This window comes from Saccharothrix sp. NPDC042600, assembly GCF_040647305.1.
GTDB classification, from domain to species: domain Bacteria; phylum Actinomycetota; class Actinomycetes; order Mycobacteriales; family Pseudonocardiaceae; genus Actinosynnema; species Actinosynnema mutabilis.
This window is the reverse complement of sequence record NZ_JBEZBW010000048.1, coordinates 1-57,671: the sequence shown is the minus strand read 5'-3', so window position 1 is coordinate 57,671 and position 57,671 is coordinate 1. Positions and strand designations below refer to the sequence as shown.

Genomic DNA, 57,671 nt, shown 5'->3' with positions numbered 1-57,671 from the left:
CGGACACCGCGTGCCGGGTGCGCAGCAGGACCAGGGTCCCGTCCAGCCAGGTCGCGCCGTCCAGCACGGAGTCGGGCTGCTCGGGGACCAGTTCGGTCCACTCGGTCGGCCGGGCCGGGTCGGCCACGCACAGCCGGAACCGGGGCGCGTCGAGGCTGGTGCGCAGGTAGAGCCGGTCGCCCTCGACCCACGCCGAGCACTGCGCGCCGGCCTCGGCGGAGACGACCTCGCGCAGCTCGCCGTCGCCGTGCAGGTCCGCGATCCACACCGAGTCGCGCCGGACCGTGCCGGGCGCGCCGTTCACCACCAGCCACCGGCCGTCGTCGGTCAGCGACAGCCCGTAGTAGTAGGTGTGGTCGAGGCCGTCGCCGTGGACGTTCACGTCCCGGGCCGGGTCCGTGCCCACCCGGTGCCGCCAGACCCGCCGGTGGAACTGCCGCTCGTCCTCGGGCACCAGGTCGGGGTCCAGGCGGCGCACGTAGAAGAACTCCTCGCCGCCGGGCAGCCAGCCGACGGGGGAGTAGCGGCACCGGTCGATCGGCCCCTCGACCAGCTCGCCGGTCGCCACGTCCAGGACGTGCAGCAACGAGTGCTCGTCGCCGCCCACGGACACCTGGTAGGCCAGCCGCGTGCCCTCCAGGGACGGGGTCCAGCGGTCCAGCGTGGTCCGGCCGGACGGGTCGAGCGCGGTGACGTCGAGCAGCACCCGCTCCTCCCCGTCCTCCAGCACGTAGAGGACGGGGAAGTCCTGCTCCGGCCCGCGCCGGGTGTAGAACGCCCGTCCGGCCCGCCACACCGGCGTGCCCACCGAACCGGTGCGCATCAGCTCGGCCAGGCGTGCGCCGAGGGCCTCGCGGCCGGGCTGGGCGTCCAGCCACGCGCGGGCGAGCGCGTCCTGGGCCGTCGACCACTCGGCCGTGCGGGGGTCGGCGGGGTCCTCCAGCCAGCGGTAGGGGTCGGGCACCGGATGCCCGTGCAGCCGTTCGACCAGGTCGAGGCGCTCCGCGGTGGGGTAGGCGATCGTCGCGGGCTGCGCCGCGGGTGAAGGGTGCGTCACCCCGCCGAGGTTAGCGCGGGATGAAAACCATGTGCGATAGGAGGGTGTTCACCGAACTTTCGGCCCCGGCTCCGCGACGCGTCAGGTATCACACGTGATTTTTGGGGGTGAAGTGTGGTCTGCTATGGCTGAACCGGTGGAGGTGGTCGCGTGCCAGACCGACAACCCACCCCGATCGGCGCCCTGGTGAACGCCGGGATCGCGTCGTTGGCCCCGTCCGGCCAAAAACAGGTGGCGGTGCACGCCGTCGCGGACGGGGAAGGGGCCGGTCCGGCGCCCAAGACCTTCCCCTGGGGAAGACGGAAGGTCCTGCTGCTCAACGCCACCTTCGAGCCCCTGACCGCGCTGCCGCTGCGGCGCGCGGTGGTGCTGGTGGTGTGCGGCAAGGCGGAGGTGGTGCACGGCGACCCGGCGGGCGCCGTCGTCCATTCCTCCACTTCCGAGGTCGTCGTACCGTCAGTGATCAGGTTGAGCAACTACGTCCGCGTGCCGTACCGGGGGCGGGTGCCCCTGACGCGCGCCGGTCTGATGCACCGGGACCGGTACCGCTGCGCGTACTGCGGCGGACGCGCCGAGACGATCGACCACGTGGTGCCCCGGAGTCGGGGTGGGGCGCACTCGTGGACCAACTGCGTGGCCTGCTGCGCGAAGTGCAACCACCGCAAGGCCGACAAGCTGCTGTCCGAACTGGGCTGGCGGCTGCGGGTCGTGCCGGCCGCGCCGCGCGGGCCGCACTGGCGGCTGCTGGCGGGCGTGACCGAGGCCGATCCGCTGTGGCTGCCCTACCTGGGCGAGCCGGCCGCGTAGGTCGGCGGTCAGGCGGCGAGCGCGAGGTCGTCCCGGGTGGCGGTGATGCGGACGCTGTCCCGGGCGGTGATGCGCACGCTGTCGCGCGCCGTGATGCGAACGGAGTCCCGCGCCGTGATCCGCACGCTGTCCCGGGCCGTGATGCGCACCGAGTCCCGCGCCGTGATGCGGACGGAGTCGCGCGCCGTGATGCGGACCGAGTCCCGTGCGGTGATGCGCACGCTGTCGCGCGCCGTGATGCGGACCGAGTCGCGGGCCGTGATGCGCACGCTGTCCCGGGCCGTGATCCGGACCGACGCCGTGATCCGCACGCTGTCCCGGGCGGTGATGCGGACGCTGTCCCGCGAGGTGATCCGAACGGAGTCCCGTCCCGTGATGCGCACCGACTTGGCCGCCACGGCAGGCAGCTGAACAGGCGTAACCGACTCGTCCGTTCGGGCGTACGACGAAAGGGTGAAGGAGGCAACCCCGGCGCGGTTCATGGTGTACATGTCGTGTCCTCCGAGACTCATCGGGCGGGAATTAGTATCCGGAAACGGATGCGCAAGACCCGTACAGGTGAAAAGCTAGAAGCCGAGTGGGCGGAGGACAAGACGCCAAACCGGCCGCCATTCGCCTCCTTCCGGGGGAAGTCCGTCCGGGTGTACTCACTGCGACAGTAGAACCGTTCGGTTACTACGTTCCGCCACTCTGGACACCGTGCGTAACCTGACCTCTGCTTGAGAGTCGTCCAGATCACAGACGGGTCCCAGACGTGGAGCGGTCGATCGGTGCACAGGGCGTCCACACGCCGGCGTTCCGGCTGCTGACGGGCGCGTGGATCACGTCCCTGGTGGGTGACGGGGTCCGCACGGTCGCGCTCCCGCTCTACACCGCCGTGAGCACGCGCAGCCCCCTCGCGGCGTCCGCGGTGGCCGTCGCCGTGGTGCTCCCGTGGCTGCTCGTGGCGTTGCCGGCGGGCGTCCTGGTGGACCGGTGGCGGCCCCGGTTGGTCGTCGCCGTCGCGCACACGTTCCGGGCGCTGGTGACGGGGCTGCTGGCGTGGGCGGTGTTCACGGATAGCGCGGGCGTCGCGCTGCTGTGCGCGTTGGGGTTCCTGCTCACCAGTGCGGAGACGTTCGCGGACAGCGCGTCCCAGGTGCTGCTCGTGGAGCTGGCCGGGCCGGCCGACCTGGAGGCCGCCAACAGCCGGTTCGTGACCGCCGAGACGGTCGGGATGGACCTGGTCGGGCCGCTGGCGGCCAGCCTGCTGTTCTGGTGGCACCCGGCCGCGTGCTTCGCCCTGGACGCGCTGACGTTCGTGGTGGCGGCGGTGTTCGTGGCGCGGGTGCCCGAGGTGGCGCGGGCGCCCGAGGCGGCGCGGACCGGGACGCTGCGCGGGCAGTTCACCGAGGGGGTCGCGTACCTGTTCCGGCAACCGGGCCTGCGGGTGCTGGTGCTCGCGGTGGGCGTCTCCGCGGTGTGCGCGGCGGCGGTGAACGCGATGCTGTCGCTGTACTCGATCACCGTGCTGGGGCTGCCCGAGGAGTGGGTGCCGTGGCTGGTGGTCGTGATGTCGCTGGGCGCGCTGTCGGGGGCGCGGCTGAGCCCCGTGCTGGCGGCCCGGCTCGGCGGCGCGCCGGTGATGGTGGGGGCGCTGGCGTTGCTCGGGGTGGCGTTCGCGGTGTTCGGCGGGGTGCCGTGGGTGCCGGTGGCGGTCGTGGCGGCGTTCTGCTTCGGGTTGGCGTCGGCGGGGTGGAACGTGCTGTCGGCGACCCGGCGGCAGCGGTTGACGCCGGTGCCGATGATGGGTCGGGTGACCAGCGCCTACCGGGTGCTGGCGTGGGGGCTGTCGCCGATCGGGGCCGGTCTGGCCGGTCCGCTGGCCGCCGCGACGACGCTGGGGACGGTGTACCTGGTGGCGGGCGGGGTGGTCGTGCTGACGGCCGCGGTGCTCGCACGCCCCCTCGCCCGGACGTGAGCGGGTGGATCGGTTACCGTAACCGCCGTGACCATCGTGGAGACCGTGCTCGTCTTCGCGCTGATCCCGCTGGCCATCTACGGCGTGATCACGCTATTGACGCTGAGGCCGAAGGCCACCCGCATCACGCGGTACCGCCCGGGCCAGGAGTGGAACTACGCGCCCGTGTGGTGGAGCGCGAACCCCGGGGGGCTCAACGCAGACCACCACGTCGAGTCGGCCCCGGCGTCGGGCCCGACCGCCAGGGGAGGTGCTCGTGGCAACTGGTAGTCACGTGGCGAAGGTCGATCCCGCCGGCTTGCCGCTGGGCGCGGTCGTGACCAACAGCGGCCGGGTCTCGGCGGCGAAGATGTACGAGCCGCAGGCCCCGAGCCTGCCGTTCACGCCGGTGCAGCTCGCGAGCCTGGACGAGGCCCTGACCCTGGCCAGCCGGACCACCGGCCTGGACTTCAGCGTCTACCTGGGCGAACTGGGCTCCGACACCCGCGCCCGCGCGGAGGAGTTGCACGCCGCCACCCCGCGCCCGTCGCACGCGGTCCTGGTGGCCGTGTCCCCGGGCGAGCGGGCGGTCGAGGTCGTGACCGGCGAGGAGTCCCACCGCCGCCTGGCCGACCGCGGCGCGAAGCTCGCGGTGATGAGCATGGTGGCGTCCTTCAAGGAGGGCGACATCGCCGGCGGCCTGCTCAGCGGCCTCCGCATGCTCACCGACCAAGCCGGCAGCGCTCCGCGCTCCTGACCCCAGCTCACCACGAAGGCCGCGTCCCCGAGGGGCGCGGCCTTCGTCGCGTCCAGCGCGGTCAGCAGTCCCTGCGCGCAGGAGTGGTTCCAGCGCACAAAGCGACAGGCCGCGCTCCCGGTGGAAGCGCGGCCTGTCGACGAACCAGGGTCAGGACCGGTCGAACTCCTGGGCCGCCAGGGCGCGCACGATGCCCGCACGGCCCTCCGACACCAAGCGCCGCAACGCCGGGGGCCGTTCCTCGGCCAGCCACGCGTCCGCCGCCGCCACCGTCTCCTGCGCGATGGACCACGACGGGAACAGCCCGATCACCATCGACTGCGCCCGCTCGGACGACCGCCGCTCCCACACGTCGGCCACGTCGGCGAAGTAGCGCGCCACGAACGGCTGCAGCAGCTCCTTCTGGCCAGGGTGCTGGATGCCCGCCACGATCGCCTCGCTGACCGCGTTGGGCAGCTCGTCGTCGTTCACCGCCCGGTCCCAGGCCTCTTGTTTCGCCTCGACCGTCGGGCGCAGGGCGCGGGCCGACTCGGCGCGGCGGCGGCCGGTGGCGGTCGGGTCGCGTTCCTCCTCGGCGGCGATCTCCGGCAGGTCCGCGGCGCCGTGGGCCACCAGCGCCTGGAGCAGGCGCCAGCGCAGGTCGGTGTCCACGTCCAGGCCCGGCAGCACGTCCGTGCCGTCGTACCAGCCGCGCACGACCCGGAGGTCGGCGTCTTCCAGCACCGAACCCGCCAGCGCGTTGACGAACGCCAACTGGTGGTCCGACCCCGGCTCGGCCGCCCGCGCCAGCTCCAGCGTCTTCGCCGTGAACCGCCGCCAGCCCTCGCCCCGCCACGACACGTCCGCGTAGGACGACAGCGCGGTCTGCGCCTGGAGCAGCAGCCGCTGCACGACGCCGACCTCGGTCTCCGCGTGCAGGCCGCCCAGCACCAGGTTCACGAAGTCGCGCGCCTTGAGCTCGGCCTCGCGGGTCATCTCCCACGCCGCCGACCAGCACAGCGTCCGCGGCAGCGGCTCGGCGATGTCGGAGATGTGGTCGATCAGCGACGCCAGCGAGTCGCTGTCCAGCCGCATCGTGCAGTAGGTCAGGTCGTCGTCGTTGACCAGCACCAGCTTGCCGCGCGGCACGCCGACCAGCTCGGGCACCTCGGTGCGCTCGCCGTCCACGTCCAGCTCGACCCGGTGCGTGCGGACCAGCTTCCCGGACTCGTCCGAGTCGTAGACGCCGATCGCCAACCGGTGCGTGCGCAGCTCGCCCGCGCCCGGCCGGGCACCGCCCTGCAACACCGCGAACTCGGTGAACTTCCCGTCCGCGTCCACGGCGAACCTGGGGCGCAGCAGGTTCAGGCCGGTGGTCTCCAGCCACTGCGCGCTCCACCACGACAGGTCGCGCCCGGACGCCTCCTCCAGCGCGGACAGCAGGTCCGCCAGGGTCGCGTTGCCCCACGCGTGCTTGGCGAAGTACACCCGCAGGCCCGCGAGGAAGTTCTCCAGCCCCACGTACGCCACGAGCTGCTTGAGCACCGAAGCGCCCTTGGCGTAGGTGATGCCGTCGAAGTTGACCTCGACCGCCTGGAGGTCGGGGATGTCCGAGGCCACCGGGTGCGTCGAGGGCAGCTGGTCCTGCCGGTACGCCCAGGACTTCTCGATCTTGGCGAACGTCGTCCACGCCTGCCGGTACTCGGTCGCCTCCGCCTGCGCCAGCACCGACGCCCAGGTGGCGAACGACTCGTTCAGCCACAGGTCGTCCCACCAGCGCATGGTGACCAGGTCGCCGAACCACATGTGCGCCATCTCGTGCAGCACGGTCTCGGCGCGCCGCTCGTACAGGTAGCGCGTGACGCGGCTGCGGAAGACGTAGTCCTCCAGGAACGTGACGCAGCCCGCGTTCTCCATCGCGCCCGCGTTGAACTCCGGCACGAAGCACTGGTCGTACTTGCCGAACGGGTACTTGACCCCGAACGCCTGGTGGTAGAACCCGAAACCCTGCTTGGTCTCGGTGAACAGCCGCTCGGCGTCCATGTGCTCGGCCAGCGAGGCGCGGCAGTAGATGCCCAGCGGGATGGTGGTCTCGCCGTCGGTGTACTCGTCGCGCCACTCGGCGTACGGGCCCGCGACCAGCGCCACCAGGTAGGTGGACATCGGCTTGGTGGTCTCGAAGACGTGCCGGTCCGCGCCGCCCACGCCGTCCACAGTGGACTCGATCGGCGCGTTGGACATGACCTTCCAGTCCGCCGGCGCGGTCACGGTCATGGTGTAGACGCTCTTGAGGTCCGGCTGGTCGAAGCAGGCGAACATGCGCTTGGCGTCGGCCGTCTCGAACTGCGAGTACAGGTAGACGCCGCCGTCGACCGGGTCCACGAACCGGTGCAGGCCCTCGCCGGTGTTCATGTACCGGCAGTCGGCCTCGACGGTCAGCTCGTTGACGTCGCGCAGGTCGGTCAGCGCGATGCCGTCCTCCTCGCGGTAGTCCGACACGTCGAGCTCGACCCCGTTGAGGACGGCGCGGTGCACGGTGGCGGCCACGATGTCGACCCACGTCGACGCGCCCGGGGTGCGGCTGCGGAAGGCGATCGTCGTGGTGGAGCGGAACACCTCCGAGCCGGGCTTGCCGCCGCCGTCGGTCAGGTCCAGCTCGATCCGGTAGGAGTCGACTTCCAGCAGCGCAGCCCTCTGCTGCGCCTGGTCGCGGGTCAGGTTGGGTGCCGCCACAGGTCACCTCGTCTGCCGACGCCCTCGTTGGCCGGGCGCCGACGTCGTCGGAACGGGGAGAAGTGTCGTGTCGGTGAACACGACAGTCGCATCCAATCACGTGGGACCGGGAGAAGTGGACTGGCGTCCGAGGGAAGACTCCGCCGGGTCGGCGGGTTGGACCCTGAGGACGCCGCCGCGGCGGACCGCCGCACGAGCAACACAGAGGAGACACCCACCATGTCGGCACCCACCAAGGTCGACTTCTACTTCGACCCGGTCTGCCCGTTCGCGTGGATCACGTCCCGGTGGATCCTGGAGGTCGAGAAGCACCGTGACCTGGACCTGAACTTCCGGGTCATGAGCCTTTCGGTGCTCAACTCCGGCCGCGACGTGGACGCCCGCTACCGCGAGATGCTGGACAAGGCGTGGGGCCCGGTGCGGGTGGCCATCGCCGCCGCCAAGCACCACGGTGACGACGTCCTGCGCGACCTCTACACCGCCCTCGGCACCCGCATCCACAACGAGGGCAACAAGGACTACGACGTGGTCATCAAGCAGGCGCTGGCCGAGGTGGGCCTGCCCGCCGAGCTGGCCGAGGCCGCCCACTCGACCGACTACGACGAGGAGCTCAAGGCCAGCCACCACCGCGGCATGGACCCGGTGGGCGAGGACGTCGGCACGCCGACGATCCACATCGACGGCGTGGCGTTCTTCGGCCCGGTGCTGACCGCCATCCCGCGCGGCGAGGACGCGCTGAAGGTGTTCGACGGCGCGGTGGCGCTGGCGAGCTTCCCGAAGTTCTTCGAGCTGAAGCGCACCCGGACCGGGGACCTGGACTTCTCCTGACCCGGCCGATGTGACACTCTGGGGCGGAAATCGCCTCAGAGTGTCACAGGAGCGTCATGATCGAGGTCGTGAACCCGGCCACCGAAGAGGTCGTCGGCACCGTCCCCGCGGGCACCCCGCAGGACGTGGACAACGCCCTGACCAGGGCCTCCGCCGCTTTCGACGAGTGGTCGGCGGTCCCGGTGGAGGAACGCGCCAAGCTGGTCCGGCGGATCGCCGACGAGCTGGAGGCGCGAGCCGAAGAGCTGGCCACGACCATGACCACCGAGATGGGCACGCCCATCACGTTCGCCCGGAAGGTGCAGGTCCCCAACCCGGTCGGCATCGCGCGGGGCGTGGCCGACGCGCTGGACGACGGCTACTTCGCGGGCGAGGAGATCGGCAACTCGCTGGTCGTGCGCGAACCGGTGGGCGTGGTCGGCGCGATCACGCCGTGGAACTTCCCGCTCCAGCAGATGGTCGCCAAGGTGGTCCCGGCGCTGGCCGCGGGCAGCGTGGTCGTGCTCAAGCCGAGCGAGCTGGCGCCGTTCACCGCGGACCTCCTGGCCGAGGTGCTGCGCGCGGCGGGCGTGCCGGACGGGGCGTTCTCGCTGGTCCACGGCACCGGTCCGGTCGTCGGCGAGGCGCTGGCCGCGCACCCGCTGGTGGACATGGTGTCGTTCACCGGTTCGACGCGGGCCGGTCGCCGGGTCGCGGCCCTGGCCGCCGAGACGGTCAAGCGGGTCGCGCTGGAGCTGGGCGGCAAGTCGGCCAACGTCGTGCTGGACGACGCCGACCTGGCCCGCGCGGTGAAGATCGGCGTCGCCAACGCGTTCATGAACAACGGCCAGGCGTGCAGCGCGTGGACCCGGTTGCTGGTGCCCGCCGACCGGCACGACGAGGCCCTGGCGATCGCCGCCGCCGCTGCCGCCAAGTACGAGCCGGGCGACCCGGCGCAGGCCACCACCCGCCTGGGCCCGGCGGTGTCCGCCGCGCAGCGCGACCGCGTGGTCGGCTACGTCCGACGGGGTGTCGAGGAGGGGGCCACGCTCGCGCAGGGCGGGCCGGACGCGCCGACCGCGCGCGGCTTCCACGTGGCGCCGACCGTGTTCGGCGGCGTCACGCCGGACATGGCGATCGCCCGGGAGGAGATCTTCGGGCCGGTCCTGTCGGTGATGCCGTACGCGGACGAGGACGACGCCGTGCGGATCGCCAACAGCACCGTCTACGGGCTGGGCGGCGCGGTGTTCTCCGCCGACACCGAGCGGGCGCTGCGGGTCGCCAAGCGTTTGCGCACGGGCCAGGTGGACATCAACGGCGCGGCGTTCAACACCAGCGCGCCGTTCGGCGGGTACCGCCAGTCGGGCAACGGCCGCGAGTTCGGGCGCTTCGGGCTGGACGAGTTCACCGAGGTCAAGTCCATCCAGCGGTAGCCCCGCGGCGGGCCGCTCGCCCGGCGCGGGGCCGGCGGCGGGGCGCTCGCCCGGTGGTAGCCCGCGTGGGCCGCTCGCCCGGCGGGAGCAGGGGGTGACGTGTCGATCGGGGTCCCGGCGGGTTGGGACGACCCGCGAGACCCCGATGACAGCCCCCCTCGGTCGTGTACCGGGATAGCGCTGGGGAGAGCAGTCTCCGGACGGCACGACCGTGCGTTGTCCTCGGGAGAGGAACGCGGCCCACTCTTCCGCGCCCGCCCCGCGGCGGGTACCCGGGAACTCCGCAGTCCCGCGAACCGGGGGTCCCCTAAGCTTCGGCGTCGGCCTCCTGGGAGGCGGTGGGGGGACGATGACGACAGGACGGACGCGGACCGGACTGCCCGCACCCGTGACCGAGCTGGTCGGCCGGGACGCGCTGGTCGCCGACACCACCGGGCACGTGCTCGGGCCGGACCGCGTGGTGACGCTCGCCGGGCCGGGCGGGGTCGGCAAGACGGTGCTCGCGCTGGAGGTCGCCCGCCAGTGCCGCGCCCGGCACGCCTTCCCGGTCGCGGTGGCCCGGCTCGGCGACGTGACCCGGGCGGAGGAGCTGCACCGCGAGGTCGTGCACGCGGTCGGGATCACCGACCAGTCCGACGCCGACCCGGTGGACGTGCTCCTGGACCACCTCCGCGACCGCGAGCTGCTGCTGGTGCTGGACAACTGCGAGCACCTGGCGGAGGCGGCGGGCGACCTGTGCGCGGTGCTGCTGGAGGAGGCGCCGGGCGTGCGCGTGCTGGCCACCAGCCGCCACCACCTGGGCATCGCGGGGGAGCGGACGGTCGTCGTGCCGCCGCTGTCGCTGGCCGGCGGTCCCGGCTCCGACGCCATGCGCCTGCTGCTGCGCCGCGCCGAGGCGGCGGGGCGCGCCACGCGGTCCGCGTCGGCCGACGAGGCCGCGCTGGCCGAACTCGTCGAGTGGTCCAGCGGCCTGCCGCTGGTGCTGGAGCTGATCGCCGTGCGGCTGGGCGGCGGCATGGCCCCCCGGGACGTCCTGGACCGCCTCGACGGCGGTCGCCTGCTGGCCACCCGCACCCGCCGGGTCCGCAGCCACCACCGCACCCTGGAACAGACCCTCGACTGGTCCTACGCCCTGTGCTCGCCCGAGCAGCAACGGCTGCTGGCGCGCGTCTCGGTGTTCGCGGGCGGGTTCTCCCTGGCCGCCGCCGAGGAGGTCTGCGCGGGCGAGGGCATCGGCGCGCACGAGGTGCTCGACCTGCTCGCCGACCTGGTGGCGAAGTCCCTGGTCAACGCCGGTCCGGACGGCCGCTACCGCCAGCTCCAGCCGATCCGCGAGCACGGTCGCCGCCGCCTGGCCGCGCTGGGCGAGCAGGACCGCGTCCGCGACGCGCACAGCGCCTACTTCCGCGCCCTGGCCGCCCGCTACGCCGCCACCTGGTACTCGCCGGACGAGGTCGCCCTGCTCGGCGCGGCCCACGACGAGATGCCCAACTTCCGGGCGGCCCTGAACCACTGCGCCACCACCCCGGAACGCGCCGAACTCGGCCTGGGCCTGCTGACCGACCTGGGCCGCCTGCGCGTGCAGTTCTTCCACGCCCTGCTGGGCGAGTTCCGCACGTGGCTGACGACCCTGCTCGACCTGGCCCCGGTCCGCCCGTCACCCGAACGTGTGGGCGCGACGGTGACCCTGGGCTGGATCGCCCTGTGCCAAGGCTCACAGGACGCCGCCCGCGCCGCCCTCGCGCACTGCCGGGAGCTGATCGGCCCGGCGGAAGTGGCGCCCGTGGTGTTCCTGGAAGGCGCGTGGGCGATGCTCGTGGAGGACGACCCGCGCGGCATCACCCTGCTGGGCCGCGCGGTGGAGCTGGCCGACTCGCCCGGCGACCGCGGCCAGTTCAAGCTGATCAAGGCCCTGGCCGCGGGCTTCCACGGCGACGAGCGGACCGGCGCGGACGCCACCGCCGACTGCCTGGCCGACGCGCGGGCGGCCGGCGCGACCTGGGCCGCGAGCTGGGCCCGCTGGGCGTGCGGCCTGGTCCCGCTGCGGCACGGCGACCCGGCGCGGGCGGTCGAGTGGTTCCGGGAGAGCCTGGAGACCCAGGTCGCCCTGCGCGAGCAGTGGGGCAGCACCTGGTCCTCCGAGGCCATCGCCTGGGCGCAGGCGGCCGTGGCGGACCGCGACTCGTCCGCGTCCGGCGTGCTGGAGTCCACGGCGGAACTGCTGGGCGCGGCCGTGGCCCTCCAGGAGGCGACCGGCGTGGCGATCGGCGGCCTGGTCCCGTTCCGGCGCCGGCGCGAGCAGGCCCGCCGGACCGTCGTCGCGAGCGTCGGCGAGACCCGGTTCCGGGAGGCGTTCCAGCGCGGCACGGGGATGGACCGCGAGGCCGTCTACGCCCTCGCGCTGCGCCCGAAGGTCCGCCGGGTCGCCCTGGCCGACCTCACGACCCGGCAGCGCGAGATCGCCCTGCTCGTGGCGGCGGGCCACCCCAACCACGTCATCGCGACCCGGCTGCACCTGTCCGTCTCGACCGTGGAGAACCACCTGACCGCCCTGTTCGCGAAGGTCGGCGTGGCCAACCGGGTCGAGCTGGCCGCCTGGGTGGCCGCCCGCACCTGACCCGCGTCAGGCGCGCAGCACGCCGTCCACCAGCCGGGGCACCGCGGTGCTCACGTTGACCTGCGAGGCGAGTTCGACGTCCCCGGCGTGGCCGGCCGCGACCAGCTCGCGCCCGGACACGCACCCGGCGACGACGTCCTCGACCGGCGCCCGCGCGAACATCTCCGCCGCCACGCACGCCTCGACCGACGCCGACCCGTACCCCAGGAGCGTGGCCATCACCGCGCCCGCGCCGAGCAGGTCCTCCACCGCCGGGCGCAGCGGACCCCGGTGGGCGGTCCCGGGACTGTTGATGTCCACCCCCCAGCGCTCGCCCGCCGGCACCACGCCGATCGGGCCGCCCCCGGCCAGCTCCCGCGCGGCGAGGGCCACCGCCCGCGCGTTGCGCAGGCAGCCCGCCAGGACCACCGACCCGGTGGACGAGGCCAGGTCGCACAGCGTCGCGCCGTTGGGCGACGGCAGCTCCAGCACCGTCCCCGCCGGGATGTCCACCAGCGACGACGGCCGCAGCGACCAGGTCGGGTCCGCGGGTCGCGCGGCGCTCTCCCGGTCGCTCCAGCGCACCGGGCGCAGCTGCGCGCCCCGGCTCACCACGACGTCCGCGGCGGTGCTGAACGACAGCACGTCGACGATCACGAGCACGGAGCAGAGCCCGCCGAGCGCCGTGACGCCCTCGTCGCCCCACTCCAGCCTGAGCTGGGAACCCTCTTGTCCGAACACTCGAACAAGGATGGCAGACTCCCGGGACGTGCGTGTTTACCTGGGATCGGACCATGCGGGCTTCGAGCTGAAGGCCCACCTCGCGAAGCACCTGGCCGCCGCCGGCCACGACGTGGTGGACGTCGGCCCGGCCGAGTACGACGCCGAGGACGACTACCCGCCGTTCTGCATCGAGGCGGCCCGCCGCGTCGTGGCGGACGAGGGCAGCCTGGGCGTCGTCATCGGCGGCTCCGGCAACGGCGAGCAGATCGCGGCCAACAAGGTGCCCGGCGCCCGCGCCGCGCTGGCCTACAGCGTCGAGACGGCCAAGCTCGCCCGCGAGCACAACAACGCCCAGCTCATCGGCCTGGGCGCGCGGATGCACACCACGGACGAGGCGGTGGAGATCGTCGAGGCGTTCCTCGCGACGCCGTTCTCCGACCAGCCCCGCCACGCGCGCCGCATCGCGATCATGAGCGAGTACGAGCGCACCCACGAGGCCCCGCCGCTGCCCTGATCCGACGACACCGATGATCCGCGACCTGCTGTTCACCGATCTCGACGGCGGTCCCCTGGGCGAGCCCGAGACGGTCATCGACGCGGCGGCCGACGAGCCCCGGTACCTGCGACGGGTGCCGGGGCTGCGGTCGGTCCTGGTGGACGACTCCGCCGGGCGCTACCACCGCTACCTGGCCCTGCTGGCGCTCACGGCGTGGGGCCACGCGCCGGTGTACCCGGTGGTGGCGGCGACGGTCGAGCAGGGCCCGCGGTCGCCGTGGCACGGGATGCTGACCGACCACGAGGGCCGCGACCGCACGTTCCCGGCGCTGGCCGGCGCGGTCGCCGACGGCGCGCGGTTCGTCGCCGACGCCGACGAGCCGGACCGCCGGCGCGTGCTGCGGGCGATGCTCGGCCGGGCGGACGAGGTGTACTTCGGCTGGCAGCTCGCCCACGCCGCGGACGGCTCCGAGTGGGCCCCCGACCTCGCCGAGGCCGTGGAGCGCGGCCTGGCCCGGCCCGCCGACGCCTGGGCCGTCCCCGCCGCGCCCCGCGAGCCGACCTGCACCGTCGTTCCCCCGCCCTCCCGGGTCCCGGTCGCGCTCCGGCGCATGCGGACCTTCCGCGCCCCGGCCGTCCCCCGGTTCGGCGGCCACGGCTTCGACCTCGCGGTGCAGCTCGCGGACCTGTGCGCCGTGCTGGCGCGGCACGACCGCCCGCGCGCGGTCGAGCTGGCCGAGCGCCTCCTGGGCCGCGACTCCCGGACCGTCGTGCGCACCCACCTGTGCTCGGTGGTGCCGTTCCGTGCCTGAAGGCCACACGCTCCACCGGCTCGCCCGCCTGCACCACCGCCGCTACGCCGGTCGCGCCGTCGAGGTCACCAGCCCGCAGGGCCGGTTCGAAGCGTCCAGTGTGGACGGACGGGTGCTGAAGAAGGCCGAGGCGCACGGGAAGCACCTGTTCCACGTCTACGGCCGGGACGCCATCGTGCACGTCCACCTCGGCCTGTACGGCACGTTCACCGAGTCCGAGCACCCCGTGCTCGACCCCGTCGGCCAGGTGCGGATGCGCCTGGTCGGCGAGACCCACTGGACCGACCTGCGCGGCCCGACCCGCTGCGAGGTGCTGACCGACGTCGAGGTGAAGGCGTTGCGCGCCCGCCTGGGCCCGGACCCGTTGCGCCGCGACGCCGATCCCGAGCGGGCGTTCGCGAAGATCGCCAAGTCGCGCCAGCCGATCGGCGTGCTCCTGATGGACCAGTCCGTGCTGGCGGGCGTCGGCAACGTCTACCGCGCGGAAGTCCTGTTCCGCCACGGCGTCCACCCGCTCACGCCGGGCCACGAGATCGACCGGGCGTTGTGGGACGACCTGTGGTCCGACCTCGTGGTGCTGATGCGCGCCGGCGTGAAGGTCGGCCGCATCGACACCGTGCGGCCCGAGCACCTGCCCGAGGTCACCGGCCGCGCGCCGCGCCGGGACCGCCACGGCGGCGAGGTCTACGTCTACCGCCGCGCCGGCCTGCCGTGCCTGCTCTGCGGCACCCCGGTGGCGATGGCGGAGCTGGTGGGGCGCAACCTGTTCTGGTGCCCGGGTTGCCAGCCGTCCTAGCCTGCTAACGCGGTCCGCGCCCGGAACGATCACCGTGCAGGAGAGGGGGCACGTGGTGACCGAACCCGTGTTCGGCGGCGACGAGGTGCGCACGGAGCAGGAGATCGCCCGGTGGGCGGCCGGCGTCGCGGCCAAGGCGGAGAAGTACCAGCGGGTGAGCGAGCAGGTGGCCGAGGTCGCCGTGCACGAGGTGTCGCGCGACGGCCTGGTGCGGCTCAGCGTCGGCGCGTCGGGGGCGTTGCAGCACCTGGAGATCTCCGACAAGGCGCGCGAGGTCTCCGGCGCGGCGCTCGCCGCGTCGATCATGACCACCATCCGCCGCGCCCAGGCGCGCATCGCGGGCGCGGTGTCGGAGATCGTCACGTCCGTCGGCGTGGACGACCCGGGAACCGCCGAGGCCCTGGTGTCGTCCTACCGGCAGCGTTTCCCGGAGCCCGCGCCCGACACCCCGCCCTGGGCGGACCAGGTGCGGCCGTCGGCCCCTCCGCCGCCCACGCGGCGGCCCGTCCAGGACGACGAGGACTGGGATGGTCCCGCCGTCACCGAGTAGGGGGTGTGCGTGAGCGGCTACGAGGTCGTCGCCGACGAGTTACGAGGCCACGCCGACCGGTTGCGCGGCGTGGAGGACCAGTTGACCCGGGCGGTGGACGCCGCGCGGCAGGTCAGCCTGTCCGGCCAGGCCTACGGCAAGACGTGCTCCATGCTGCCGCCGATGATGATGTTCATCGCGAACGCGGGCGTGGCGTCGCTGACCGAGGTCGCCGAGTCGGTCGCCGAGACCATCGCGGGCGTCCGGCGCACCGCCGCCGACTACGACGCCGTCGAGCAGACCAACACCCGTCCGTTCCGGGACGGCGACCGATGAACAACCCGCTGGTCGCGCCGCGGCAGGACTCGACCCGGTCCTACACCGGCATCGGCATCGTCGAATCCGCCGTGGACCTCTACAACGGCGTCCGCGACGGGTCGTGGGTCGAGGCCGGGCTGGGCCTGGCCGGCACCGGCCTGGAAGCCCTGTCGTTCGTGCTGGACCCGCTGGGCTCGATCGTCGCCTCCGCGGTGTCCTGGCTGATCGAGCACGTCGGACCGCTGCGCCAGGCGCTGAACTGGCTGGCCGGCGACAGCGACCAGATCGCGGCGTACGCGCGGACCTGGCAGAACGTGTCGCGGGCGGTGAACGACGCGGGCGGTGACCTGACCGCCGAGGCGAGCCGGGGCACCGCGAGCTGGACCGGCCCCGCCGCCGACGCCTACCGCGCCTCGGTGACCAACCAGTCCCACCACATCACCGCCGCCGCGAACTGCGCCGGGATCATCAGCGCGGTCGTGGAGGTCAGCGGCGTGCTGGTCGGCACGGTCCGCGGCCTGGTCCGCGACCTGATCGCCGAGTGCGTGGCCACGCTGCTCGCCCGCGTCCCGCAGTGGCTGGCCGAGGAGGCCGTGACCCTGGGCTTCGCGACGCCGCACGTCGTGGCGGCGGCGACGTCGATCATCGCCAAGTGGGTCGCGAAGATCGCCGACAAGATCACGCTGCTGATGCGGTCGATCGCGAAGCTGCGCCCGCTGCTGTCCCGGCTGGACGAGCTGTGGGACCTGATCAAGCGCGGGCTGAAGGCGTTGCGCAAGGCCCCGGACGGCGCCGGCACCCCACACGCGCCCGACCCGGTGAAGAAGCCGGGCAACACCGACGTCAAGCCGCAGGGCGCGGACGGGACGCCTCCCGGCGGCGGCACGAACACTTCCGGCGCGCCCGTGTCCCAGCCGCCGCAGGTCAACGGCGGCACCACCAACACCTCCGGCGTGGACGCGCCGACCTCCGGCACCCCGCCGACGTCCTCCGGCAACCCGCCGCCGACGTCGTCGGGCAACCCGCCCACGGACGGCAGCGGCGGTGGCTCGGGTGGCTCGGGCAAGCCGCCCGGTGACAACAACCCGCCGCCGCCCACCCCCGGCGGCGACCCGCACCCGGCGCTGCCGCGCCGGCCCACGGACCTGTCCCAGCCCCACCCGGAGCTGACCCCGGCCGAGAAGGCGGCGCTCAACCAGCACCTCAAGGACCTGGAGGCGAAGAACCCGGAGCGCTTCGCCGACGTCGCCCGCGACCCGGACCACAGCGGCAAGGTCCGCCCCGGCTCGCAGGACGAGGCGCGGGTCATGCTGGACCTGGAGGAACGCGGCCTGGGCCCGTTCGACCGGCCGAAGGACGCCGACGGCAACCTGATCCCGGGGCGCGGGGACTTCGTGGACGCCAAGGGCCAGGCGTGGGACATGAAGGGCGCCCACTCCGACTGGCCGCCGGAGGTGCCGGAGCGGGTCCGCAACAGCGGGCCCTACCAGAACGCCTACACCGAGCAGTGGTTCCGGGAGACCGTCCAGGGCCAGTTCGACAAGGGGCGTAACGTCATCATGGACACGCGGAACGCCAGCGCGGCCGACATCGAGAACATGAAGTCCATCGTCGCGAAGGAGGGCTGGGGTGACCGCATCATCTGGTACCCGTGACCCGTGGCAGCCGCCGCGGTGGCCCACCGACGCCGCGGCGGTGGCGGCGTTCCGGGAGTGGCTGGCCGACCCGTCCCAACCGCTGTACGCGCTGGACCTCGACCTGCGCGGCGCGGACCTGTCCGGCGGCCCGTTCGTGGAGTCCTGGTTCAGCCGCGCCAACCTGGCCGACGCGACCCTGCGCGGCATCGAGCTGTGGGCGGCGCACTGCGAGGAGACCCGCTTCATCCGGGCCGACCTGTCCGACGCGGACCTGGTCCGGGCGGTCGTCCGGGGGGCGAGCTTCGTGCGGGCGAAGCTGGTGGGGGCGAACCTGACCAAGGCGGACGCGGTGGACGGGCGGTTCACCGAAGCCGACCTGAGCCGCGCGAACCTGACCGACGCGTCGTTCCTGCGGGCCGACTTCAGCCGGGCGAACCTGTCCGGCGCGGTGGTGGAGTCGACCTCCTTCCGCGATGCCGTGCTGGTGGACGCCACGGTTCCCGGGATGCGCGGAACCGTGTTGGGGCCTGCGGAAGTCGTTCCGGGGCTGAAGCTGGACGGTCTTGAGCTGGAGCAGTGGTTCGGGGCTCGCGGGGCGGCTGTTTCCGTACTCCGGACCCAATCGGTCTGACCGCGCCGCGCGTGCTGTTCCGGCACGCGCGGCGCGCTCGGCCTCAGATGTCGAAGCCGCCGAAGTCCATGCCGCCGCCGAAGTCGCCGCCCATGTCACCACCCATGTCGCCGCCCGCGTCGCCGCCGTCGGCGGCCATGCCGTCGGCGTAGCCGTCGGAGTACGCGTCGGCCATCGCCACGCCCGCCATGCCGGTGAACATGGCGTCGAACAGCAGGAACGTGCCCACGCCCCACACGCCGGCCACCAGCGCCGGCTTCCACCACGGTTCCGAGTACCAGCCCTGCGGGACCGGGCGGCCGGCGACCATGCCGCCGGGGTAGTAGTGCGGCGTGCCCGAGCCCGGGTGTGGTGAGGCCGCGTAGTTGTGGCCCTGAACGGTGACCTGGCGGTCCTCCGAGACCTTGCCCGCGCGGCCCTGGCCGGTCAGGTCCGGGAGTTCCGGGCCGGGGTCCATGCCCATCGCCGTCCGGGCCGCCCGCACGTAGTACAGGCCCTCCATCGCGGTCTGCGTGACCAGGCGGCACTGCTCCAGCGTCTTCGCCTGCTCCATCTGGGAACCGGCGGCGGTGAAGCGCTCCGACGCGTCGGCCAGAGCCTGCGTCGAGGCCACGTCCGTGCCGGTCAGCGACATCACCTGGCCGCCGAGGCGCTCGACCCAGCGGCGGGCCTCGGCCTGGGCGTCCTCCAGCTCGCGCTGCTTCGCCGCGGCCCGGGTCTTCGCGAGGTACCACCCGCCGCCCACGACCAGGACGATCAACACGAGCACCACGACGGTGGCGTCCACAGGGCCTCCCGGGGGAGCGGCGAGCGTTACGACCCTGTCAACGAACCCACCGCCGCCGCCGGTTCCCGCACCGGCTCAGAACACCTCCGGGCAGTGCGGCTCGCGGTCGCCCAGGAAGGCGTGTGACAAGGCGTTCAGGCTGCCCCGTGTGAGTTCCCGCACCCGCTGCGCGCGGGCCAGGGTCGCCAGGCGGGTGCCGCCCAGGAACGCCGCGCCGAGCGCCTGCACGTCCAGCTCCACGTCCGGCTCGTCGTCCACCCGGCGCACCGACGCGTCGCCGTCCTTCACCGTCAGCCGCCACCGGCCCGCGTTCCACGGGCAGAACGCGTCGCGCACGTCCAGCACGGCGTCCACGTCCGACAGGTACCGGCGCAGCGGGAGGGCGCGGTCGACGTCCACGATCCGCACCCACAGCGAGTCCGTCCGCGACCGCAGCGCCAACCGCTGGTCGGCCAGCAGGTGCAGGACCGGGTCGTCGGAGGCGGTGAAGAACTTCAGCTCACCGACCATGTCCAGGTCCAGCAGGTACCGGTAGAGCGCGGCGTAGGCCTCGTCGGTCTCGGCGGCGATCTCGCGGACGTGCAGCTCGTTGCGCGGACCCCGCTCCTGCCAGTCGCCCTTGACCCGGTAGACGGCGTAGCCGTGCGGGTGCAGCGCGTACCGGTAGGCGGTGAGGCCGCCGCGGTCGTGCTCCTCGTCGGCGAGGTAGGCGGCCCACATCGCGTCGGTGCGGCTGAGCCACCCCGTCCTGGTCGGCCGGATCCGCTCGTGCAGCGCCTTGATCACCGGCATCGCCCCGGCGGCCGGCGCCTCGCGGACCCGCTCGTCCCCGGTGGCCACCTCCGGCCGGAACGCCGAGCGGGCGGGCAGCGACATCCGGATGAAGTCGGCGGCCTGGCCGTAGCCGAACCGGCCGTAGATGCCCGCCTCCGACGCCCACAGCGCCGCGATGGCCTCCCGGCCCTCCTCGTGCAGGCCGTGCAGCTGGGCGGTCATCAGCCGGGTCAGCAGGCCGCGTCGGCGGTGGCCGGGCCGCACGCACACACCGGTCACCGCGGCGACCGGCTGAGGACCGTTGTGCGGCACGGTGATCTCGCGGGTCTGCACGCCCGCGCCGGCGAGCAGCTCGCCGTCCTCGAACACGCCGTGGTGCCGGTCGGGTTCGAACAGGTCCCGCCACCGCTCCATGAGGTCCTCGCGGTCGTCGGACAGGAACGCCTGGTTGAAGACGTGCTGGTAGGTGGCCAGCTCGTCGTGCCGGAGCGTGCGGAGGGTGAGCGCCATGACCGTTCTTCATACGCCGACCCGGGCGTCCGCGCGAACGGGTTTCGCGGGTCGGTTCCCGGTCGGGGTCCGGACGATCAGGGGTCGCGCCCGGCGGGCGGGCTCGGACATGCTGCACGGGTGGACCCGCACGCGCTCGGTGGCGCTCTCCGGACCGAGGCGACCGCGCTCGCGGTGGCCGCGGACCTCGTGCCGCCGGACCGACCCGTGCCGGGGTGTCCCGGCATGACCGTGGCCGACCTGGTCCGGCACGTCGGTTCGGTGCACCGGCTGGTGACCCGCTGGGTGACGCGGGGCAGCCGGCCGCGCGAGTGGCCGCGGGACCCCGGCGGCGCGGACCCCGTGGACTGGTACCGGATCGGGGCGGCGTCGCTGATCGCCGTGCTGGACCCGGCGCGGGCGGCGGAACCGGCGGCGACGTGGTGCCCGTGGGACCGCACGCTCGGGTTCTGGTTGCGGCGCATGGCGCACGAGACGGCCGTGCACCGCGTGGACGCGCAGGCGGCGGCCGGTCTCGCCGCGCCCCTGGACCACGCCCTGGCCGTGGACGGCATCGAGGAGGTGCTGCGGCTGTGGCTGGGCTGCCACTTACCGCCCGCCGCGCACCGCGACGGTCTCGCGATCACGTTGCGCGTGCCGGGGCGTGAGTGGACGGTCGCGCTGCACGAGCACGTCGTGGACTTCTGCGCCGCGGCCGATCCCGCGGCGGTGGTGTCGGGATCAGCGTCGGCGGTGGACCTGTGGTTGTGGGGCAGGGTCCCGGAGTCGGAGCTGTCCGTGGAGGGCGACCGGTCCGTGGTGCGCGCGTTGCGGGCGGCCGTGGCTGGCGTGACCTGACTCAGCCCGGCGGCCAGGCGAGCGGACGACCGCCCAGCACGTGGCAGTGCACGTGGAAGACGGTCTGCCCGCCGTCGCGGCCGGTGTTGAACACCAGCCGGTACCCGTTCTCGTCGATCCCCTCGGCCTTGGCGACCTGGTGCGCCGCTTGCAGCACTTCGCCCGCCGTGGCGGGGTCCATGTCGCCCGCGGCGCGGAAGTGCTCCTTGGGGATCACCAGGACGTGCGTGGGTGCTTGGGGGTTGATGTCGTGGAACGCCAACACGGTGTCGGTTTCATGCGCCACGCGTGCGGGCACCTCGCCCGCGACGATGCGGCAGAACAGGCAATCCGCGGTCACAGCGTCATCGTAGGGCGCACACTGTGCCGATGACCCGCGCGAAGTTGCGACTGATCGTGAGGTGCCTGGTGACGTTCGGGATCGGCTTCCTCATGGTGGTGCTCGCCGTCCGCTTCGGCGAGGCCCTGTGGCGCGCCGTCACGTCGTGAGCGTCAGTCGCTGACGAAGCAGAACTCGTTGCCCTCGGGGTCCGACACCACCTGGAAGCTGCCCTGCTCGTCGGTCACCACTTCGCCCACGACCTGCGCCCCCAGCCCCTTCGCCTTCTCGGTCGCCGCCGCGATGTCCTCCACCTCGACGTCGAGGTGCAGCCGGTTCTTCCCGACCTTGCCCTCCGGCACGGGCTGGAAGGAGATCCGCGGCCACCCGGGCGGCTCGACGTGCGCCCACCCCCGCTGCCGCAGGACGGGCTCGCCACCCAGCAGCCCGGCCCAGAACCGAACCAGCCGCGCGGGCTCAAGGCAGTCGATGACAACCTGATCAAGTCGCATGCTTCACATCATGGGCGGCGCCACAGGACTTTTCACCAGTTGGGCGTCCTTGCCCGCGACGAACCACCCGATGCTGCCCAGCAACGGAAACCCGAAGATCACCAGAATCCAGAGGAACTTGCCACCCCCGGTCAACCGCGGGTTCCGCAACACGGAAACCACAGCGGCCACCCACAACACACACAACGCCACCGCAAGCCCGATGAGGAACAACAACACGCCGACCCCGAGCGCGTCGTCAGCGGTCTCCTGAGCAACCCAAGCCACCATGCCGTGCCACGCTACGACGGTCAGAACGTCCCGCCCGCCAAGCCACCCACCCGAGTGAAGGCCACGCCCTGCACCCACCCCTCAACCGACAAGGTGACCGTGGTTTCGGACATGGGAACGCGGATCACCTCCGAGAACCCCGCGGACCCGTACGACGACGACTCAAGGCCGGTCCGCATGGAGATCGGCTGAGAACACTCGACCTGCACGGCCCACGTAGCCCAGGACCCTACGAACCTTCGCCCAACCCCAAGCCGCACACAGCAACAACCGCCGCACGGCACGACACACGCCCGACTCGGGCTGAGGAGCAGAAGAGCGGGTGACGGGAATCGAACCCGCATGACCAGCTTGGAAGGCTGGGGCTCTACCATTGAGCTACACCCGCATCGCGTCCACGGGGGTGGGCGCGGGGTCAGCTTAGCCTGTCGCGATAGGGTGTTGGTGACCGGGGCGTGGCGCAGTTTGGTAGCGCACCCGCTTTGGGAGCGGGGGGTCGCAGGTTCAAATCCTGTCGCCCCGACGGTCGCCCTGGCCGGCCCACCGTGGTTGGTCAGGGCTTTTCCCTCGCCAGTGCCGTTCTTGAGCACACCCGCGCCTGGGCGCTCAAGAACGGCCGATCCCCAGTGGTCGTGACGGTCAGGCGGGTGTTGCCACCTGTTCGCTCACCACCTGCGCCGCCGCGGACACCAGTGCTGTCACCGACGGGTTGGTGGAGTTGTCCTGCCGCCACGCGAACTGCGTGTACACCCGGAACGGGGGCACCCACGGCAGGCGGCACAGCCGCCCGTCCGCCAGTTCGGCCGCCACGGTCACCTCGGGCACCAACGAGATCCCCAGCCCCGAGGCCACCGCGCGCTTCGCGGCGTCGATCGAATCCAGAGCCAGCACCGGCGAGCGGGACTCCGCGTCCTGCAACCCCAGCGCCTGCTCGAACTGCTCGTAGTAGCTCGCGCCGTTCTCCGCCCGGATGAGCGTGCTGCCGCGCAGCTCGTCCTCGGTGATCACCGACCGCCGGGTCAGGGCGTGGGTCGGGCCCGCGACCATGACCAGCGGTTCCGGGCACAGCACGGTCGTCTCCAGGCCCTCGCGGGCCTCGACCGGGCCGATGAAGAAGGCGCAGTCCAGCCTCCCCTCGCGCACCGACGCCAGGTTCGTGGCGGTGTTCCGCGAGTGCAGGGAGATCTGGACGCTCGGGTACCTCCAGCACATGTACTCGATGAGAGGTAGCAGTCGGTAGTCGGTCAGACTCTGTGCGCTGCCGATGACCAGCTTGCCGTGCGGCTCGCCGTTCATCGTGATCGCTTTTCGCGCCTTGTCCGTCAACGTGATGATGTTGCGCGCGAAAGGCAGCAGCTCGACGCCCGCGGAGGTCATCTGTATGCCTCGCGGGAGTCTCCGGAACAACGGCACCCCAAGGGTCTCTTCGAGGGCCTTGATCCGCGTGGTGATGGTGGGTTGCGAGCAATTCAGCGTGGCGGCTGCCTTGGTGAAACTGCCCGTTTGAACCACAGTTGTGAACGCCAAAAGCTGACGCGTCTCCATGGAGCTCCCCAACGGTGCGTGAAAGTGATCCGCGGGCGGGAGGAGGGACGACCCGGCCGCGGGTTCGGTGCTGGCGGCAGTCGATCCGGCTACTCGCCGGTCAACATCGCCGCTCTGCCGTGAGGGGCGGTACCCGATGGACTCGTGTGGTCACCAGAACCTGTCGGAAGCCGACGCGATGATGTGCACAGCCGGCGCCCGGGCCAGGTCCGGGGTTACCGTTCGGCAGCGGCGGAATGGCTCTCATCGGGTCATCGGCACCTTGTCTGGTAGGTGGTTAAGAAGCTCGATGACATTGTCTCGCTCGTTCCTCGGTCCCGGTTGCCGGTGGCGTCCGCTGCTGGCCCCCCAGAACGTCCGGCAACGTGAAATATTCGTGGTCCAGCGATGCGGGTCCGGGCGTCACGCTACCTGAAACCCACACTAATGGACTACGGCGAGTGGAGTCATCTCGACAAGTGAAACTTTTCCGTCGAGCACTACTCCGAACGGCCCCTATTCACCCCTTGTGGTCAACCACCTCCCCGCGCTCGTTGCCGACTGTTAGTCGCCGTTACGGCATCCGTGTTACACCATGGTCTCCCGACTTCGCTGGGTGATGGGGCGTTTCGGAGAGTCAACGACGATCACCGCCACTCGAACGGCTCAGTACGAGCGGCGGGTGTTGGTCCGTTCGTGCGAACGGGTGCGGCCGGAGCGCCGCACGGCCCACCCCGCGCGATGCGGCCTCACGTGCGCGGACTTCTCCGCACGGATGCGGAGAACGCACGCCCGGCAAGATCGACGCGCCGCCTCGGGTGCATACCCGCCGCAGGGCCATCCGAATGCATTCCGGATGTCCGAAAAAGGAAAACCCGGTAACCGCCCCGCAAATGGTATTGGGCCGTATGCCAGAACGGGCTGGACCGGACGCGAGGACGTTGTCGAATGCGTGTCGAACGCGGTGTCGTGGCTACGGTGGGTGACGGTGAACGGGGTCGTGGGCCGGGTGGCGAGCGTGCCGGAAGGCACCCGGCGGCAACCGGCGGCACTTGGTGGCACCCGGTGGCACCCGGCGGGCAAGTGGTGCCGATGGCCGCACTGTCACTGGCGCCCGCTGCCCAGTCGCCCCGCATGGCCCCGCGTGTGCACGCGCGCGCGGCAGGCGGCGACATCCGGGGTCGGGGACCCGGGTGCCGGCGCACCGCCTAGACTCGGGGTTCCACTCCGGCGCTCGGGCGAGCGTTCCCGGGGTGTTCCGCACGTCCTGCCCGTTACGAGGAGACCACGTTGAAGAGCACCGTCGAGCACCTGAGCCCGACGCGGGTCCGGATCAACGTCGAGGTGCCGTTCGACGAGCTCAAGTCGGACTTCGACCGCGCCTACCGCAAGCTGGCCAAGCAGGTCCGCATCCCCGGCTTCCGCCCCGGCAAGGCCCCCGCCCGCGTGCTGGAAAGCCGCATCGGCCGCGCGCCCGTCCTGGACGAGGTCGTGCAGGAGGCCATCCCCGCGAAGTACCTGGAGGCCGTCAGCTCCGGCGAGCTGCGCACGCTGGGCCGCCCCGACTTCGAGGTGACGAAGATCGAGGACGGCGAGTCGCTCGCGTTCACCGCCGAGGTCGACGTCCGGCCCGAGATCACCGTGCCCGCGTTCGGCGAGCTGGCGGTGACCGTGGACGAGCAGGAGGTCACCGACGAGGACGTGGCGACCCAGCTCGACGAGCTGCGCGCCCGCTTCGGCACCCTCGCCGGCGTCCAGCGCCCGGCCCAGAGCGGCGACTTCGTGTCCGTCGACCTGGCCGCGACCGTGGACGGCGAGGAGGTCGAGGAGGCCAAGACCACCGGCCTGTCCTACGAGATCGGCTCCGGCCAGCTCGTCGAGGGCATCGACGACGCCCTGGTCGGCGCGTCCGAGGGCGAGTCCAAGACCTTCACCACCACGCTGGTGGCCGGCGAGCACGCGGGCCGCGAGGCCGAGGTCACCGTCGTGCTCAACTCCGTCAAGGAGCGCCAGCTGCCCGAGCTGGACGACGAGTTCGCCCAGCTCGCCAGCGAGTTCGACACCCTGGACGAGCTGAAGGAGGACCTGAAGGTCCGCCTCGGCCGGGTGAAGAAGATGCAGCAGGGCGTCCAGGCGCGCGACAAGGTCCTGGAGGCGCTGCTCGCCGCCGTCGAGGTGCCGCTGCCCGAGGCCGTCGTCCAGGGCGAGGTCGAGGCCCGCGAGCACGACGCCGTCCACGCGTTCGACCACGACGAGGCGCGCTTCGCCGAGTGGCTGTCCGAGCAGGGGCAGACCAAGGAGGAGTTCGACGCCGAGGTGCGCACCGCCGCCGAGCAGGCGGTCAAGACGCAGCTCGTGCTCGACGCCATCGCCGACGCCGAGCAGCTGGGCGTGTCCGACGCCGAGCTGACCGAGCGGATCGTCTACCAGTCGCAGCGCTTCGGCATCAGCCCGGAGGAGTACGTCAAGCGGGCCCAGCAGTCCGGCCAGCTCGGCGCGATCTTCGCCGACGTGCGCCGCGGCAAGGCGCTGGCCTCGGTCGTGCGCCAGGCCACCGTGACCGACAGCGCGGGCAACGCCCTCGACCTGGACGAGCTCTTCGGCGAGCCCAAGGCCGCCGAGCCGAAGGCGGAGTCCACTGAGGAATCCGCCGTTGAGCCGAACGCCTGATCGGGCGGTCGGAAATCACCCTGGAGTGAAGCCCTGAGCGAACGCGGGCGGTGTCGGGAAGGCGACGCCGCCCGCCTTCGTTAAGGTCGTTGTCACGAGACTCTTTTCGGCAAAAAGTTAGGCAGGCAGACGTGACGCAGCACTTCTTCCCGACGCCCGAGATGCGGTCGGCCACGGGGATGAACCTCAACGACTCGGTCTACGAGCGCCTGCTCCGCGAGCGGATCATCGTGCTGGGAACGCAGGTCGAAGAGGGGATCGCCAACCAGATCGTGGCCCAGCTGCTCCTCCTCGCGGCCGAGGACCCCGAGAAGGACATCACCTTCTACATCAACTCGCCGGGTGGCTCCGTCACCGCCGGCATGGCGATCTTCGACACCATGCAGCTCATCGAGCCCGACGTGGCGACGGTCGCGATGGGTCTCGCGGCGTCGATGGGCCAGTTCCTGCTCTCGGCCGGCACCCCCGGCAAGCGCCACGCGCTGCCGCACGCCCGCATCCTCATGCACCAGCCCTCGGCGGGTGTCGGCGGCACCGCGGCCGACATCGCCATCCAGGCGGACATGCTCACCCGCACCAAGCGGGAGATGGCCGAGCTGATCGCCGAGCACACCGGTCAGCCGGTGGAGCGGATCATCGCGGACTCCGACCGCGACCGCTGGTTCACCGCCCAGGAGGCCCTGGAGTACGGCTTCGTGGACAAGGTGATCACCCGCGCCAGCCAGGCGAACACCAACTGACCCGGCGAGCACACCGACCAGGAGTAACCAAGTGAGCCAGTTCCACGCGCCGCAGTCCCGGTACGTGCTCCCGTCGTTCGTCGAGCGCACCAGCTACGGCATCAAGGAGTCCAACCCCTACAACAAGCTGTTCGAGGAGCGCATCATCTTCCTCGGCGTGCAGGTGGACGACGCGTCGGCCAACGACGTGATGGCCCAGCTGCTGGTGCTGGAGTCCGAGGACCCGGACCGCGACATCCTGATGTACATCAACTCGCCGGGTGGCTCGTTCACCTCGCTGATGGCCATCTACGACACCATGCAGTTCGTCCGCCCGGACATCCAGACCTACTGCCTGGGCCAGGCCGCCTCGGCCGCCGCCGTGCTGCTCGCGGCGGGCACCCCGGGCAAGCGGCACGCGCTGCCCAACTCGCGGATCCTGATCCACCAGCCGGCCACCGAGGGCGTCTACGGCCAGGTGTCGGACCTGGAGATCCAGTCCAACGAGATCCAGCGCGTCCGCCGCCTGCTGGAGACCACGCTGGCCAAGCACACCAGCCGCACCCCCGAACAGGTGCGTACGGACATCGAACGCGACAAGATCCTCACCGCCGAAGAGGCCAAGGACTACGGCATCGTGGACAGCGTCCTGCCGTACCGGAAGCTCTCCGCCAAGTGAGCCCGGCGTGTCGCCCGACACGCCGAACCGACCAGGGATCCTGGGTGGTTCGGGGTGTCGGGGGCACGCTGGTCCTCCCGCACAGGCGGGTGGGCCAGGTACCGTCGAGGGGAACGGGTTGACCCCGCAGCCGGCGGGCGTAAGCCGAACAGCAGTCAGGCGCACCTCACCAGGTCGTGCGCCGGAGGGGACAGAGGTCAGCGGTCATGGCGCGTATCGGTGACGGCGGCGACCTGCTGAAGTGCTCTTTTTGCGGGAAGAGCCAGAAGCAGGTGAAAAAACTCATCGCCGGCCCCGGTGTCTACATCTGCGATGAGTGCATCGACCTCTGCAACGAGATCATCGAGGAAGAGCTGGCGGAAGCCGGCGACGTGAAGCTCGACGAGCTGCCGAAGCCCGCCGAGATCCACGAGTTCCTCGACCAGTACGTCATTGGCCAGGACGAGGCCAAGCGGACGCTCTCGGTGGCGGTCTACAACCACTACAAGCGCATCCAGGCGGGTGACCGCGGGCGCGAGGGTCGCGACGACGGCGTGGAACTGGCCAAGTCGAACATCCTCATGCTCGGGCCCACCGGGTGCGGCAAGACCTACCTGGCCCAGACGCTGGCCAAGATGCTCAACGTCCCGTTCGCCATCGCGGACGCCACGGCGCTGACCGAGGCGGGTTACGTCGGCGAGGACGTCGAGAACATCCTGCTCAAGCTCATCCAGGCGGCGGACTACGACGTCAAGCGGGCCGAGACCGGGATCATCTACATCGACGAGGTCGACAAGATCGCTCGAAAGAGTGAAAACCCGTCGATCACCCGGGACGTGTCCGGCGAGGGCGTGCAGCAGGCGTTGCTGAAAATACTGGAGGGCACAACGGCCTCCGTGCCGCCGCAGGGCGGCCGGAAGCACCCCCACCAGGAGTTCATCCAGATCGACACCACGAACGTGCTGTTCATCGTGGCGGGCGCGTTCGCGGGTCTGGAGAAGATCATCCAGGACCGGATCGGCAAGCGCGGCCTGGGCTTCGGCGCCGAGGTGCGCACGAAGGCCGAGGTCGACGCGGCGGACTACTTCGCCGAGTCGATGCCCGAGGACCTGATCAAGTTCGGCCTGATCCCCGAGTTCATCGGGCGTCTGCCGATGGTGGCCAGCGTCACCAACCTGGACAAGGACTCGCTGGTCCGCATCCTCACCGAGCCGAAGAACGCCCTGGTCAAGCAGTACCAGAAGCTGTTCGAGATGGACGGCGTGGAACTGGAGTTCACGCGGACCGCGATGGAGGCCGTGGCCGACCAGGCGATCCTGCGCGGCACCGGCGCCCGGGGCCTGCGGGCGATCATGGAGGAAGTCCTGCTGCCGGTGATGTACGACATCCCGAGCCGTTCGGACGTCGCCAAGGTCGTCATCACCGAGCAGACGGTGAAGGAGAACGTGAACCCGACGATCGTGGCCCGGCAGCCGTCCCGCCGGGAGCGTCGCGAGAAGTCGGCGTGAGCCTCCCGTACACCCTCGTCCTGCACGGCCTGGGCGGTTCCGGGCCGACGCACTGGCAGAACTGGCTGGCGGGCGAACTGGCCCACCACGGTGGCCAGGTGGACGTGCCCCAGTTCACCCTCCCGGACGAGCCGCGCCTGGCGGTGTGGCTCGCGGAGCTGCGCGAGCACCTGGCAGCCGCTCCCCGGGAGGGTGAACGGGTGGTCCTGGCGCACTCGCTGGCGTGCCTGCTGTGGCTGCACCACGCGGCCGGCGACTTCGACCCGGCCTTGCGCGTGGATCGAGTGCTGCTGGTGGCCCCGGTCTTCCCGGACTACCGCGACGAGCCCGCGATCACCGACTTCCTGAACCCACCGCTGGACCCGACCCTGGTGCGCCGCGCCGCCGGGTCCACCCGGTTGGTGCTCGGCGAGGGCGACGAGTACTGCACCCTGCCCCAGGGCAAGGAGCTGGCGGAGACGCTGCGCTTGGACTTGGACGTCATCGTCGGCGGTGGCCACTTGAACGTCGCCGCTCAGTACGGTTCTTGGCCCGCCGTTTTGAAATGGGTCCGCAGCGACCGCACTCCTCTCACTCCTCGCTCTTAACGCGCTTCTCGCTGGGTCTTGGACGCGCTTCGCGCTCTTAAGCTTGGACGCGCTTCGCGCTCTCAAGGCCTGACGCGCTGACGCGCTCTCAAGATTAAAAGCGCCTCGCCGGCGGGCAGGCCCCCGGGGGTGGAAGGGCGTCGGTTCGTTCCCCGTACGGCCTGCCGGAGGCAACCACCCTTCACCTCTCTTTGCAACCGGTAAAGCGTGGTTGCAAAGAGAGGTGAAGCGCGGTTGGGCTGCGCCCAGGCCGTACGGGGAACGAACCGAGGCCCTTCCTGTGGCTGATAGCCAAAAAGGGCGCCTTCGGCGCTAAAGACCGGGTCGGTTTCGCGCATGACGGCAGTGCGCCCGGCTTTCGGCTCTCCCTGCCACGATCGACCCACCGCGCTCGCGCACCAACTGGCCTCGCGCTGCCCGACCCGCGCCCCCGACCCTGCCCGCCCAGCTCAACGCGCCCAGCCCTCGCCCGTCGCGCTCCCGCGCGAAGCGCGGCTCTTCTTCGGGCTATTTAGCCAAGGAAGGGCCTCGGTTCGTTCCCCGTACGGCCTGGGCGCAGCCCAACCGCGCTTGGGGGTTCTTGGCAACCAGCTTTTCCGGTTGCCAAGAACCCCCAAGTGTGGTTGCCTCCGGCAGGTCGTGCGGGGAACGAACCGACGCCCTTCCACCCCCGGGGGCCTGCCCGCCGGCGAGGCGCTTTTAATCTTGAGAGCGCGCAGCGCGTTTAATCTTGAGAGCGCGAAGCGCGTCCAAGACCCAGCGCGAAGCGCGTCCAAGACCCAGCGCGAAGAGCGTCAAGGAAGGCGACGACCGAGAAAACGGACGACGTCGGGAACGACCTTACGATAAGTGGAATCATCGTGAGCGCCACCAGGAACAATGGTGGCAACAGCGGGCTTGGCGGCGGCGATGAAACGGCGGGTCCCCTGGATGAACCAGTCCTTGTCGCCGACCCACACCCCGACGGGCACGGAACCGTGCTTGTCCACGTTGCGCAACGGGTCCAGCGACGCCCACTCGGCCTCGTCGTCGAACGCGTTCCGCTTGCTCATCTCGTCCCACGACGTCATCAGCGCCGGCGCCATGGTCGCGACCGCCTTGAGCGGCTCTCGACGCTCGTGCCTCCGTCTGGCGTAGACGAGCGCGCCGAAACCGCCCATCGACACGCCCGTGGCCGCGAACACCGGTCCGAAACCGCGCTCGGACAGCCACGCCGGGATCTCCTCCAGCAACATCCCCAACGGGTCGTCGCCCGGCACGTTCTCGTGCCAGTAGTGGTCCCCGCCGTCCACCGCGACGAACCCGAACGGGGGAACCGAACCCCGTGACACGGCCGCCACCAGCGCCTCGGGCAGGCCGCCCACCGCCGCGTACCCGGCGCTCCCGTACCGCCCGTGCAGCAACACCGACATGGGCAGCCCACGGGTGTCCACGCCCGGCGGCACCAGCGTGAGCAGGTCCACCTCACGGCCCCGGTAGCGGGAGTGCACGCGGTCCACCTTCACGACGGCCCTCTTCGGTGTCGGCACGGGACCGGCCACGCCCAGCGCGTGCCGCAGCGCCTCGCCCATCGGGGCCTTGTCGTTCAACGCCAGACCCGCCGCGGCGAGCCCCGTGACGCCGAGCGCGCCGAGCACCGTGCGCCTGCTGACCATGTCCCCCTCCAGCGAATTCCCCCAAGACCCATCGCGCCGGACCGGTCGGGCGTTTCGCCTACACCGCTTTCCGTCTTCGGAGGTCCGCGATGTCGTCGTCCGAGTAACCGAGCGTGCGCAGCACGTGGTCGGTGTGCTCACCGAGCGCGGGCACGGGACCGAGGGCAGCCGTCCACGCCGTGGAGTCCACCGGGGGTCGCAGCATCCCGACCTCGCCGCCCGGCACGGCCACCCGCACCCCGCGCTCCCGGGCGACCAACTGCGGGTGGTCGGGCAGTTCGGCCACGCTGCGCGTGCGCGCCGCGGGCACGTCGGCCTCGTCCAAGGCTTTCAGCAGGTCGGCGGCACCCCACCCGGAGAAGTCCAGCTCGGCGTGCAGCGCGGGCCGGTGTTCGACGCGTGAGCTGACCGTGGTGAAGCGCGGGTCGTCGGCCAACGAAGGCCGGCCGAGCACGGCGCACAGCCGCCGCCACTGCGGGTCGTTCTGCACGGCCAGGTGCACCGCGCCGTCCCGGCAGGCGAACGGCCCGTAAGGGGCGATGCTCGGGTGGTGCGCCCCGGTGCGCGGGGCAGCACGTCCGGTGCCCGTCGCGTACAGCATCGGCTGGTGCATCCACTCGGCCATCGCCTCGAACAGCGACAACCGCAGCGTGGCCCCCTCACCCGTGCGGGCGCGGTGCAACAGGGCCGCGAGCACGGCTGACTGCAACTGCACGCCGGCGGCGATGTCGGCCACGGAGATGCCGGCGCGAGCCGTGACGTCACCCTCCCCGGTCAGCTCCACCAATCCGGCCTCGGACTGCACGAGCGCGTCGTAGGCCTTGCGCTCGGCGTACGGGCCGGCGTCGCCGTAGCCCGACAGCTCGCCGACGACGAGCGTCGGGTGCTGCGCGCGAAGCGTGTCGGCGTCCACACCAATGCGACGCGCCGCACCCGGCGACAGGTTGCACAGCACCACATCGGCGCTGCTCACGAGCCGGTCGAGCACCTCGCGCCCGGCCGGGTGCTTGAGGTCGAGCGCCAGCGACTCCTTGCCCGCGTTCGTCCAGGCGAAGTACGACGACACGTCCCCGCAGGCGTGGTCGTAGTGGCGGGCGAAGTCGCCGCCGTCGGGCCGTTCCACCTTGACCACCCGCGCGCCGAGGTCCGCCAGCAACCTGGTCGCGTACGGCACGGCGACGGCCTGTTCGAGGCTGACGACGAGCACTCCGTCGAGTGGTCTCAAGCGGTCACTCTCTCGTGGTGCGCGTAGACGTTCATGGAGTCCCCGCGCAGGAAGCCCACCAGCGTGACCCCCTGCTCGTCGGCCAACTCGACCGCCAGGGACGACGGCGCGGACACCGCCGCCAGCACCGGCACCCCGGCCATCGCGGCCTTCTGGACCAGCTCGAACGATGCCCGCCCGGACACCACCAGCACCGTCCCGGCCAGCGGCACCCGGTCGTTCAGGACCGCCCACCCCAGCACCTTGTCCACGGCGTTGTGCCGCCCGACGTCCTCCCGCACCACCAGGGCGTCACCCGACTCGGTGAAGAGTCCGGCCGCGTGCAACCCGCCGGTCGAGGAGAACACCTTCTGCCGCGCCCGCAGCGCGTCGGGCAGGCCGGCCAGCACGTCCACGTCCACCCGGACGCCGTCCTGGGCGGGGGAGAAGCGGGTCTTGAGCTTCACCGCGTCCAACGCCGCCTTGCCGCACACCCCGCACGACGACGTCGTGTAGAAGTTCCGCTCGACCCCGGCCTGGGGCGGCGGCACGTGGTCGGCCAACGCCACGTCCAGCACGTTGTACGTGTTGAGCCCGTCGGGACCGGTGCCCTCGCAGAACCGGGCCACCGACACGTCCGCCAGGCCCCCGATCACACCCTCGCTGAGCAGGAACCCGTGCGCCAGCTCCACGTCGTGGCCGGGTGTGCGCATCGTCACGGTCAGCGCCGTGCCCCCGACGCGCAGCTCCAGCGGCTCCTCGGCGGCCAGCGAATCGACCCGCGTCCGGTGCGTTCGTCGCGAATACGTGACCACTGGGCGACGGACGGTGACTCGCCCCATCGTGGAACTCCTTCCCGACGCTAAGTTTCGGCGTGAGCCACCAACCAGGTTACGGAGGTGTCGGCCAATGGGTTCCCGGGTGGGCTTCCTCGACCGCGGGAGGACCGTCGCCCCGCCGGACTGGAACCGCTGGTTGGTGCCGCCCGCCGCCCTGTCGGTGCACCTCGCGATCGGGCAGGCGTACGCGTGGAGCGTCTTCAAGCCGCCGCTGGAAGGCGCTCTGGGCCTCTCCGGCACCCAGAGCGCGCTGCCGTTCCAGCTCGGCATCGTCATGCTCGGCCTGTCGGCCGCGTTCGGCGGCACGCTGGTCGAGCGCAACGGCCCGCGCTGGGCGATGTTCGTCTCCGCCACCTGCTTCTCGTCCGGGTTCCTGATCTCGGCGCTCGGCGCGTGGACGCAGCAGTACTGGCTGGTGGTGCTGGGGTACGGGTTCGTCGGCGGGATCGGCCTGGGCATCGGCTACATCTCGCCGGTCTCGACGCTGATCAAGTGGTTCCCGGACCGGCCGGGCATGGCGACCGGCATCGCCATCATGGGCTTCGGCGGCGGCGCGCTGATCGCCTCGCCGTGGTCGGCCCAGATGCTGGAGTCGTTCGGCCGCGACCACACCGGGATCGCCCAGACCTTCCTCACCCACGGCGTGGTGTACGCGGTGTTCATGTCCGTGGGCGTGCTGCTCATCCGCGTGCCGCCGACGGTGGCCGAGCGACGCGTGACCCGTTCGGTCGTCAACGTGTCCGCGCGCAACGCCCTGCGCACACCGCAGTTCTGGTGCCTGTGGGTGGTGTTGTGCTTCAACGTCACCGCGGGCATCGGCATCCTGGAGAAGGCGTCGCCGATGATCCGCGACTTCTTCGCGGAGACCTCGACGCCCGTCGCGGCCGGCGCCGCGGCCGGGTTCGTCGCCTTGCTGTCGCTGGCGAACATGGCGGGCCGGATCACCTGGTCGTCCACTTCGGACCTGGTGGGGCGCAAGAACATTTACCGCCTGTACCTCGGTGTCGGCGCGCTGACCTACCTGGTCCTCGCGCTGGCCGGCAACGAGTCCAAGGTGCTGTTCGTCGTCTGCGCCATGCTGATCCTGTCCTTCTACGGCGGTGGTTTCGCGACGATCCCCGCCTACCTCAAGGACCTGTTCGGCACCTACCAGGTGGGCGCGATCCACGGCCGGTTGCTCACCGCGTGGTCCCTGGCCGGGGTGCTGGGCCCGTTCATCGTCAACGCCATCGCGGACGGCCAGAAGGCCGCCGGCAAGACCGGCCCGGACCTCTACACGACGTCCCTCCACATCATGATCGCCCTGCTCGCGGTGGGCTTCGTCGCCAACGAGCTCGTGCGCCCGGTGGCCGCGAAGCACCACGAGCCCGAACCGGTGGAGGTGACCCGGTGAACCGCGCCCTGGTCGTGTTCGCGTGGCTGTGGGTGGGCGTCCCGCTCGCCTACGGGTTGGTCGAGCTGATCCGCAAGGTGACGGCGCTGTTCACCGGCTAGGGTCGTCGGGTGGACTCCTACGACGTGGTGGTGGTCGGCGGCGGGCACAACGGCCTGGTCGCCGCGGCGTACCTGGCCCGGGCCGGCCGTTCGGTGCTGGTGGTGGAGAAGCTCGACCACGTGGGTGGCGCGGCGGTCAGCGAACAGGTGTTCGCCGGCGTCCCGGCCCGCCTGTCGCGCTACTCCTACCTGGTGAGCCTGCTGCCCGACCGCGTCGTCACCGACCTGGGGCTGCGCGTCGAGCTGCGGTCCCGCGCCGTGTCCTCCTACACCCCGGCGGGCGACCTGCTGGTCGAGCGGACGCCGGGTCCGGCGACCGCCGCCTCGTTCCGCGCCCTGACCGGGTCGGACGAGGAGTTCGAGCGCTGGCAGCGCTGGTACGCCGACCTGGAGCTGCTGGCCGGCGCGCTCTCGCCGACGCTCCTGGAGCCGTTGGTCTCACGCGACCACGCCCGCATCCGCGTGGACGCCGTGGCCCGGATGCGGTTGTGGGAACAGGTCTTCGAACGCCCCCTCGGGGAAACGCTGGAGGAGTTGTTCGTCAACGACGTCGTGCGCGGCGTGGTGGCGACGGACGCCCTGATCGGCACCCACACGTCCCTGCACGACCTGCGCGCCAACCGCTGCTTCCTCTACCACGTGATCGGCAACGGCACGGGGGAGTGGAAGGTGCCGGCGGGCGGCATGGGCGCGTTGACGGCGGAACTCGAACGCGCCGCGCGGGACGCGGGCGTGGAGATCGTGACCGGCGCGGAGGTGTCCAGGGTGGACGCCGACGGCAAGACCGCCGAGGTCGAGTTCGACGGCCGCACGGTGGGCGCCCGGTTCGTGCTCTCCAACGTGTCCACGGCGACCCTGAGCGCCCTGCGCGGCCAGTCCGCGCCGGAGTCCGCCGAGGGCGCGCAGATGAAGGTGAACATGCTGTTGGAACGCTTGCCGCGGTTGCGTTCCGGCGTGGACCCGGCGCGGGCGTTCGCCGGCACGCTGCACCTGGACGAGGCGTACAGCCATCTGGAGTCCGCCTACCGGCAGACCGCCGAGGGCAGGCTGCCGGACGTCCTGCCGGCGGAGATGTACTGCCACACCCTCACCGACCCGTCCATCCTCGCCCCCGAACTGGTCGGGCGGGGCTGGCACACGCTGACCCTGTTCGGCCTGCACACCCCGGCGGGCCTGGTCGCGGACGACACCACCCGCGACCAGCTGGTGTCCCGGTACCTCAAGGCGCTCAACGAGCACCTGGAGGAGCCGATCGAGGACTGCCTGGCGCGCGACGCCGACGGCAACCCGTGCCTGGAGGCCCGTTCCCCGCTCGACCTGGAAGCCGAACTGGGCCTGCCGCGCGGCAACATCTTCCACGGCGACCTGGCGTGGCCGTTCGCGGAGACCGAGGACGAGGTGGGGCGCTGGGGCGTGGAGACCGAGGTGGCGAACCTGTTCGTCTGCGGCGCGGGCGCGCGGCGGGGCGGCGGGGTGAGCGGCATCGGCGGGCACAACGCCGCCATGGCGGTCCTGGAGCGTTAGAGGCGCGCCCGCGGCGCTAGAGGCGTCCGAAGAGTTCGGTGACCAGCTTCTTCTCCTGCTCGAAGTTGGCGGCGGAGGTCACCAGGATCTCGGTGTCACCCTTGCGCGCCACCAGCGTGTTCTGCACGACCTCGCCCGCGCCGAGCGTGCTGGTGTAGGCCTCGTCGAAGAACCCGCCGAGGTCGGTCACCCGTTGCCCGCTGTCGGTGAAGCCCTTCTTGCCCTGCGCGAAGGCGTCGGCGTCGGTCTCGGTCTGGAACCGGACCATCGTGTTGACGCCGCCGCCTTCGTACTGGCAGACGACGACGTTCTGGTTCACGGTCTGCTTGGGGTGCGCGAGGTTCAACTGGAGCGCGGCCCCGACCACCTCCTCCGGGGCCTTGGCGCAGTCGAGGTCACCGACGGCCTGCGTCCGGGTCGCGGTGGGCGCGCTCGTGGTCGTCACCGCGGGGGTGGGCGCGGGCGCGGCGGTGCACCCGACGAGACCGAACAGGCCGATGGCCACCAAAGCCTTCTTCACACCCGACCCTTCGCCCAAACGGCCGCCCCCGTTACCGCCGGGCACGTCGGAGACCACGAAGACGAGTGCACGGTCGCTTCCGGATGGGCGCCGCGTCCCGGCGGCCGGTCCTGTGCGGGGGGCAGTGACACCAGTGAACGCTTGAGGGCCGCGACTGGCGGCCCATGGCCCGAAGGAGGGGCGATGCCCCACATCCACGGCTTGACGGTGGCCTACGAGCTGGCCGGCTGTCCGAGGTCCCGGACTCCCGTCCGGGCTCACGCCTACGACCCGGATCCGCATGTGTCCCGGACCGTGTGCGGTGTCGTGGCTTGGTATGCGGTCAAGGCGGACCGGAGGTGGAGCGAGCCGCAGCCGGTCGAAAGGTGCATCGCGTGCACGGCGCTGACCCGACCCGCTCGCCACCCGGTGTCCGGCTGACTCTATGTAGCAAGGAGTGTTTAGCAACAACTCTTGATAAACACTCCTTGCTACACCTACCCTGGCACCGTGGCCGACGACCTCATCAGGGACCCGAAAGCGCTCCGGGCACTCGCTCACCCGTTCCGGTGGAAGCTGATCATGCTTCTGGGTACCGACGGGCCGCGGACGGCGACGCAGTGCGCCGAGGCGACGGGGGAGAGCGTCGCCAGTTGCTCGTACCACCTGAACACGCTGGCCAAGTACGGGTTCGTGGCCGAGGTGCCCGGCGTGAAGGGCAAGCAGAAGCCGTGGCAGCTCGTCCAGCAGATGCAGCGCTGGTCGGGCGAGGGCGTGGACGAGGAGACCGCGTTGGCCGGGGAGGCGGCGGGTGAGGCGTTCCTGGAGCACGCGTTCGCCGAGATCCGCGACGCCAACCGCCGCAAGTCGCTGGAGCCCGCCGAGTGGCGCGAAGCGCTGACGCTCAACGGCCGGCTGGAGTTCCTGACGGCCGAGGAGTTGCAGGAGATCACCGCCGAGGTGCTCGCGATCATCGGCCGCTACAGCGACCGCAACGACGACAAGTCCGCCCGGCCCGAAGGTGCCCGGCCGGTGCGCTTCCTGCTCTCCACCACGGTGTCACCGCAACGCGATTAGGGGGATCAACCATGCACGACTTACTTTCCGTGGCACACCAGCGCATGTGCGAAGACCAGGCCGCGGCCCACCGCCACCGACTGACCCGCCGCCGACTGCACCTGCTCTCCGGCAGCCTCAAGCTGGACTGGGCCCTGGCCCGCGACGACCGCCACCTGAGCGCGTCAGCAACCTTCTCGTGGCGACGACGCCCAGCGTGACCAGCGCGCCGGCCGTCGCCAGCGCCATGTCCTTGTGCGCGTCCCACATGTCGCCCTGTTGGCCGTTGTACGCCTCGGCGAGGTCGGGTGCGAGGACCAGCGCGATGCCCCACTCGAACAGCTCGTAGACCGCGCTGGTGGACACCACCACCTCGACCGTCCGCAGCCACCCCCACCGCCGCGCCAGCACACCCGCCAGGCACACGCCGTAGAAGAAGTGCACGAGCCGGTCGAAGTGGTTGCGCCGCCACGAGAACACCTCGGACAGCCGGAAGCCGAACAGGGCGTCGGTCCACTGGTCGTACGGCACCGCGGAGTACAGCCAGCGGGCGGCGATGGTGTGCAGGGACAGGAACAGCAGCACCAGCAGCCAGTCCCCGAGCGACAACGGCCACCGCCGCTGCGCCACCAGCAACCCGACCAACGCCACCACGGTCAACGACGTGTGCAACGCCTGCTCGCCGGGCCACCGCGGCTCCCACCACGAAGCCGCCACGACCAGCAGAAACCCGACCAGCGCCCACCAGTGCCCCCGGCTCACCCGCCGAACGCTACAACTTCTCCAACCGCACCACGATCGACTTGGACGTCGGCGTCCCCGACTTCTCCGCGGTCGAGTCCAACGGCACCAACGGGTTCGCTTCGGGGAAGTACGCCGCCGCGCACCCCTTGGCCGTCGGGTAGGCCACCACCCGGAACCGCTCGGCACGCCGCTCGAAGACGCCCGTGGGGTCCTCCGGCCACTCGCTGACCAGGTCCACGAAGTCCCCGTCGGCCAGCGCCAGCTCGTCCAGGTCGGCGGGGCTGACGAACACCACCCGGCGCCCGTCCTTGACCCCTCGGTAGCGGTCGTCCAGGCCGTAGATGGTGGTGTTGTACTGGTCGTGGCTGCGCATGGTCTGCAGCAGCAACCGCCCGGCCGGCACCCGCAGCACCGTCAGCTCGCTGGCCGTGAAGTGCGCCTTCCCGCTCCGGGTCCCGGTGAACTCGCGGGCGTCGCGGGGCGCGTGGGGCAGCACGAACCCGTCCGGCTGCCGCACCCGCGCGTTGTAGTCCGCGCACCCCGGCACCACGCGGGCGATCCGGTCCCGGATCAGGTCGTAGTCCTTCTCGAACTCCTCCCACGGCACCGGGTGCTCCGCGCCCAGCACCGCCCGCGCCAACCGGCACACGATCGACACCTCGGACAGCAGGGACTCCGACGCCGGCTCCAGCCGCCCGCGCGACCGGTGCACCACCGACATCGAGTCCTCGACCGTCACGAACTGCTCGCCGGTGTGCTGGAGGTCGCTCTCCGTGCGCCCCAACGTCGGCAGGATCAACGCCTCCCGCCCGTGCACGACGTGCGACCGGTTCAGCTTGGTGGACACGTGGACCGTCAGGTCGCACGACCGCATCGCGCGCTCGGTCACCTCCGTGTCCGGCGTGGCCGCGACGAAGTTGCCGCCCACCGCGAAGAACACCTTGGCCCGGCCGTCGCGCATGGCGCGGATCGAGTCGACCGTGTCGAACCCGTGCTCGCGCGGCACCGGCACGCCGAACTCCGCCTCCAGCGCGGCCAGGAACTTCTCCGGCATCTTCTCCCAGATGCCCATCGTCCGGTCGCCCTGGACGTTCGAGTGGCCGCGCACCGGGCACAGCCCCGCGCCGGGCTTGCCGATCATCCCGCGCAGCAGGGCGACGTTGGCGATCTCCTTGATCGTCGCCACGGCGTGCTTGTGCTGGGTCAACCCCATGGCCCAGCAGAAGATCGTGCGCTGCGAGTCGGCCAGCACCCGCGCCAGCAGCTCGACCTGCGCGCGCGGCAACCCGGTGGCCAGGTCCACGGCGTCCCAGTCCAGCTCCCGCACGTGCGCCGCGTACTCGGCGAACCCGTCGGTGAAGCCCTCCACGAACTCGCGGTCCACCGCGTCCCAGTTCAGCAGCAGGTTGCCCACCGCCTGGAACAGCGCCTGGTCGCCGCCCAGCCGGATCTGGAGGAACTCGTCGGCCAACCGGGTCCCCGCGCCGACCACCCCGCGCACGTTCTGCGGGTTCTTGAACCGCAGCAGCCCGGCCTCGGGCAGCGGGTTGACCGCGACGACCTTCGCGCCCGCCTTCTTGGCGTCCTCCAGCGCGGACAGCATCCGCGGGTGGTTGGTGCCCGGGTTCTGGCCCACCACCACGATCAGGTCGGCGCGGGCGAAGTCGTCGATGCTCACCGAGCCCTTGCCGATGCCCGTGGTCTCCGCCAGCGCCGCGCCGGAGGACTCGTGGCACATGTTCGAGCAGTCCGGCAGGTTGTTGGTGCCGAAGGACCGCACGAACAGCTGGTAGAGGAACGCGGCCTCGTTGCTGGTGCGCCCGGAGGTGTAGAAGACGGCTTCGTCCGGATCGGCCAGCCCGTTGAGCCGGGAGGCGACCAGCGCGAACGCGTCGGCCCACGAGATCGGCTCGTAGTGGGTGCCGCCCGCGCGCAACACGACGGGTTCGGTCAGCCGCCCCTGCTGCCCCAGCCAGAAGTCGGTCTTCCCGGCCAGCTCCGCCACCGGGTGCGCGGCGAAGAACTCCGGCCCGACCCGCCGCCGCGTGGCCTCCTCGGCCACCGCCTTGGCCCCGTTCTCGCAGAACTCGGCGAGCTTGCGGTGCCCCTGCGGCTCGGGCCAGGCGCACCCCGGGCAGTCGAACCCCTCGCGCTGGTTGAGCAGCCGCAGCGTGGTGACCGTCCGCCCGAGGCCCATCTGCTCGACGCCGCGCTTGAGCGACACGGCGACGCCGGGCAGCCCCGCGGCCCAGGTCTTGGGCCCGGTGACCTCGATGCGGGACTCGTCGACGTCGTGCTGGGGAGGCTTGCTCATGCGGGCCATTGTGCGCCCACCGGGGGCCGGGACGCGCGTGGCCGGCGCGAGCGCTGGCGCGCCCCGCGCGAGCGCACCAGCGCCTACCGCGACCGACCGGCGCGGCCGGGCGACGCGGGACCGCTGTCACGGGCCCCAAGGGGTTGAGAACGGCCCGTGAATCCGGCGTCGTCCCCGGCGGCGACCGGTTGATCAACGTCAATTGTGAGCGGCGCCACAGGCGTCGGCATCGGCCGAACGGGTGACCCCCGGGGCCCGCGGCCGTCGCTGGTCGGCCGGCGGTCCAGCCGCGCCGCGACGACGGCCTACCGGACCCGCGCGTAGGCGTCGGCGACCTGCTCGACCGGGAACGGGCCGACCGGCCGCGCCTCCGGGGCGACGATCCCGGCCGCGCCGTCGGCCCGGCCCGCCGCCGGCGTCCCCTCGAACGGCCGTTCGGGGCTCACCGACGCGACCGGGGCCCGGACCGCCGCACCTCACCCGCCCGGTCCGGGCGGTAGCAGGTATCTGGTTAGAAGTCGATACCCGCGCCTCCGTAGACTTCGCTCGTGACTGAAACGCCCACCACCCCGCAGCGACCCGAACTCCCGCCGGCCTGGAACCCGGCCGAGGTAGAGGCCGGCCTGTACGAGCGGTGGGTCGAGCGCGGTTACTTCACGGCCGACGCGACCAGCGACAAGCCGCCGTTCACCATCGTGCTGCCGCCGCCCAACGTCAACGGCAGCCTGCACATGGGCCACGCCCTCAACCACAGCGTCATGGACGCCCTCACCCGCCGCCGCCGCATGCAGGGCTTCGAGGTCCTGTGGCTGCCCGGCACCGACCACGCGGGCATCGCGACCCAGACCGCGGTCGAGCGCGCCCTGGCCGGCGAGGGCCTGTCCCGGCACGACCTGGGCCGCGAGAAGTTCGTGGAGCGGGTCTGGCAGTGGCGCGAGGAGGTCGGCGGGAAGATCCTCGGCCAGATGCGCCGCCTCGGCGACGGCGTCGACTGGGACCGCGTCCGCTTCACCATGGACGAGGGCCTGTCCCGGGCCGTCCAGACGATCTTCAAGAAGTTGTTCGACGACGGCCTGATCTACCGCGCCGAGCGCATCATCAACTGGTGCCCGCGCTGCCAGACCGCGTTGTCCGACATCGAGGTGGACCACTCCGACGACGACGGCGAGCTGGTCTCGATCCGCTACGGCGAGGGCGCGAACTCGATCGTCGTCGCCACCACCCGCGCCGAGACCATGCTGGGCGACACGGCGGTGGCCGTGCACCCGGAGGACGAGCGCTACCGGCACCTGATCGGCACCGAGGTCGAGGTCCCGCTGACCGGCCGGTACGTGCCGATCGTGGCCGACGAGCACGTGGACCCGAAGTTCGGCACCGGCGCGGTCAAGGTCACCCCGGCGCACGACCCGAACGACTTCGAGATCGGCCAGCGCCACGACCTGCCCGCGCTGACGATCATGGACGGCCGGGGCAACATCACCGCGCACGGCCCGTTCGAGGGCCTGGACCGGTTCGAGGCGCGGCCCGCCGTGGTCGCCGCGCTGCGCGAGCAGGGCCGGATCGTCGCCGAGAAGCGCCCGTACACGCACGCCGTGGGCCACTGCTCGCGCTGCGACACGGTCATCGAGCCGCGCCTGTCCATGCAGTGGTGGGTCAAGGTCGAGCCGCTGGCCCGCGAGGCCGCGGCGGCGGTGCGCGACGGCCGCACCACGATCCACCCGCCGGAGCTGGCCAAGCGCTACTTCGACTGGGTGGACAACCTCAACGACTGGTGCATCTCGCGCCAGCTGTGGTGGGGCCACCGCATCCCGGTCTGGTACGGCCCCGACGACAAGGTCATGTGCGTCGGGCCGGACGACGAGCCGCCGGGCGAGGGCTGGGTCCAGGACGAGGACGTGCTGGACACGTGGTTCTCCTCGGGCCTGTGGCCGTTCTCCACGCTGGGCTGGCCGACGCCGACCAGCGACCTGGCGAAGTTCTACCCGACCAGCGTGCTGTCCACCGGCTACGACATCCTGTTCTTCTGGGTCGTCCGGATGATGATGTTCGGCCTGTACGCGATGGACGGCAAGCAGCCGTTCGACCACGTCTTCCTGCACGGCCTGATCCGCGACCAGTACGGCAAGAAGATGTCGAAGTCGCGCGGCAACGGCATCGACCCGCTGGACTGGATGGACGCCTACGGCGCCGACGCCACCCGGTTCACGCTGCTGCGCGGCGCGAACCCCGGCTCGGACCTGGCGATCGCCGAGGAGTGGGCGGCCGGGTCGCGCAACTTCACCACGAAGCTGTGGAACGCCACCCGGTTCGCGCTGGGCAACGGGGCCAACGTCGAGGCGCCGCTGCCCGCGCGCGACGCGCTGACCGACGCCGACCGCTGGGTGCTCGACCTGCTCGACCAGCTCGTGTCCGATGTGGACGGCCAGTTCGAGCAGTTCCAGTTCGGCAAGCTGGCCGAGGCGCTCTACCACTTCACGTGGGACGAGTTCTGCGACTGGTACCTGGAGCTGGCCAAGGTCCAGCTCGCCGAGGGCGGCGAGCGCGCCGAGTCCACCCGACTGGTGCTGGGCCACGTGCTCGACGTGCTGCTGCGCCTGCTGCACCCGTTGACGCCGTTCATCACCGAGACCCTGTGGACCACGCTCACCGGTGGCGAGTCGCTCGTCGTCGCCGAGTGGCCCAAGGCGACCGGCGGCGAGCGGGACGAGGTCGCGGCGCAGCGCGTCGAGGGCCTGAAGAAGCTGGTCACCGAGATCCGCCGGTTCCGCTCCGACCAGGGCCTCAAGCCCGCGCAGAAGGTCGCCGGCAAGGTGCGCGGCGCGTGCTGCGTGGACCTGGTCGACCAGGTGCCGGCGGTGCGGTCGCTGACCCGCATGACCGAGCCGGACGAGCGGTTCCAGGTGTCGGTCTCACTGGACGTCGGCCTGCCCAAGGGCACGGTCAAGGTCGAGCTGGACCTGTCCGGCGCGATCGACGTGGCCGCCGAGCGCAAGCGCCTGGCCAAGGACCTCGCGGTGGCGGAGAAGGAGCGGGCCCAGTGCGAGGGCAAGCTCGACAACCCCGCGTTCACCGACAAGGCCCCCGCCGAGGTCGTCGAGAAGATCAAGGGTCGGTTGGCCGCGGCCAACGCCGAGATCGAGCGCATCCACGCCCGCCTCGAAACGCTGCCGCAGTCGTGACCGCCGCCGACCCGTTGGAGGAGCTGCGCCAGGTCGAGGCGGAGCTCAACCAGCGCTGGCCCGAGACCAAGCTCGACCCGAGCGTGGACCGGATCAAGGCGCTGGCGGAGATCCTCGGCGACCCGCAGACGTCCTACCCGGTGATCCACATCGGCGGCACGAACGGCAAGACGTCCACCTCCCGCATGGTCGACGCGCTGCTGACCCGCGTCGGCCTGCGCACCGGCCGGTACACCAGCCCGCACCTGCAGCTGGTGACCGAGCGGATCAACGTGGACAACGCGCCGATCAGCCCCGAGCGCTACGTCGAGGTCTACCGGGACGTCGAGCCCTACATCGGGATCGTGGACAGCCGGTCCGAGGTGCCGATGAGCAAGTTCGAGGTGCTCACCGGCATGGCGTTCGCGGCCTTCGCGGACGCCCCCGTGGACGCGGCGGTCGTCGAGGTCGGCATGGGCGGCCGGTGGGACGCCACGAACATCGCCGACGGCAAGATCGCCGTGCTGTGCCCGGTCGGGCTGGACCACACCGACTACCTGGGCGACTCGCTGGAGGGCATCGCCGAGGAGAAGGCCGGGATCATCAAGCCCGGCGCGGTGGCGCTGCTGGCCGAGCAGGACCCGGCCGTCGAGCGGGTGTTCCTGCGGCGGGTGGCCGAGGTGGACGCGACCGTGGCCCGGCAGGGCTCGGAGTTCGGCGTCCTCCAGCGCGACATCGCGGTGGGCGGGCAGATGCTGCGCCTGCAGGGCCTGGGCGGCGTCTACGACGAGGTCTTCCTGCCGCTGCACGGCGCCCACCAGGCGGCGAACGCGGCTCTCGCCCTGGCGGCGGTGGAGGCGTTCTTCGGCGCCGGCGCGGACCGGCAGCTCGACATCGAGGCCGTGCGCGAGGCGTTCGCCACGGTGGCCTCGCCCGGCCGGTTGGAGCGGGTGCGCTCGGCCCCGACCGTGCTCGTGGACGCCGCCCACAACCCGCACGGCGCGAAGGCGCTGGCTCGCGCGTTGGACGAGGAGTTCGGGTTCCGCAAGCTGGTCGCGGTCGTGGGCGTGATGGACGACAAGGACGCCGTGGGCATCCTGAGCGAGCTGGAACCGGTCGTGAACGAGGTCGTGCTGACCGCCAACTCCTCGCCGCGCGCGATGGACCCGGACCTGCTGGCCGGCGTGGCGATCCCGATCTTCGGCGAGGACCGCATGGTCGTGCAGCCGCACCTGGTCGACGCGATCGAGGAGGCCGTGCGGCTGGCCGAGGAGGACGACGACGGCGGCGTGGTGTCCGGTGGCGGCGTGGTCGTGACCGGGTCGGTGGTCACCGCCGGCGAGGCGCGCGCCCTGTTCGGGAAGGCTCCGGCATGACCACTCCGCCGGCTCCCAAGAAGGACCCGATGAAGTCGTTCCGGGGCATCATGGCCGGGACGCTCGTCCTGGAGGCCATCGTCGTCGCCCTGGCGCTGCCGGTGGTGGCCAAGCTCGGCGGCGGCGTCGGCACCGGGACCGGGTACCTGGTGCTCGGGTTGATCGTCGCGTTCGTCGTGACCTGCGGGTTGTTGAAGCGGCCGTGGGCGGTGTGGATCATCGCCGCGCTGCACGCGGTGATGATCGCTTCGCTGTTCCTGATGACCGCGTTGGGCGTGATCGGCATCCTGTTCACCCTGGTGTGGGCGTACCTGCTGTGGTTGCGGCGGGACGTGGCCAAGCGGATGGCCGAGGGGCGGCTGCCCAGCCAACAGCCGTGACCGCGCCCGGGGACGACACCGTCGGGGCGTTGGCCGACCGGGTCAACGCCCTGGTGGCGGCGCGGCGGGTGCCCTGCCTGCCGGCGTTGCCCGCCGACGTCCGGTCGCAGGTCGTCGTGACCGCCGACCGCATGGGGGTGGACGAGTTCTTCGCCGTCGCCGTGCGGGTGGGGGCGACGCTGCTGTACCGGGACGTCGAGGTGGTGACGCCGGGGCACCTGGCCGGCGGGCCGTGGAGCGTGCTCGACGGCGGCGTGGGCGAGGAGCTGGCGGACGAGCCCGAGCGGTACGCCGGGCGGGTGATGTCGGTCCGGGTCGGGTTCGCCCACCAGGGCGTGGTGCACACGTGGGTCGCGGTCGCGCCGTGGCGGGAGGCGTTGCGGCGGGCGGCGGAGGAACTGGCCCGGATCGCCCTGTGGCCCGACGAGCGCGTCGCGGAGCTGGCCGAGCGGTTGGCGCGGGACCCGGAGCTGCGGCTGCTGGCTCCCGGGTACAGCGTCTCGGCGGTGGAGCGCAAGCTGGCCGATCACGCCGAGGTGGGGCCGTTGTTGGCTTCCGCGCGGGACCGGGCCGGTGCGGCGAAGGCGGTCGCGCTGGCGTGGGAGCGGGTGGAGGCGGCTCGCGCGGCGGTGGAGGACCGGATGCGGGAGCGGTTGGGCGAGTTCGCCGAAGGGCTGGCGTTCGACCCCGAGTTCATCGCCCACGACCTGGTGGGGGACCGGCGCAAGGACGCCGAGCGGTTCCTGTTCGACGCGAGCGGCGGGTACCTGCTGTCCCGGACGATCATCGCCGAGCTGGAGTCGCGGGCCCGCAAGATGCGGCCGAAAGCCACCTGACCGGCTGTTCCGGGGGTGTCCGGGTCGTGTTCACCCCGCATTCGCCTCCGCCGGTTAGAAACCCGCCATGAGCGAAGGTGGAGTGAACCGGCGGACGCTGCTGCGCGCCGGGGCGATCGGTGCGGCGGGTGTGTTCGTGCCCGGGGTGGCGCTGGCGCACAGCGGCCGGCCGGTGTTGACGCACGGCGTCCAGTCCGGGGACGTGACGTTCGACGGCGGGCTGGTGTGGACGCGGGCCGACCGGCCTTCGCGGATGGTGGTGGAGGTGTCCCGGGACGCCGACTTCCGGCACGTGCGGACCGTGCGCGGCCCGCTGCTGACCCCGGAGACCGGCGGCACGGGCAAGGTCCGGCTGCGCGGCCTGCCGCCGGGCCGCGAGGTGCACTACCGGGTGATCGCCGAGGACCTGGACGGGCGGGCGCGCAGCGAGGCCGTCGTCGGCGCGTTCCGGACGGCTCCGCTGGGCGACGACGGGGTCCGGTTCGTGTGGTCGGGCGACGTGGCCGGGCAGGGCTGGGGCAGCAACCCCGACCTCGGCGGCATGCCGATCTTCGCGGCGATGGCCGCCCGCCGGCCCGACTTCTTCATCAACAGCGGCGACACCGTGTACGCGGACAACCCGCTCAAGGAGTCCGTGACGCTGCCGGACGGCCGGATCTGGCGCAACGTCGTCACCCCGGAGAAGCTCAAGGTCGCGGAGACCCTGGACGAGTACCGCGGCCAGTTCGCCTACAACCTGCTCGACCCGAAGTACCGCGAGTTCGCCGCCCGGGTGCCCATGTTCGTGCAGTGGGACGACCACGAGGTGGTCAACAACTGGTACCCGGGCGAGATCCTGACCCTCCCGCAGTACACCGAGAAGCGCGTCGACGTGCTGGCCGCCCGCGCGTTCCGGGCGTTCCACGAGTGGCAGCCGATCGACCCGCGCCAGGCCGTGGACGGGCGGGTCTACCGGAAGTTCTCCTTCGGCCGGCACGTGGACGTCTTCGTCCTCGACATGCGCTCGTATAAGGACCCCAACACCTCGCCCAAGACCGGCGCGGGGCACGTGCTGGGCGAGCAGCAGGCCCGGTGGCTCGTGCGGGAGCTGGACCGGTCCCGCGCCACCTGGAAGGTCATCGCCGCCGACCTGCCGATCGGCCTGACCGTGCCGGACGGCGTGGACATCGAGGGCGTCGCCAACGGGCTGCCTGGTGCGCCCGGCGGCCGTGAGCACGAGTTGGCGTGGGTGCTGCGCGAGCTGAAGAAGCGCCGCGTGCGCAACACCGTGTGGCTCACGGCGGACGTCCACTACACCGCCGCGCACCACTACTCGCCCGAGCGCGCGGCCGTCGGCGACTTCGACCCGTTCTGGGAGTTCGTGTCCGGGCCGGCGCACGCGGGCGCGTTCGGGCCGAACGCGCTGGACCCCACGTTCGGGCCCGAAGCGGTGTTCGTCAACGCGCCGCCTTCGGCCAACACGACCCCGCTCGACGGCTTCCAGCACTTCGGCGAGGTCGAGGTGGACCGGGACGGCGAGCTGACCGTGTTCCTGCGCGACATCAAGGGCGTTTCGCTCTGGTCGAAGACACTGGAACCCGAGCGCCGGTAAGTTCTTGCAAGAGTTTGCGGTGTCTGGCCCCTTGTAAGACCAAGATTGTCGTGGTTTTGTGAGCCCTCGCCCGGTCCTGTCGCCGGGCGAGGGCTGCAATTTCTTGCGACAAGGAGGTCGCGTCGGGTGTTCGCCCCTGAGGTCACGGCAACCGGGCTTGCCCGATTCGTCGTGACCTCAGGGGCGAACACCCGACTCCCGGGCGACCTCCGCGAGCCGCCGAAGGCGGCTCCGAACAGAAGGAGGTCGCCCATGCGCCGCCGCTTGGGCTTGGTCGCCCTGCTGATAGGCGGGCTGCTCACGCCCACCGTCACGGCCACCGCCGCACCCGCCGAACGCCTCGCCGTCGGCTCCGTGGACGACATCGCGCCCGGCGCCCGGGACGGCGACGGGAGGTTGGCCCGCGACGCGGTCCGCGATGACCTGTCGGGCGAGCGGTTCTACTTCGTCATGCCCGACCGGTTCGCCAACGGCGACCCGCGCAACGACCGCGGCGGCACGAGCGACCCCGACCGCCTCAAGACCGGGTTCGACCCGGCCGACAAGGGCTTCTACCACGGCGGCGACCTCAAGGGCCTGCGGGACAAGCTCGACTACCTCGACGGCATGGGCGTCACCGCCATCTGGCTGACGCCGATGTTCCAGAACCGCTGGGTGCAGGGCGAGGGCGCGGACGCCTCCGCCGGCTACCACGGCTACTGGACCACCGACTTCACCAAGCTCGACCCGCACTTCGGCACCACCAACGACATGCGCCGCCTGATCCGCGACGCGCACGGCCGCGGCATGAAGGTGTTCTTCGACATCGTCGCCAACCACACCGCGGACCTGATCGACCACGCCGAGGGCAAGTACGACTACGTCTCCACCGGCGCGGTGCCCTACCTGGACCCCGAGGGCCGGCCGGTCGACATCGCCGAGATCGCCGGGCAGAAGGACTTCCCGAAGCTCACCGCCCCCTACACGCCGGTGGTGCGCGGCAGGAAGACCCCGGACTGGCTCAACGACCCGTCGCTGTACCACAACCGCGGCAACTCGACGTTCAGCGGCGAGTCCAACGAGTACGGCGACTTCGCGGGCCTGGACGACCTGATGACCGAGCACCCCAAGGTCGTCGCGGGCATGAAGCGGATCTTCACCAACTGGATCGACGTGCTGGGCATCGACGGCTACCGCGTGGACACCGTCAAGCACGTCAACATGGAGTTCTGGCAGGCCCTCGCGCCGCACGTGCGGCGGTACGCGCAGTCGCGCGGCAAGGAGGACTTCTTCGTGTTCGGCGAGGTGTTCGACGCCAACCCGGCGTTCACCTCCCGCTACTCCACGACCGGCCGGATGCAGGCGGTGCTGGACTTCCCGTTCCAGAGCGGGGCGGCGTCGTTCCTGTCCGGGCGCGGCGCCCAGCGCCTCGGCGAGGTGCTGGTGGACGACGACCGGTACACCGACGCCGACTCCAACGCGTCCTCGCTGCCGACGTTCCTGGGCAACCACGACATGGGCCGCATCGGCTGGATGATCCGGCAGAACCGGTCGGGCATCGGCGAGTCGGAGCTGCTGGACCGGCTGGAACTGGGCAACGCGCTGATGTACCTGTGGCGCGGCAACCCGGTCGTCTACTACGGCGACGAGCAGGGCTTCGCGGGCGCCGGCGGGGACAAGCTGGCGCGCCAGGACATGTTCGCCTCCAAGACGCCCGAGTACGCGACCGAGGACCTGGTGGGCAGCGACCGGACCGGCGCGGTGGACAACTTCGCCACCGACCACCCGCTGTACCGGCAGTTGCGGGACCTGGCCGCGTTCGTGGACAGCGACCCGGTGTGGCGCACGGGCAACCAGACGCTGCGGTACGCCTCCGGTGACGTGATCGCGTTCAGCCGGGTCGGCGCGGCGCAGGTCGAGCACCTGGTGGTGGCCAACGCGGGCACCACCGCGACGACCGTGGACGTGCCGGTCGGCAGCGCCGCGCTCGCGCCGCTGTGGCCGTCCTCCGGCGCCGCGACCACGGCCGTGGACGGCAAGGTCCGGGTCACCGTGCCCGCCCTGTCCGCGGTGGTGCTGAAGGGTTCCGGCAAGCTGGCCGCCCGCACCCCGACGCCGACGCTGGTGGTCCCGACCGCCGGCACCGTGCTGGACGACCGGGTGGAGCTGCGGGCCGACGGCGTGACCTCCGCGTTCGCGCAGGCCACGTTCGCCGCCCGGGTGGAGGGGCAGGACTGGACCGTCCTGGGCACCGACGACGCCGCCCCGTACCGGGTGTTCGCGGACCTGGCGGCGCTGCCCGGCGCGGCCGTGGGCAAGAAGGTCGAGGTCCGGGTGGTGGCCAAGGACAACGCCGGCGCGCTGGGCGCGGACGGCGCGGTCCTGACCCTGGCCGCCGCGCCGCCGGTGCAGCCGCCGGGCGTGGTCGCGTCGGACTGGCTGGTCGTGCACTACAACCGCCCGGCGGGCGACTACGACGGCTGGGGCCTGCACGTGTGGGGCGATGTCGTGGACGCGCCGACCTGGCAGCAGCCGCTGCCGTTCGCGGGCGAGACCCCGTACGGCCGGTTCGCGTGGGTGAAGCTCAAGCCGGGCGCGAAGAACGTCGGCTTCATCGCCCACCGGGGCGACGAGAAGGACACCGACGCGGACCGGTTCGTGGACCCGAGCGTGTCGCCGCAGGTGTGGTTGCGCCAGGGTCAGGCGGCCGTGCACGGAACCGAGGTCGCGGCCACCGGTGAGGCGGTCGTGCACTACAGCGGCGACACCGCGGGTCTCGTGGCGCGGGCCGGCGCGACGGAGGTCCCGTTCAGCGGGGGAGTGGCGCGCATCCCGGCGACCGGTCCCGTGGACTTCTCGTTGGTGCGCAACGGGACCGTCGAGGCGTCCGGGCGCAACACCGGGCACGCCTGGGCGAAGGCCGGCGACCCGAAGGTCTACGCGACGCGGGCCGCGCTGGAGAACCGGGCGGTGATCCACTACCACCGGCCGGCGGGCGACTACGCGGACTGGACGCTGTACCACTGGACGGGGTCGCTGGAGCCGAGCCCGGGGTGGAACCAGTCGCGCGTGCCGGACGGCTCGGACGGGTTCGGCGTGTACTGGTCGGTGCCGCTCGCGCCGGGCGCGGCGGGGCTGAGCAACATCATCCACCGCGGCGACACCAAGGACCCCGGCCCGGACCAGTTCCTCGACGTGTCCGGCACCGGCCACGAGGTGTGGTTCGTGTCGGGTTCGGTGCGGCCGGACGGGCAGGCGTCCTACGTGCTGCCGCCCTCGGGCGGTCCGGGCGTGGACGACGACCTGACCAAGGCCAAGGCGATCTGGGTGTCCCGCGACCTGGTCGTGTGGGACGTGCCGGTCGTGGCGTCCGACGGCTACCGGCTGGAGTACGGCGGCAAGGTGCTGCGGCTCGCGCCCTCGGCCGAGGCGGTCCCGGCGGGGTTCCCGCACCTGCGCGGCAAGCCGGTGTTCAAGGTGCTCGACGGTGCCCGGGTGGACGAGGCGTTGCGGGACAGGCTGTCCGCGGTGCACGTCGATTCCGGCGGTGGCCTGCGGCACCGGACCGGCGTGCAGATCGCGGGCGTGCTGGACGACCGGTACGCGGGCGCGGCGGCGAAGCTGGCCTACGGGCCGGTGTTCGACGGCGGCAAGGTGTCCGTGCGGCTGTGGGCGCCCACGGCGTCCTCGGTGAAGCTGCGGCTGTTCGACCAGCCGACCGGTGAGCCGACCCGGGTGCTGGACCTGCGGCGCGACGACGCGTCGGGCTCGTGGTCGGGCAGCGGGCGGTGGAAGGACCGGTACTACCAGTTCGAGGTGACCGTGGCCGGTAAGTCCGTGGTCGTCACGGACCCGTACTCGGTGGCGCTCGCGGTCGGCTCGACGCACTCGCAGTTCGCGGACCTGTCCGACCCGCGCACCATGCCCGAGGGCTGGCGGCAGGACGTGGCCCGCGGGCTGGACGACCCGACCGAGCACGGCATCACCGAGCTGCACGTCCGGGACTTCTCCATCAACGACCAGTCGGTGCCGGAGGCCGAGCGCGGCACGTACAAGGCGTTCACCCACCGCGACTCGATCGGGATGACGCACCTGCGGCAGCTCGCCGAGGCCGGGCTGGACACCGTGCACCTGCTGCCGACGTTCGACATCGCGACCATCCCCGAGAAGCGCTCCGACCGGCGGGAGCCGGCGTGCGACCTGGCCGCCCTGCCCGCCGACTCGGCCGCGCAACAGGAGTGCGTGGCGGCGACGGCCGCGAAGGACGGCTTCAACTGGGGCTACGACCCGTTCCACTACGACGTGCCCGAGGGGTCCTACGCCACCGACGACGCCCAGTCCGGCTGGGCGCGGTCCAAGCAGTACCGCGAGATGGTGAAGTCGTTGCACGACAACGGCAACCGGGTCGTCGTGGACGTGGTCTACAACCACACCGCGGCCTCCGGCGACGCGCCGACGTCCGTGCTGGACAAGGTCGTGCCGGGCTACTACCACCGGCTCAACGCCGACGGCACCGTGGCGAACTCGACGTGCTGCGCGAACACCGCGTCCGAGAACGCCATGATGGGCAAGCTGGTCGTGGACTCGGTGGTGCGCTGGGCGCGGCTCTACAAGGTGGACGGCTTCCGGTTCGACCTGATGGGCCACCACCCCAAGGCGAACATCCTGGCGGTGCGGGCGGCGCTCGACGCGTTGACCGTGGAGAAGGACGGCGTGGACGGGCGCAAGATCCGCGTCTACGGCGAGGGCTGGGACTTCGGCGAGGTCGCCGGGAACGCCCGGTTCGAGCAGGCCACGCAGGCCAACCTGGCGGGGACGGGCATCGGCACGTTCAGCGACCGGTTGCGCGACGCGGTGCGCGGCGGCGGCCCGTTCGACGCCGACCCGCGCGTGCAGGGTCTCGCGTCGGGCTTGGCGGGCGACCTCAACGGCGCCCCGGTCAACGGTGACGTGGCGGCGCGGCTGGCCGGCTACAGCGACCTGGTGAAGCTGGGCATGGCCGGGAACATGGCGTCCTACCGGTTCGAGTCCACGTCCGGCGGCGTGGTCAGCGGGCGGGACGTGTCCTACAACGGCTCGCCGGCCGGGTACACGGGCGCGCCCGCCGACGTCATCACGTACGTGGACGCGCACGACAACGAGACGCTGTTCGACTCGCAGACCTACAAGCTGCCGGTGACGACGTCGATGGCGGACCGGGTGCGGATGCAGAAGGTGGCGCTGGCCCCGGTGCTGCTCGGCCAGGGACAGCCGTTCCTGCACGCGGGCGCGGAGTTCCTGCGCTCGAAGTCGTTGGACCGCAACAGCTACGACTCGGGCGACTGGTTCAACCGGTACGACCCGTCGTTGCGGGACAACGGGTTCGGCCGGGGCCTGCCGCCGGCGGCGGACAACCGCGACAAGTGGCCGTTCGCCGCGCCGCTGTTGGCCAACGGGGCCCTGAAGCCCTCGACCGGCGACATGCGGCAGGGCGTGGACAACACCCTGGAGCTGCTGCGCATCCGCCGCTCCTCGCCGCTGTTCACGCTCAACGACGCGGCGCTGGTGCAGCAGAAGCTGTCGTTCCCGGCGGCCGAGCCGGGCCTGGTCGTGGCGTTGCTGGACGACACGGTCGGCCCCGACGTGGACCCGGCGTTGAACGGCGTGCTGGTGGTGGTCAACCCGTTCCCGACGGCCAAAGCCGTGTCGGTGCCGGGGACCTGGGCCAACCACCCGTTGAGCAGTGACAAGGCCACGTTCGACGGTGGCCTGTCGGTGCCGCCGCGGTCCGTGGTGGTGCTGACCCGGTGACCGGCCGGGCTGGACCGTGACCCACGTCACGGTCCAGCCCTGTCAGGGATCGCGGAGCTGTCCCGTTCAAGGTGCGGTCGAACGAGACAGGAGCACGGACATGCCGCACCGCATCACCGTCCTCGGCGCCGGGTACGCAGGGGCCTACGCCGCCGGACAGCTCGCCCGCCGCCTGCACCCCGACGACGTCGAGATCACCGTCGTCAACGCCGAACCCGACTTCGTGGAACGCCTGCGCCTGCACCAGCTCGCCGCCGGCCACGACCTGCGCCGCCGCGACCTGGCGGAGGTGTTCGCGGGCACCGGCGTCCGCCTGCGGATCGCCCGGGTCACCGGGATCGACGTCGAGCGCCGCGTGGTCACCGTGACCGACGACGACGGCGTGGACCGGCTCGACCACGACACCCTGCTCTACGCGCTCGGCAGCACCGCCGCCGACCACGGCGTTCCGGGCGTGGCCGAGCACGCCTTCCACGTCGCCGCCCGACCGGCGGCGCTGCGCCTGCGCCGGCGGCTGGACGAGCTGGGCGGGAGCGGGTCGGTGCTGGTCGTCGGCGGCAACCTGACCGCGATCGAGGCCGCCACCGAGATCGCCGAAGCCCGGCCCGGACTGGCCGTCACCCTCGCCACCAGCGGCGAACTGGGTGGCTGGCTGGGCCCGAAGGCGCGCCGCCACCTGTTGGCGGCCTTCGACCGGCTCGGCATCACCGTCCACGAGCACACGGCCATCGACCGGGTGGAGGAGACGCGGGCGTTCGCCGGCGACGCCGCCTTCGCGGCCGACGCCACGGTCTGGGCGGCGGGCTTCGCCGTGCACCCCCTGGCCGCCGAGAGCGGTCTCGCGGTCACCGAAGAGGGCCGGATCAAAGTGGACCGCATGATGCGGTCGGTGTCGCACCCGCACGTCTACGCGGCCGGTGACAGCGTGCACGCCATCGGCGAGAACGGCCGGCCGCTGCCGATGTCCTGCGCGTCGGCCGGGCCCACGGCGTCGCAGGCGGTGGCCGCGATCGTCGGCGCCCTGACCGGCCGCAGGATCGCCATGAGCAAGATGACCTACGTCGGCAACCACATCAGCCTCGGCCGCGACGACGCGATCTTCCAGTTGGTCGACGACCAGGCGCGGTCGAAGCCCGGCGCCCTGTGCGGTCGGACGGCCGCGCGGGTCAAGGCGGCCGTCCTCCGCGGCGCCGCGCTCGGCGTGAGCCACCCGACCTTCGGGATGCCGGTCCGCCGGCACCGGGTGGCCGCCCGGTCCGCCGGGGTGGTGCCCGCTTAACGTGGCGCTCGTGGACACCGCGACCTTGGCGCGTTTCGAGGCCGGCCGGGATCGGCTGGCCTCGCTCGCGTACCGCCTGCTCGGGTCGGCCGCCGACGCCGAGGACGTGGTGCAGGACGCGTTCCTGCGGTGGCAGGCAGCCGACCGGGAGCGCATCGAGGTGCCCGAGGCGTGGCTGACCAAGGTGGTCACCAACCTGGCCCTGGACCGCCTGCGGTCGGCGCGGGCGCGGCACGAGCGCGCGGTCGGCGCCTGGATGCCCGAACCGCTGCTGGACGGCGACCCGATGCTGGGCCCGGCGGACACGGTCGAGCAGCGCGAGTCGGTGACCCTGGCGGTCCTGACCCTCGTGGAACGCCTGTCACCGGTGGAGCGGGCGGTGTACGTGCTGCGCGAGGCGTTCTCCTACCCGCACGCGGAGATCGCCGAGATCCTGGACATCAGCGAGTCGGCGAGCCAACAACACGCCCACCGGGCGCGCCGCCACCTGACCGCCGGCCGCACCGTCGGGCAGGTCGACCGGACCGCCGCCCGCCGCATCGCGAAGGCCTTCCTGGACGCCGCCTCCTCCGGTCACACCGAACGCCTGGTGGCCCTGCTGACCACCGACGCGACCGCGGTGTCCGACGGGCTCCTGGGCCGGAGCCCGCACCTGGTCCACTTGAGCCGCCCGGACCGGATCGCCGCCGTGATCCGTGCGGCCCTGAAGCCGACCCCGGCGAAGCACAAGCTGGTCGGCGGCCACCTCGACATCCACGCGGCCGTGGTCAACGGCAGCCCGGCCCTGGTCTTCACCCTGGCGGACGGGGTGGTCGGCGTGGCCGTCCTGGACGTGCGCGACGACAAGGTCGCCACCATCCACGGCATGGCCTCCCCGACCCGCCTGGCCCGCCTGGCGGAGCGGTGGCGGCGGCACCCGCACGACGCCCCGCTGATCGAGTCCTGGTGACTCAGTGGTCGGCCAACTCCACCCGCGACCGCACCTCGTCGTCCCGGAGGATCCGGAACTCCCGATCCCCGGCGAGCAGCACCTTCAGGAACCCCGGGCTGGTCTCCACCACATAGGCCTCGATCACGCCCCCACCTGTCTCGATCCGCTCCCGGGGCACCCACGGCGTAGCCACCACCGCCGCCACCACCAACGCGACCACCCCGACTATCCACCCGATCCGCCGCAACACGAACCGCTCAGGCCCCCGCTCAACGCCCCGCCGCCGCACAGCGAACACGCCGAGCCCCACCGCCGCCACGACGGCCGCGACGGGCACCCACCAGTGGTGGTAGGTCAACACGTGCGCCAGCAGGAACGCGACGAGCACGGTGACCAACAAGGGCGCGCTCTTGGACCGCGTAGCCGCCGCGTAGAAGACGCTCAACGGCACCATCAGCACCAGCAACACACTGCTGATCCGCTGGTCGGCCATGAACGTGCCGAGGAACAACCCGGGCGCGTCCTCCAGGTCGAGCGTGTGCAGCAACGCGAAGGTGGTGTGCCAGTCGTAATGGGACACCGCCAACAACCGAAGCAGGACGAACAACACGGCCGCGCCGGTCAGGGTGGTGCCGAGGTGGGAGTCCTCGCCGTTCCGGGTGCTCACGGCGGGCACTATGACAGCTCCGGCTACCCTTCACCCAACGGAAGAACTCGTACGAAGGAGTACCGACGGCCGTGAGCGAGCGCACCCTGGTCCTGGTCAAGCCCGACGGCGTGAGCCGGGGCCTGGTCGGCGAGGTCATCTCCCGCATCGAGCGCAAGGGCCTCGGCCTGGCCGCCCTCGAACTGCGCACCGTGGACCGCGCGACCGCCGAGCAGCACTACGCCGAGCACGACGGCAAGCCGTTCTTCAACGACCTGGTGGAGTTCATCACCGGCGGCCCGCTGGTGGCCATGGTGGTCGAGGGCACCCGGGCGATCGCGGCGTTCCGGCAGCTCGCCGGCGGCACCGACCCGGTGGAGAAGGCGACCCCGGGCACGATCCGCGGCGACTTCGGCCTGGAGGTCCAGTTCAACCTGGTCCACGGCTCCGACTCGCCGGAGTCCGCCGAGCGCGAGATCAAGCTCTGGTTCCCGAACCTGTAGAGCCGACCACGACGGCCCGGTCCCCGCGCGGGGGACCGGGCCGTCGGCGTTCTCAGTGGCTGTTTGTGAACTACCTCTGTGGGGCGAGTCGGCGGGTGGTGGTGCGGATCATGGCCCAGCGGACCATGGCCTCGTGGTGGCGTGGGAGG

Annotated in this window: 50 protein-coding genes and 2 tRNA genes (1 of these 52 running past the window's edge); 33 read left to right on the top strand and 19 right to left on the bottom strand. The window is 71.9% G+C overall.

The features are described 5' to 3' along the window. Positions 1–1,057, bottom strand: partial view of a prolyl oligopeptidase family serine peptidase gene (locus AB0A74_RS25790; protein WP_358253260.1) — the 5' portion only. It extends 1,043 nt beyond the left edge of the window; only the first 1,057 of its 2,100 coding nucleotides appear in the window; it begins with the start codon at positions 1,055–1,057; its stop codon lies off the left edge, out of view. Between the two features lie 150 nt (positions 1,058–1,207). Between AB0A74_RS25790 and AB0A74_RS25785 the strand changes: the two genes are divergently transcribed. Next, entirely contained in the window at positions 1,208–1,864 is a 657-nt protein-coding gene (locus tag AB0A74_RS25785) for an HNH endonuclease (RefSeq protein WP_358253258.1), read from the top strand. An 8-nt stretch (positions 1,865–1,872) separates the two neighbouring features. On the opposite strand, the gene AB0A74_RS25780 is transcribed toward AB0A74_RS25785, so the two are convergent. After that, positions 1,873–2,262, bottom strand: a complete 390-nt coding sequence (locus tag AB0A74_RS25780; RefSeq protein WP_358253256.1) for a hypothetical protein — start codon at positions 2,260–2,262, stop codon at positions 1,873–1,875. 356 nt (positions 2,263–2,618) lie between these two features. Here AB0A74_RS25780 and AB0A74_RS25775 point away from each other — a divergent pair, with 356 nt between their 5' ends. From AB0A74_RS25775 to AB0A74_RS25765, 3 genes are read left to right on the top strand one after another with little or no spacing between them, the layout of a single operon-like run. Continuing rightward, positions 2,619–3,824: an MFS transporter gene (locus AB0A74_RS25775; RefSeq protein ID WP_358253254.1), complete on the top strand. Its 1,206-nt coding sequence runs from the start codon at positions 2,619–2,621 to the stop codon at positions 3,822–3,824. A gap of 27 nt (positions 3,825–3,851) precedes the next feature. After that, positions 3,852–4,094 carry a hypothetical protein gene (locus AB0A74_RS25770; protein WP_343936045.1) on the top strand — a complete coding sequence of 81 codons (243 nt, stop codon included), beginning with the start codon at positions 3,852–3,854 and terminating at the stop codon, positions 4,092–4,094. Further along, on the top strand, positions 4,081–4,560 hold the full coding sequence (locus AB0A74_RS25765) for a DUF5130 family protein (RefSeq protein WP_358253253.1): 480 nt from the start codon (positions 4,081–4,083) through the stop codon (positions 4,558–4,560). Before AB0A74_RS25770 ends, AB0A74_RS25765 begins: the two co-directional genes overlap by 14 nt. A 150-nt stretch (positions 4,561–4,710) precedes the next feature. Here AB0A74_RS25765 and pepN read toward each other — a convergent pair whose 3' ends face one another. Continuing rightward, a complete protein-coding gene (gene pepN / locus AB0A74_RS25760) occupies positions 4,711–7,272 on the bottom strand; it encodes an aminopeptidase N (RefSeq protein WP_358253251.1) in 2,562 nt (853 codons plus the stop codon). 219 nt (positions 7,273–7,491) lie between these two features. On the opposite strand from pepN, the gene AB0A74_RS25755 reads away from it, so the two are divergent. From AB0A74_RS25755 to AB0A74_RS25745, 3 genes are all read left to right on the top strand, one after another. Continuing rightward, entirely contained in the window at positions 7,492–8,100 is a 609-nt protein-coding gene (locus AB0A74_RS25755; protein ID WP_358253249.1) for a DsbA family protein, read from the top strand. 56 nt (positions 8,101–8,156) lie between these two features. After that, a complete protein-coding gene (locus AB0A74_RS25750) occupies positions 8,157–9,512 on the top strand; it encodes an aldehyde dehydrogenase family protein (protein WP_358253247.1) in 1,356 nt (451 codons plus the stop codon). A gap of 349 nt (positions 9,513–9,861) precedes the next feature. Next, positions 9,862–12,129, top strand: coding sequence for a LuxR C-terminal-related transcriptional regulator (locus AB0A74_RS25745; protein ID WP_358253245.1), 2,268 nt, complete (start codon positions 9,862–9,864; stop codon positions 12,127–12,129). Positions 12,130–12,135: 6 nt separating this feature from the next. Here the strand turns inward: AB0A74_RS25745 and AB0A74_RS25740 are convergent, their stop codons facing one another. Further along, positions 12,136–12,849 carry a 2-phosphosulfolactate phosphatase gene (locus AB0A74_RS25740; protein ID WP_358253243.1) on the bottom strand — a complete coding sequence of 238 codons (714 nt, stop codon included), beginning with the start codon at positions 12,847–12,849 and terminating at the stop codon, positions 12,136–12,138. Between the two features lie 28 nt (positions 12,850–12,877). Here AB0A74_RS25740 and AB0A74_RS25735 point away from each other — a divergent pair, with 28 nt between their 5' ends. Genes AB0A74_RS25735 through AB0A74_RS25705 form a run of 7 tightly spaced genes read left to right on the top strand, consistent with a single transcriptional unit; the run spans position 12,878 to position 18,049 of the window. After that, complete coding sequence (locus AB0A74_RS25735) at positions 12,878–13,345, top strand: ribose-5-phosphate isomerase (protein WP_358253241.1); 468 nt, start codon at positions 12,878–12,880, stop codon at positions 13,343–13,345. A 13-nt stretch (positions 13,346–13,358) separates the two neighbouring features. Continuing rightward, complete coding sequence (locus AB0A74_RS25730; protein WP_358253239.1) at positions 13,359–14,138, top strand: hypothetical protein; 780 nt, start codon at positions 13,359–13,361, stop codon at positions 14,136–14,138. Further along, complete coding sequence (locus AB0A74_RS25725; RefSeq protein WP_358253238.1) at positions 14,131–14,934, top strand: DNA-formamidopyrimidine glycosylase family protein; 804 nt, start codon at positions 14,131–14,133, stop codon at positions 14,932–14,934. The genes AB0A74_RS25730 and AB0A74_RS25725 overlap by 8 nt, the downstream gene beginning before the upstream one ends. A gap of 55 nt (positions 14,935–14,989) precedes the next feature. After that, positions 14,990–15,484, top strand: a complete 495-nt coding sequence (locus AB0A74_RS25720; protein WP_358253236.1) for a YbaB/EbfC family nucleoid-associated protein — start codon at positions 14,990–14,992, stop codon at positions 15,482–15,484. A 9-nt stretch (positions 15,485–15,493) separates the two neighbouring features. After that, positions 15,494–15,799: a type VII secretion target gene (locus tag AB0A74_RS25715; protein WP_358253234.1), complete on the top strand. Its 306-nt coding sequence runs from the start codon at positions 15,494–15,496 to the stop codon at positions 15,797–15,799. Then, entirely contained in the window at positions 15,796–17,436 is a 1,641-nt protein-coding gene (locus AB0A74_RS25710) for a hypothetical protein (RefSeq protein ID WP_358253232.1), read from the top strand. The genes AB0A74_RS25715 and AB0A74_RS25710 overlap by 4 nt, the downstream gene beginning before the upstream one ends. Further along, entirely contained in the window at positions 17,411–18,049 is a 639-nt protein-coding gene (locus tag AB0A74_RS25705; RefSeq protein ID WP_358253230.1) for a pentapeptide repeat-containing protein, read from the top strand. Before AB0A74_RS25710 ends, AB0A74_RS25705 begins: the two co-directional genes overlap by 26 nt. 43 nt (positions 18,050–18,092) lie before the next feature. Here AB0A74_RS25705 and AB0A74_RS25700 read toward each other — a convergent pair whose 3' ends face one another. Both AB0A74_RS25700 and AB0A74_RS25695 read right to left on the bottom strand, forming a co-directional pair. Next, positions 18,093–18,836 carry a hypothetical protein gene (locus tag AB0A74_RS25700; RefSeq protein ID WP_358253228.1) on the bottom strand — a complete coding sequence of 248 codons (744 nt, stop codon included), beginning with the start codon at positions 18,834–18,836 and terminating at the stop codon, positions 18,093–18,095. A 75-nt stretch (positions 18,837–18,911) separates the two neighbouring features. Next, a complete protein-coding gene (locus AB0A74_RS25695) occupies positions 18,912–20,120 on the bottom strand; it encodes a GNAT family N-acetyltransferase (protein ID WP_358253226.1) in 1,209 nt (402 codons plus the stop codon). 120 nt (positions 20,121–20,240) lie between these two features. Here AB0A74_RS25695 and AB0A74_RS25690 point away from each other — a divergent pair, with 120 nt between their 5' ends. After that, entirely contained in the window at positions 20,241–20,957 is a 717-nt protein-coding gene (locus AB0A74_RS25690; protein WP_358253224.1) for a maleylpyruvate isomerase family mycothiol-dependent enzyme, read from the top strand. Between the two features lies 1 nt (position 20,958). Here the strand turns inward: AB0A74_RS25690 and AB0A74_RS25685 are convergent, their stop codons facing one another. From AB0A74_RS25685 to AB0A74_RS25670, 4 genes are all read right to left on the bottom strand, one after another. Next, positions 20,959–21,297, bottom strand: coding sequence for a histidine triad nucleotide-binding protein (locus AB0A74_RS25685; protein WP_358253222.1), 339 nt, complete (start codon positions 21,295–21,297; stop codon positions 20,959–20,961). A gap of 152 nt (positions 21,298–21,449) precedes the next feature. After that, positions 21,450–21,788, bottom strand: a complete 339-nt coding sequence (locus AB0A74_RS25680) for a VOC family protein (RefSeq protein WP_358253220.1) — start codon at positions 21,786–21,788, stop codon at positions 21,450–21,452. A gap of 3 nt (positions 21,789–21,791) precedes the next feature. Then, a complete protein-coding gene (locus AB0A74_RS25675; RefSeq protein ID WP_358253218.1) occupies positions 21,792–22,058 on the bottom strand; it encodes a PLD nuclease N-terminal domain-containing protein in 267 nt (88 codons plus the stop codon). Between the two features lie 317 nt (positions 22,059–22,375). Beyond that, a tRNA-Gly gene (locus AB0A74_RS25670) sits at positions 22,376–22,446 on the bottom strand. 61 nt (positions 22,447–22,507) lie between these two features. On the opposite strand from AB0A74_RS25670, the gene AB0A74_RS25665 reads away from it, so the two are divergent. After that, positions 22,508–22,581: transfer RNA gene (locus AB0A74_RS25665), tRNA-Pro, on the top strand. A 116-nt stretch (positions 22,582–22,697) separates the two neighbouring features. On the opposite strand, the gene AB0A74_RS25660 is transcribed toward AB0A74_RS25665, so the two are convergent. Beyond that, complete coding sequence (locus tag AB0A74_RS25660; RefSeq protein ID WP_358253217.1) at positions 22,698–23,603, bottom strand: LysR family transcriptional regulator; 906 nt, start codon at positions 23,601–23,603, stop codon at positions 22,698–22,700. Positions 23,604–24,872: 1,269 nt separating this feature from the next. Here AB0A74_RS25660 and tig point away from each other — a divergent pair. The 5 genes from tig (at position 24,873) to AB0A74_RS25635 (ending at position 29,724) form a co-directional block, all read left to right on the top strand. Further along, positions 24,873–26,252 carry a trigger factor gene (gene tig, locus AB0A74_RS25655; RefSeq protein ID WP_358253215.1) on the top strand — a complete coding sequence of 460 codons (1,380 nt, stop codon included), beginning with the start codon at positions 24,873–24,875 and terminating at the stop codon, positions 26,250–26,252. A 131-nt stretch (positions 26,253–26,383) separates the two neighbouring features. Further along, the gene (locus tag AB0A74_RS25650; RefSeq protein WP_358253214.1) at positions 26,384–26,992 is read left to right on the top strand and encodes an ATP-dependent Clp protease proteolytic subunit; all 609 of its coding nucleotides are present in this window, start codon (positions 26,384–26,386) and stop codon (positions 26,990–26,992) included. A gap of 31 nt (positions 26,993–27,023) precedes the next feature. Further along, positions 27,024–27,650: an ATP-dependent Clp protease proteolytic subunit gene (locus tag AB0A74_RS25645; RefSeq protein ID WP_121222304.1), complete on the top strand. Its 627-nt coding sequence runs from the start codon at positions 27,024–27,026 to the stop codon at positions 27,648–27,650. A gap of 206 nt (positions 27,651–27,856) precedes the next feature. Then, positions 27,857–29,137, top strand: coding sequence for an ATP-dependent Clp protease ATP-binding subunit ClpX (gene clpX, locus AB0A74_RS25640; protein WP_309115116.1), 1,281 nt, complete (start codon positions 27,857–27,859; stop codon positions 29,135–29,137). Continuing rightward, a complete protein-coding gene (locus tag AB0A74_RS25635; RefSeq protein WP_358253212.1) occupies positions 29,134–29,724 on the top strand; it encodes an alpha/beta hydrolase in 591 nt (196 codons plus the stop codon). The genes clpX and AB0A74_RS25635 overlap by 4 nt, the downstream gene beginning before the upstream one ends. Before the next feature lie 794 nt (positions 29,725–30,518). Here the strand turns inward: AB0A74_RS25635 and AB0A74_RS25630 are convergent. The 3 genes from AB0A74_RS25630 to fdhD are packed head-to-tail and all read right to left on the bottom strand — an operon-like array spanning position 30,519 to position 33,425. Next, the gene (locus AB0A74_RS25630; RefSeq protein ID WP_358253211.1) at positions 30,519–31,379 is read right to left on the bottom strand and encodes an alpha/beta hydrolase-fold protein; all 861 of its coding nucleotides are present in this window, start codon (positions 31,377–31,379) and stop codon (positions 30,519–30,521) included. 58 nt (positions 31,380–31,437) lie between these two features. Beyond that, entirely contained in the window at positions 31,438–32,604 is a 1,167-nt protein-coding gene (locus AB0A74_RS25625) for a CaiB/BaiF CoA-transferase family protein (protein ID WP_358253209.1), read from the bottom strand. Further along, positions 32,601–33,425, bottom strand: coding sequence for a formate dehydrogenase accessory sulfurtransferase FdhD (fdhD, locus tag AB0A74_RS25620; protein WP_358253208.1), 825 nt, complete (start codon positions 33,423–33,425; stop codon positions 32,601–32,603). Before fdhD ends, AB0A74_RS25625 begins: the two co-directional genes overlap by 4 nt. 67 nt (positions 33,426–33,492) lie before the next feature. Between fdhD and AB0A74_RS25615 the strand changes: the two genes are divergently transcribed. Together AB0A74_RS25615 and AB0A74_RS25610 are read left to right on the top strand one after the other, a co-directional pair. Beyond that, positions 33,493–34,815, top strand: coding sequence for an OFA family MFS transporter (locus tag AB0A74_RS25615; RefSeq protein ID WP_358253206.1), 1,323 nt, complete (start codon positions 33,493–33,495; stop codon positions 34,813–34,815). A 110-nt stretch (positions 34,816–34,925) separates the two neighbouring features. Next, complete coding sequence (locus AB0A74_RS25610; RefSeq protein WP_358253204.1) at positions 34,926–36,440, top strand: NAD(P)/FAD-dependent oxidoreductase; 1,515 nt, start codon at positions 34,926–34,928, stop codon at positions 36,438–36,440. 16 nt (positions 36,441–36,456) lie between these two features. Here AB0A74_RS25610 and AB0A74_RS25605 read toward each other — a convergent pair whose 3' ends face one another. Further along, positions 36,457–36,960, bottom strand: a complete 504-nt coding sequence (locus AB0A74_RS25605; RefSeq protein ID WP_358253203.1) for a hypothetical protein — start codon at positions 36,958–36,960, stop codon at positions 36,457–36,459. A 489-nt stretch (positions 36,961–37,449) separates the two neighbouring features. Here AB0A74_RS25605 and AB0A74_RS25600 point away from each other — a divergent pair, with 489 nt between their 5' ends. Then, positions 37,450–38,016 carry a helix-turn-helix domain-containing protein gene (locus AB0A74_RS25600; protein ID WP_358253201.1) on the top strand — a complete coding sequence of 189 codons (567 nt, stop codon included), beginning with the start codon at positions 37,450–37,452 and terminating at the stop codon, positions 38,014–38,016. 117 nt (positions 38,017–38,133) lie between these two features. Here the strand turns inward: AB0A74_RS25600 and AB0A74_RS25595 are convergent, their stop codons facing one another. The 3 genes from AB0A74_RS25595 to AB0A74_RS25585 form a co-directional block, all read right to left on the bottom strand. Then, positions 38,134–38,757: a DUF2238 domain-containing protein gene (locus AB0A74_RS25595; RefSeq protein WP_358253199.1), complete on the bottom strand. Its 624-nt coding sequence runs from the start codon at positions 38,755–38,757 to the stop codon at positions 38,134–38,136. A gap of 10 nt (positions 38,758–38,767) precedes the next feature. Beyond that, positions 38,768–41,062 (bottom strand): FdhF/YdeP family oxidoreductase, encoded by a 2,295-nt coding sequence (locus tag AB0A74_RS25590; protein WP_358253198.1) that lies wholly within the window; start codon positions 41,060–41,062, stop codon positions 38,768–38,770. 296 nt (positions 41,063–41,358) lie between these two features. Further along, complete coding sequence (locus tag AB0A74_RS25585; RefSeq protein ID WP_358253196.1) at positions 41,359–41,499, bottom strand: hypothetical protein; 141 nt, start codon at positions 41,497–41,499, stop codon at positions 41,359–41,361. A gap of 102 nt (positions 41,500–41,601) precedes the next feature. On the opposite strand from AB0A74_RS25585, the gene AB0A74_RS25580 reads away from it, so the two are divergent. From AB0A74_RS25580 to AB0A74_RS25545, 8 genes are all read left to right on the top strand, one after another. After that, the gene (locus tag AB0A74_RS25580; RefSeq protein ID WP_358253194.1) at positions 41,602–44,232 is read left to right on the top strand and encodes a valine--tRNA ligase; all 2,631 of its coding nucleotides are present in this window, start codon (positions 41,602–41,604) and stop codon (positions 44,230–44,232) included. Beyond that, a complete protein-coding gene (locus tag AB0A74_RS25575; protein WP_358253192.1) occupies positions 44,229–45,587 on the top strand; it encodes a folylpolyglutamate synthase/dihydrofolate synthase family protein in 1,359 nt (452 codons plus the stop codon). The genes AB0A74_RS25580 and AB0A74_RS25575 overlap by 4 nt, the downstream gene beginning before the upstream one ends. After that, on the top strand, positions 45,584–45,967 hold the full coding sequence (locus AB0A74_RS25570; protein WP_358253190.1) for a DUF4233 domain-containing protein: 384 nt from the start codon (positions 45,584–45,586) through the stop codon (positions 45,965–45,967). The genes AB0A74_RS25575 and AB0A74_RS25570 overlap by 4 nt, the downstream gene beginning before the upstream one ends. Continuing rightward, the gene (locus AB0A74_RS25565) at positions 45,964–46,803 is read left to right on the top strand and encodes a hypothetical protein (RefSeq protein WP_358253188.1); all 840 of its coding nucleotides are present in this window, start codon (positions 45,964–45,966) and stop codon (positions 46,801–46,803) included. Before AB0A74_RS25570 ends, AB0A74_RS25565 begins: the two co-directional genes overlap by 4 nt. 67 nt (positions 46,804–46,870) lie before the next feature. Beyond that, positions 46,871–48,394, top strand: a complete 1,524-nt coding sequence (locus AB0A74_RS25560; protein ID WP_358253187.1) for an alkaline phosphatase D family protein — start codon at positions 46,871–46,873, stop codon at positions 48,392–48,394. 252 nt (positions 48,395–48,646) lie between these two features. Continuing rightward, complete coding sequence (gene pulA, locus AB0A74_RS25555) at positions 48,647–54,163, top strand: pullulanase-type alpha-1,6-glucosidase (RefSeq protein ID WP_358253185.1); 5,517 nt, start codon at positions 48,647–48,649, stop codon at positions 54,161–54,163. 100 nt (positions 54,164–54,263) lie between these two features. Next, on the top strand, positions 54,264–55,442 hold the full coding sequence (locus tag AB0A74_RS25550) for an FAD-dependent oxidoreductase (protein ID WP_358253184.1): 1,179 nt from the start codon (positions 54,264–54,266) through the stop codon (positions 55,440–55,442). 10 nt (positions 55,443–55,452) lie between these two features. Continuing rightward, entirely contained in the window at positions 55,453–56,391 is a 939-nt protein-coding gene (locus tag AB0A74_RS25545) for a sigma-70 family RNA polymerase sigma factor (protein WP_358253182.1), read from the top strand. Between the two features lies 1 nt (position 56,392). Here AB0A74_RS25545 and AB0A74_RS25540 read toward each other — a convergent pair whose 3' ends face one another. Then, positions 56,393–57,040, bottom strand: a complete 648-nt coding sequence (locus AB0A74_RS25540; protein WP_358253180.1) for a hypothetical protein — start codon at positions 57,038–57,040, stop codon at positions 56,393–56,395. 71 nt (positions 57,041–57,111) lie between these two features. Between AB0A74_RS25540 and ndk the strand changes: the two genes are divergently transcribed. Beyond that, the gene (ndk, locus tag AB0A74_RS25535) at positions 57,112–57,522 is read left to right on the top strand and encodes a nucleoside-diphosphate kinase (RefSeq protein WP_343936003.1); all 411 of its coding nucleotides are present in this window, start codon (positions 57,112–57,114) and stop codon (positions 57,520–57,522) included. Positions 57,523–57,671 lie beyond the last annotated feature (149 nt).

Excerpts from the sequence above, each read along its gene's own strand:
- pulA (WP_358253185.1), top strand. The coding sequence starts at position 48,647 with ATGCGCCGCCGCTTGGGCTTGGTCGCCCTGCTGATAGGCGGGCTGCTC.
- AB0A74_RS25660 (WP_358253217.1), bottom strand. The coding sequence starts at position 23,603 with ATGGAGACGCGTCAGCTTTTGGCGTTCACAACTGTGGTTCAAACGGGC.
- AB0A74_RS25730 (WP_358253239.1), top strand. The coding sequence starts at position 13,359 with ATGATCCGCGACCTGCTGTTCACCGATCTCGACGGCGGTCCCCTGGGC.
- AB0A74_RS25695 (WP_358253226.1), bottom strand. The coding sequence starts at position 20,120 with ATGGCGCTCACCCTCCGCACGCTCCGGCACGACGAGCTGGCCACCTAC.
- AB0A74_RS25615 (WP_358253206.1), top strand. The coding sequence starts at position 33,493 with ATGGGTTCCCGGGTGGGCTTCCTCGACCGCGGGAGGACCGTCGCCCCG.
- AB0A74_RS25710 (WP_358253232.1), top strand. The coding sequence starts at position 15,796 with ATGAACAACCCGCTGGTCGCGCCGCGGCAGGACTCGACCCGGTCCTAC.
- AB0A74_RS25750 (WP_358253247.1), top strand. The coding sequence starts at position 8,157 with ATGATCGAGGTCGTGAACCCGGCCACCGAAGAGGTCGTCGGCACCGTC.
- fdhD (WP_358253208.1), bottom strand. The coding sequence starts at position 33,425 with ATGGGGCGAGTCACCGTCCGTCGCCCAGTGGTCACGTATTCGCGACGA.
- clpX (WP_309115116.1), top strand. The coding sequence starts at position 27,857 with ATGGCGCGTATCGGTGACGGCGGCGACCTGCTGAAGTGCTCTTTTTGC.
- AB0A74_RS25570 (WP_358253190.1), top strand. The coding sequence starts at position 45,584 with ATGACCACTCCGCCGGCTCCCAAGAAGGACCCGATGAAGTCGTTCCGG.
- AB0A74_RS25550 (WP_358253184.1), top strand. The coding sequence starts at position 54,264 with ATGCCGCACCGCATCACCGTCCTCGGCGCCGGGTACGCAGGGGCCTAC.
- AB0A74_RS25745 (WP_358253245.1), top strand. The coding sequence starts at position 9,862 with ATGACGACAGGACGGACGCGGACCGGACTGCCCGCACCCGTGACCGAG.
- AB0A74_RS25680 (WP_358253220.1), bottom strand. The coding sequence starts at position 21,788 with ATGCGACTTGATCAGGTTGTCATCGACTGCCTTGAGCCCGCGCGGCTG.
- AB0A74_RS25630 (WP_358253211.1), bottom strand. The coding sequence starts at position 31,379 with ATGGTCAGCAGGCGCACGGTGCTCGGCGCGCTCGGCGTCACGGGGCTC.
- AB0A74_RS25755 (WP_358253249.1), top strand. The coding sequence starts at position 7,492 with ATGTCGGCACCCACCAAGGTCGACTTCTACTTCGACCCGGTCTGCCCG.
- AB0A74_RS25675 (WP_358253218.1), bottom strand. The coding sequence starts at position 22,058 with ATGGTGGCTTGGGTTGCTCAGGAGACCGCTGACGACGCGCTCGGGGTC.
- AB0A74_RS25560 (WP_358253187.1), top strand. The coding sequence starts at position 46,871 with ATGAGCGAAGGTGGAGTGAACCGGCGGACGCTGCTGCGCGCCGGGGCG.
- AB0A74_RS25590 (WP_358253198.1), bottom strand. The coding sequence starts at position 41,062 with ATGGCCCGCATGAGCAAGCCTCCCCAGCACGACGTCGACGAGTCCCGC.